Annotated in this window: 41 protein-coding genes; 25 read left to right on the top strand and 16 right to left on the bottom strand. The window is 66.4% G+C overall.

The genetic code is table 11. The annotated features are described in order from the left end of the window. The first annotated feature begins 275 nt into the window (after positions 1-275). The gene (locus tag MMB92_RS29740) at positions 276-509 is read left to right on the top strand and encodes a hypothetical protein (protein ID WP_006485180.1); all 234 of its coding nucleotides are present in this window, start codon (positions 276-278) and stop codon (positions 507-509) included. 24 nt (positions 510-533) lie between these two features. Here the strand turns inward: MMB92_RS29740 and MMB92_RS29745 are convergent, their stop codons facing one another. Further along, entirely contained in the window at positions 534-1,115 is a 582-nt protein-coding gene (locus tag MMB92_RS29745; protein WP_006485151.1) for an undecaprenyl-diphosphatase, read from the bottom strand. Between the two features lie 434 nt (positions 1,116-1,549). Between MMB92_RS29745 and MMB92_RS29750 the strand changes: the two genes are divergently transcribed. Genes MMB92_RS29750 through MMB92_RS29765 form a run of 4 tightly spaced genes read left to right on the top strand, consistent with a single transcriptional unit; the run spans position 1,550 to position 4,867 of the window. Then, positions 1,550-2,290 (top strand): acetoacetate decarboxylase, encoded by a 741-nt coding sequence (locus MMB92_RS29750; protein ID WP_006485181.1) that lies wholly within the window; start codon positions 1,550-1,552, stop codon positions 2,288-2,290. A gap of 52 nt (positions 2,291-2,342) precedes the next feature. After that, positions 2,343-3,128, top strand: coding sequence for a 3-hydroxybutyrate dehydrogenase (locus tag MMB92_RS29755; RefSeq protein ID WP_006485158.1), 786 nt, complete (start codon positions 2,343-2,345; stop codon positions 3,126-3,128). Beyond that, complete coding sequence (locus MMB92_RS29760; protein ID WP_006496219.1) at positions 3,125-4,342, top strand: patatin-like phospholipase family protein; 1,218 nt, start codon at positions 3,125-3,127, stop codon at positions 4,340-4,342. The genes MMB92_RS29755 and MMB92_RS29760 overlap by 4 nt, the downstream gene beginning before the upstream one ends. Positions 4,343-4,402: 60 nt before the next feature. After that, positions 4,403-4,867, top strand: coding sequence for a hypothetical protein (locus MMB92_RS29765; RefSeq protein ID WP_084751085.1), 465 nt, complete (start codon positions 4,403-4,405; stop codon positions 4,865-4,867). 56 nt (positions 4,868-4,923) lie between these two features. Here the strand turns inward: MMB92_RS29765 and MMB92_RS29770 are convergent, their stop codons facing one another. After that, positions 4,924-5,808: a LysR family transcriptional regulator gene (locus MMB92_RS29770; RefSeq protein ID WP_006485167.1), complete on the bottom strand. Its 885-nt coding sequence runs from the start codon at positions 5,806-5,808 to the stop codon at positions 4,924-4,926. A 121-nt stretch (positions 5,809-5,929) separates the two neighbouring features. Here MMB92_RS29770 and argC point away from each other — a divergent pair, with 121 nt between their 5' ends. Further along, positions 5,930-6,871: an N-acetyl-gamma-glutamyl-phosphate reductase gene (gene argC / locus MMB92_RS29775; RefSeq protein ID WP_006485160.1), complete on the top strand. Its 942-nt coding sequence runs from the start codon at positions 5,930-5,932 to the stop codon at positions 6,869-6,871. Between the two features lie 65 nt (positions 6,872-6,936). On the opposite strand, the gene MMB92_RS29780 is transcribed toward argC, so the two are convergent. Continuing rightward, positions 6,937-7,860, bottom strand: coding sequence for a LysR substrate-binding domain-containing protein (locus MMB92_RS29780; protein WP_006485150.1), 924 nt, complete (start codon positions 7,858-7,860; stop codon positions 6,937-6,939). 115 nt (positions 7,861-7,975) lie between these two features. Between MMB92_RS29780 and MMB92_RS29785 the strand changes: the two genes are divergently transcribed. Next, a complete protein-coding gene (locus MMB92_RS29785) occupies positions 7,976-9,061 on the top strand; it encodes a tartrate dehydrogenase (RefSeq protein ID WP_048987622.1) in 1,086 nt (361 codons plus the stop codon). A gap of 463 nt (positions 9,062-9,524) precedes the next feature. Here the strand turns inward: MMB92_RS29785 and MMB92_RS29790 are convergent, their stop codons facing one another. Continuing rightward, positions 9,525-10,004, bottom strand: a complete 480-nt coding sequence (locus MMB92_RS29790; RefSeq protein ID WP_006485164.1) for a nuclear transport factor 2 family protein — start codon at positions 10,002-10,004, stop codon at positions 9,525-9,527. A 64-nt stretch (positions 10,005-10,068) separates the two neighbouring features. After that, positions 10,069-10,674, bottom strand: a complete 606-nt coding sequence (locus MMB92_RS29795; protein ID WP_060211085.1) for a TetR/AcrR family transcriptional regulator — start codon at positions 10,672-10,674, stop codon at positions 10,069-10,071. Positions 10,675-10,856: 182 nt separating this feature from the next. Between MMB92_RS29795 and MMB92_RS29800 the strand changes: the two genes are divergently transcribed. Beyond that, a complete protein-coding gene (locus MMB92_RS29800; RefSeq protein ID WP_060211084.1) occupies positions 10,857-11,495 on the top strand; it encodes a GNAT family N-acetyltransferase in 639 nt (212 codons plus the stop codon). Then, positions 11,492-11,908, top strand: a complete 417-nt coding sequence (locus MMB92_RS29805) for a hypothetical protein (RefSeq protein WP_006493628.1) — start codon at positions 11,492-11,494, stop codon at positions 11,906-11,908. Before MMB92_RS29800 ends, MMB92_RS29805 begins: the two co-directional genes overlap by 4 nt. A 397-nt stretch (positions 11,909-12,305) precedes the next feature. Here the strand turns inward: MMB92_RS29805 and tdh are convergent, their stop codons facing one another. Continuing rightward, positions 12,306-13,334, bottom strand: a complete 1,029-nt coding sequence (tdh, locus tag MMB92_RS29810) for an L-threonine 3-dehydrogenase (RefSeq protein ID WP_006480187.1) — start codon at positions 13,332-13,334, stop codon at positions 12,306-12,308. Between the two features lie 13 nt (positions 13,335-13,347). After that, positions 13,348-14,547, bottom strand: coding sequence for a glycine C-acetyltransferase (locus tag MMB92_RS29815; protein ID WP_006496225.1), 1,200 nt, complete (start codon positions 14,545-14,547; stop codon positions 13,348-13,350). Between the two features lie 158 nt (positions 14,548-14,705). Here MMB92_RS29815 and MMB92_RS29820 point away from each other — a divergent pair, with 158 nt between their 5' ends. The 3 genes from MMB92_RS29820 (at position 14,706) to MMB92_RS29830 (ending at position 16,958) form a co-directional block, all read left to right on the top strand. Continuing rightward, positions 14,706-15,317 (top strand): XRE family transcriptional regulator, encoded by a 612-nt coding sequence (locus MMB92_RS29820; protein ID WP_006496226.1) that lies wholly within the window; start codon positions 14,706-14,708, stop codon positions 15,315-15,317. A 141-nt stretch (positions 15,318-15,458) separates the two neighbouring features. Then, the gene (locus MMB92_RS29825; RefSeq protein WP_006485149.1) at positions 15,459-15,836 is read left to right on the top strand and encodes a DUF2471 family protein; all 378 of its coding nucleotides are present in this window, start codon (positions 15,459-15,461) and stop codon (positions 15,834-15,836) included. Between the two features lie 102 nt (positions 15,837-15,938). Next, positions 15,939-16,958, top strand: a complete 1,020-nt coding sequence (locus tag MMB92_RS29830; protein WP_006485171.1) for a tyrosine-type recombinase/integrase — start codon at positions 15,939-15,941, stop codon at positions 16,956-16,958. A gap of 136 nt (positions 16,959-17,094) precedes the next feature. On the opposite strand, the gene MMB92_RS29835 is transcribed toward MMB92_RS29830, so the two are convergent. Beyond that, the gene (locus tag MMB92_RS29835) at positions 17,095-18,276 is read right to left on the bottom strand and encodes a DNA-binding protein (RefSeq protein WP_006485168.1); all 1,182 of its coding nucleotides are present in this window, start codon (positions 18,274-18,276) and stop codon (positions 17,095-17,097) included. 1,290 nt (positions 18,277-19,566) lie between these two features. Between MMB92_RS29835 and MMB92_RS29840 the strand changes: the two genes are divergently transcribed. Continuing rightward, the gene (locus tag MMB92_RS29840) at positions 19,567-19,785 is read left to right on the top strand and encodes a hypothetical protein (RefSeq protein WP_080324691.1); all 219 of its coding nucleotides are present in this window, start codon (positions 19,567-19,569) and stop codon (positions 19,783-19,785) included. 312 nt (positions 19,786-20,097) lie between these two features. Further along, the gene (locus tag MMB92_RS29845; protein ID WP_006480193.1) at positions 20,098-21,465 is read left to right on the top strand and encodes a replication initiation protein; all 1,368 of its coding nucleotides are present in this window, start codon (positions 20,098-20,100) and stop codon (positions 21,463-21,465) included. 92 nt (positions 21,466-21,557) lie between these two features. Here the strand turns inward: MMB92_RS29845 and MMB92_RS29850 are convergent, their stop codons facing one another. Further along, positions 21,558-22,619, bottom strand: a complete 1,062-nt coding sequence (locus tag MMB92_RS29850) for a ParB/RepB/Spo0J family partition protein (RefSeq protein ID WP_062885083.1) — start codon at positions 22,617-22,619, stop codon at positions 21,558-21,560. A gap of 23 nt (positions 22,620-22,642) precedes the next feature. Further along, positions 22,643-23,305: a ParA family partition ATPase gene (gene parA / locus MMB92_RS29855; RefSeq protein ID WP_006480195.1), complete on the bottom strand. Its 663-nt coding sequence runs from the start codon at positions 23,303-23,305 to the stop codon at positions 22,643-22,645. Positions 23,306-24,272: 967 nt separating this feature from the next. On the opposite strand from parA, the gene arsC reads away from it, so the two are divergent. Then, on the top strand, positions 24,273-24,629 hold the full coding sequence (gene arsC, locus MMB92_RS29860) for an arsenate reductase (glutaredoxin) (RefSeq protein ID WP_048984707.1): 357 nt from the start codon (positions 24,273-24,275) through the stop codon (positions 24,627-24,629). Between the two features lie 137 nt (positions 24,630-24,766). On the opposite strand, the gene MMB92_RS29865 is transcribed toward arsC, so the two are convergent. Both MMB92_RS29865 and MMB92_RS29870 read right to left on the bottom strand, forming a co-directional pair. Continuing rightward, positions 24,767-24,982, bottom strand: coding sequence for a zf-HC2 domain-containing protein (locus MMB92_RS29865; protein WP_048984705.1), 216 nt, complete (start codon positions 24,980-24,982; stop codon positions 24,767-24,769). Next, positions 24,960-25,559: an RNA polymerase factor sigma-70 gene (locus MMB92_RS29870; RefSeq protein ID WP_006496230.1), complete on the bottom strand. Its 600-nt coding sequence runs from the start codon at positions 25,557-25,559 to the stop codon at positions 24,960-24,962. The genes MMB92_RS29865 and MMB92_RS29870 overlap by 23 nt, the downstream gene beginning before the upstream one ends. Positions 25,560-25,927: 368 nt before the next feature. On the opposite strand from MMB92_RS29870, the gene MMB92_RS29875 reads away from it, so the two are divergent. Then, positions 25,928-26,482 (top strand): NAD(P)H-dependent oxidoreductase, encoded by a 555-nt coding sequence (locus MMB92_RS29875; protein WP_006485152.1) that lies wholly within the window; start codon positions 25,928-25,930, stop codon positions 26,480-26,482. A 60-nt stretch (positions 26,483-26,542) separates the two neighbouring features. Here MMB92_RS29875 and MMB92_RS29880 read toward each other — a convergent pair whose 3' ends face one another. Continuing rightward, positions 26,543-28,792 (bottom strand): hybrid sensor histidine kinase/response regulator, encoded by a 2,250-nt coding sequence (locus MMB92_RS29880; protein WP_012493655.1) that lies wholly within the window; start codon positions 28,790-28,792, stop codon positions 26,543-26,545. A 470-nt stretch (positions 28,793-29,262) separates the two neighbouring features. Between MMB92_RS29880 and MMB92_RS29885 the strand changes: the two genes are divergently transcribed. Genes MMB92_RS29885 through MMB92_RS29895 form a run of 3 tightly spaced genes read left to right on the top strand, consistent with a single transcriptional unit; the run spans position 29,263 to position 31,185 of the window. Next, positions 29,263-29,631 carry a response regulator gene (locus MMB92_RS29885; protein WP_011548759.1) on the top strand — a complete coding sequence of 123 codons (369 nt, stop codon included), beginning with the start codon at positions 29,263-29,265 and terminating at the stop codon, positions 29,629-29,631. Continuing rightward, positions 29,624-30,250 (top strand): chemotaxis protein CheC, encoded by a 627-nt coding sequence (locus tag MMB92_RS29890; protein ID WP_006496234.1) that lies wholly within the window; start codon positions 29,624-29,626, stop codon positions 30,248-30,250. The genes MMB92_RS29885 and MMB92_RS29890 overlap by 8 nt, the downstream gene beginning before the upstream one ends. Next, entirely contained in the window at positions 30,247-31,185 is a 939-nt protein-coding gene (locus MMB92_RS29895) for a diguanylate cyclase (RefSeq protein ID WP_006485173.1), read from the top strand. The genes MMB92_RS29890 and MMB92_RS29895 overlap by 4 nt, the downstream gene beginning before the upstream one ends. A 19-nt stretch (positions 31,186-31,204) precedes the next feature. Here MMB92_RS29895 and MMB92_RS29900 read toward each other — a convergent pair whose 3' ends face one another. Continuing rightward, positions 31,205-32,089, bottom strand: a complete 885-nt coding sequence (locus MMB92_RS29900) for an alpha/beta fold hydrolase (RefSeq protein WP_006485162.1) — start codon at positions 32,087-32,089, stop codon at positions 31,205-31,207. 191 nt (positions 32,090-32,280) lie between these two features. Between MMB92_RS29900 and MMB92_RS29905 the strand changes: the two genes are divergently transcribed. From MMB92_RS29905 to MMB92_RS29925, 5 genes are all read left to right on the top strand, one after another. Then, positions 32,281-32,613: a hypothetical protein gene (locus MMB92_RS29905; protein ID WP_006480205.1), complete on the top strand. Its 333-nt coding sequence runs from the start codon at positions 32,281-32,283 to the stop codon at positions 32,611-32,613. 258 nt (positions 32,614-32,871) lie between these two features. After that, a complete protein-coding gene (hpnD, locus tag MMB92_RS29910) occupies positions 32,872-33,720 on the top strand; it encodes a presqualene diphosphate synthase HpnD (protein ID WP_006485179.1) in 849 nt (282 codons plus the stop codon). 13 nt (positions 33,721-33,733) lie between these two features. Then, positions 33,734-34,987: a hydroxysqualene dehydroxylase HpnE gene (gene hpnE, locus MMB92_RS29915; RefSeq protein ID WP_012493654.1), complete on the top strand. Its 1,254-nt coding sequence runs from the start codon at positions 33,734-33,736 to the stop codon at positions 34,985-34,987. Between the two features lie 12 nt (positions 34,988-34,999). After that, complete coding sequence (shc, locus tag MMB92_RS29920) at positions 35,000-36,973, top strand: squalene--hopene cyclase (protein WP_125332574.1); 1,974 nt, start codon at positions 35,000-35,002, stop codon at positions 36,971-36,973. A 3-nt stretch (positions 36,974-36,976) separates the two neighbouring features. Next, positions 36,977-37,684, top strand: coding sequence for a phosphorylase (locus MMB92_RS29925; protein ID WP_080403554.1), 708 nt, complete (start codon positions 36,977-36,979; stop codon positions 37,682-37,684). 104 nt (positions 37,685-37,788) lie between these two features. On the opposite strand, the gene MMB92_RS29930 is transcribed toward MMB92_RS29925, so the two are convergent. Both MMB92_RS29930 and MMB92_RS29935 read right to left on the bottom strand, forming a co-directional pair. Then, a complete protein-coding gene (locus MMB92_RS29930; RefSeq protein ID WP_062910155.1) occupies positions 37,789-38,796 on the bottom strand; it encodes a VacJ family lipoprotein in 1,008 nt (335 codons plus the stop codon). Continuing rightward, positions 38,789-41,422, bottom strand: coding sequence for an MMPL family transporter (locus MMB92_RS29935; RefSeq protein ID WP_012493652.1), 2,634 nt, complete (start codon positions 41,420-41,422; stop codon positions 38,789-38,791). Before MMB92_RS29935 ends, MMB92_RS29930 begins: the two co-directional genes overlap by 8 nt. 326 nt (positions 41,423-41,748) lie before the next feature. Between MMB92_RS29935 and MMB92_RS29940 the strand changes: the two genes are divergently transcribed. Then, positions 41,749-42,345, top strand: coding sequence for an ABC transporter substrate-binding protein (locus tag MMB92_RS29940; protein ID WP_125332577.1), 597 nt, complete (start codon positions 41,749-41,751; stop codon positions 42,343-42,345). Positions 42,346-42,792: the final 447 nt, after the last annotated feature.

Below are 42,792 nucleotides of genomic sequence, written 5' to 3' on the forward strand. Positions count from 1 at the left end.
CCAGCACGGCAACCGTGCGTTTTGTACTCAGTCACGGGCTCCAACACCCAAGCGCGGGGCAAACTGCACGGTCTCGTCTGGCTACCACCAGACTTTACCGTACTGGTCAGTACTGAACATACAAGCGGGGCGGATACCGCTCGACCGGCGGCTGAAACAATCGTGGCGTCGGCGCAGCAGCGGGCTTGGCACCGGCATCGCGGCGGGTATATATGTATGTCTGCGACGCCGCTGTCGGGCGACAGCCGCCGCAGCCCGCCCAGGAGCGCCCGGTCATGACAAAAGAAAGCCACGCTTCGCCTTTCCTTCGCCACCTGAAGATCGCCGGTTATTGCGGCCTCGCCGCGGTCGTCCTCGCGCTGTTCGTCGCGATGTGCGCGATCCTGAAGGAAAGCGCCCTCGACCGCGATGCCGCGCGGCATCCGGCCGATACGCCTGAACTGCACGATGCGGGCGGCAGCCCGTCCGCCTCGGCCGAATCGGCCCGCACATCCGGCTCGTCCGGCTGACGGCGTTCCGCCGCTTCCTTCTGCTTACGGCGCCTGCCGGCGCCCCATCACGACCGCATGCACCGAATCGCCGAGCCGTTCGAGCAGCGCGGTCACGCGTTGCCCGTACAGGTGCGCGGCCAGCGCGCCCACCGTGCCGACCAGCACCCCGCCCGCCATGTCGAACGGCCAGTGCACGCCCGCATAGACGCGCCCCCATGCGATCGCCACGGCCATCGCGGCCATCACGAAACCGGTGACCCGCGTCGTGCCGCCGAGCAGCAGGCCGACCGCCATGCTCCACGCGAACGTCATGTGATCGCTCGGAAACGAACTGTCCGGCGCGTGCGGAATCAGCTGCGTGCCGACGCCGGCCATGAACGGGCGCGGCGAGAACCAGACATGCCCGAGCATCTGCGCGAGCACGAGCGCCACGCAGACGCCGACGCCGGCTTCGATCGCCTGGTGCCGCGCGGGGCGTGCGCCGAAGATCCAGGTCAGCAGCAGCATCGCGGGCAGCGCATAGACGAGCCAGTCGGCGGCGAAGATCGCGAGGCGGGCAACGCCCGGGTGCGGTGCACCGCCGGCGTTGATGGCGGAAAAGAGGGCGAGATTGAGGTTCTGCATGAATCCGGTTGCGTGGGGCGTCAAGGATCGGCCGGTTGCCCGGCCGGAGTCGAACGATGCTAGAGCGTCGCCGCTTAAGCGGTGCTTAATGCGGCAGCCGCCCGGACAAGGCCCGCGCGGCGAACGCACTTAGAGCCTGCACTGCAACACAAGTTCACACAATTGTCATATTCCCGCGCGACCGTTTCCCGTAAAGGCTCACCCTCTCTCCCGTAAAGACTCACCCTTTTCACACGATGGCGTCATCGATGCGTGCGACCATGGCCCGGCCGGCACGCCGTCCAGGCCGTTTGTCTCATTCATCTCAATATTTACGCCGCAAATTATTCGAAATCGGCAACAATTAATTCCAGATGCGGCATCGCACAACGGCAACGCACAGGCATACGATTACGTCCACTCATCCACGAAGCGATCAACAACAAGGAGTCCGCATGAAACCCAGCGATGTCCGATCGAAAGCGTTTGCGATGCCGTTGACCAGCCCTGCGTTCCCGATGGGCCCGTACCGTTTCGTCGATCGTGAGTTTCTGATCATCACGTACCGCACCGATCCGGACCGCCTCCGTGAAATCGTCCCCGAGCCGCTGCAGGTCACCGAGCCGCTCGTCCACTACGAATTCATTCGCATGGCCGATTCGACCGGCTTCGGCGATTACACCGAAAGCGGCCAGGTGATCCCGGTCGAATACAACGGTCAGGCGGGCGGCTATACGCTCGCGATGTATCTCGACGATCATCCGCCGATCGCCGGCGGCCGCGAGCTATGGGGCTTCCCGAAGAAGCTCGCGTCGCCCACGCTGCACGTGAACACCGATCACATCCTGGGCACGCTCGACTACGGCAAGGTGCGCGTCGCGACCGGCACGATGGGCTACAAGCACAAGGAACTCGACATCGACGAGCAGACGAAGCGGCTCGCCGGCCCCAATTTCCTGCTGAAGATCATCCCGCACGTCGACGGCACCGCGCGCGTCTGCGAACTGGTGCGCTATTACATGCAGGACATCAAGATGAAGGGCGCATGGACGGGCCCCGCATCGCTGGAGCTGGCGCCGCACGCGCTCGCGCCGGTGGCCGATCTGCCGGTGCTCGAGATCGTCGAGGCGCGCCACCTCGTCGCGGATTTGACGCTGGGCCTCGGCGAAGTCGTCTACGATTACCTGGCTCAGTAACACGTCCGCAGTCCTTTCTCCCTGTCAATCCTTTCACCACGGGAATTCGAACATGAGCAACCTGAATGGCAAGACCGCAGTCGTCACGGGCGCCGCGAGCGGCATCGGCAAGGAAATCGCACTGGAGCTCGCCAAGGCAGGCGCGGCCGTCGCGATCGCCGACCTGAACCAGGACGGCGCGAACGCGGTCGCCGACGAGATCAACAAGGCGGGCGGCAAGGCGATCGGCGTCGCGATGGACGTGACCAACGAGGAAGCCGTGAACACCGGCATCGACAAGGTGGCCGAAGCGTTCGGCTCGGTCGACATCCTCGTGTCGAATGCGGGCATCCAGATCGTCAACCCGATCGAGAACTACTCGTTCGCCGACTGGAAGAAGATGCAGGCGATCCACGTGGACGGCGCGTTCCTGACGACGAAGGCCGCGCTCAAGCATATGTACAAGGACGATCGCGGCGGCGTCGTGATCTACATGGGTTCGGTGCACTCGCACGAAGCGTCGCCGCTGAAGTCGGCGTACGTGACGGCCAAGCACGGTCTGCTCGGCCTGGCGCGCGTGCTGGCGAAGGAAGGCGCGAAGCACAACGTGCGCTCGCACGTCGTGTGTCCGGGCTTCGTGCGCACGCCGCTGGTCGACAAGCAGATTCCGGAGCAGGCGAAGGAGCTCGGCATCAGCGAAGAGGAAGTGATCAAGAAGGTGATGCTCGGCAACACGGTCGACGGCGTGTTCACGACGGTGCAGGACGTCGCGCAGACGGTGCTGTTCCTGTCGGCGTTCCCGAGCGCCGCGCTCACGGGCCAGTCGTTCATCGTCAGCCACGGCTGGTTCATGCAATGAAGCCGCACGCCCGCACCGAAAAGCAGGCCGTGGATGCGGCGGACCTGCACCACGAAGCCGGCGCGCCGGCGGCCGCACGGTCGCTGCCGTACGAAACGATCGCGCTCGTCCTGCAGGGCGGCGGCGCGCTCGGCGCGTACCAGGCCGGCGTGTTCGAAGGGCTGCACGAGGCGGGCATTCCGCTCGACTGGATCGCGGGCATCTCGATCGGCGCGCTCAACACCGCGCTGATCGCCGGCAATGCGCCCGAGCATCGCGTCGAGCGCCTGCGCGAATTCTGGGAAACGATCTGCCAACCGGCGTTCTTTCCGACGATTCCGGCCGCGTTCGAATTCGCGCTGTTCAACAGCATCGACCAGGTCCGCACGTTCTTCACCGCGTCGCAGGCCGCCAGCGCGATGATGCAGGGCCAGCAGGGCTTCTTCGTGCCGCGCTTTCCGCCGCCGCTGCCGGGCGTGTCCGACCATCCTGAAAAAATCAGCTGGTACGACACGTCGGCGCTGCGCGCGACGCTGCTGAAACTGTGCGATTTCGACCGGATCAATTCGGGCGAGACGCGCGTGTCGGTCGGCGCGGTCAACGTCGGCACCGGCAACTTCGTGTACTTCGACAACTCGCGCATCCGCCTCGCGCCCGAGCATTTCATGGCGTCCGGTGCGCTGCCGCCCGCATTCCCGCCCGTCGAGATCGACGGCGAGTATTACTGGGACGGCGGTGTCGTGTCGAACACGCCGCTGATGGAAGTGCTCCGCGCCCGGCCGCGCCGCGACACGCTCGCGTTCCAGGTCGATCTGTGGAGCGCGCGCGGGCCGCTGCCGCGCACGATGGCCGACGTCGCCGAGCGCACGAAGGACGTGCAGTACTCGAGCCGCACGCGTTTCGTCACCGACACGCTGCAGCGCGAACAGCGCTACCGCAACGTGCTGCGCCACGTGCTCGAACAGGTGCCGGAAGAGCAGCGCAAGAACGACCCGTGGTGCGTCGAGGCCGAAGCGATGTCGAGCGGGAAGAAGTACAACATCCAGCATCTGATCTATCAGCAGAAGGCGTACGAGCATCACTACAAGGACTATCAGTTCGGTCTGTCGACGATGCGCGACCACTGGTCCGCGGGTCTCGACGACATCCGCAAGACGCTCGCGGTGAAGGACGGCCTCGCGCTGCCCGTCAACGACGCGGGCTTCGTCACGCACGACATTCACCGCCGCCGGTAATGCCGTGTGCAACGGGCCGGCATGCTGCATGCGCCGGCCCGTCCTCCTTTCCGATTCGACATGCCGATTTTCATTGCGCTATTCGCGCTCATCGCCCTCGGATGGGGCGCCGTTCACCTGTTTCACGTCATCGCCGCGCAGTTCGGCCAGCCGGTCGCGATCGCGGCCGCCGTGCTGGCCGCCGCGCTCCTGGTCGCGCTGATCGCGTGGTGGCTCAAGCGTCGCCGCGACATCGCACCGAACACGAAGGAAGAAGGCTGGACGCACGTCGTGCATCGCGCGTGGGGCGAGTTGCGCGTGTCCGCGACGCAAGGGCTGCTGTGGCTGTCGCATGACGGCGCGGACGGCCGCTATACGCTGTCGCAGCTCGACGGCTGCGAGGCCGCGCCGATCGACGGCCGCTGGCATCTCGTCGTGCGCGTGCGCGACGCCGTGCGCGACGAATGGAAGCTGCCGATGATGGACAAGCGCGACGCACAGCGCTGGGCGCGCGTGCTCACGCTGGCGAAGGACAACCGGCTCTGAATCTGAACGCGCGTGCGGGCCGCATGGCTCGCACGGGCCGATCGCACAATGATCGGCTATCGCGCACCGAGCGCCCACAGCGCGTCGAGCACGTGCTGCGTCGCCCGTTCGACCGGGCCGGCACGATGGGCAATCCCCAGCTCGCGCCACAACGCCGGCCGTAGCGGCCGCATGACGATGCGCGCATCCGGCAGCGGGGCACCCGCCTCGTGCGGCAGCAGCGTCGCGCCGTACCCCGCGGCGACCAAGCTCTTGATCGCATCGTTGTAGTTCAGTTCGATCCGCGGCTCGGGCCGATGACCGCCGAGCGCGAACCATTCGGTCGTGAGCCGCGACAGGCGCGTCGTCGCATCGTTGAGGATCAGCGGCCGCGCGGCCAGATACGCAGGCGTTACACGGGCCGGAAGCGGCCAGTCCGCAGGCAGGAAAGCCATCACCGGATCGCGGCGCCACGGCCGGATCGACAGCCCCGCGACCGGCGCCTGCGGCAGCGCAACCAGCCCGACATCGAGCGTGCCTTGTGCAATGCGCGCCAGCGTGTCCTGCGACGTGAGCACCGCGATCTGCACGTCGATATCCGGATGCTGCGCGCGCAATCCGGCCACCGCCTGCGGCAACAGATGCGCGATCGCGCCGGTCGATGCGCCGAGCCGGACGCGCCCGCTCAACCCCTGCACCTGTCGCTGCACGTCGTCCAGCGTGGCTTCGACCTCGGCCAGCAGGCGCCGCGCCCGCTCCACCAGCACTTCGCCGATCACCGACGGGCGCACGTTGCCGCGTGTGCGCGATAGCAGCGGCGCGCCGACGCGGCTTTCCAGCTCGGCGACATGCAGACTGACGGTCGGCGGGGCGAGGTGAAGCCATTGCGCCGCCGCCACGAAGGAACCCTGGTCCGCGATCGCGACCAGCGTACGGAGGCGGTCCAGACTGATCTCGCGCATCGCATCCCTCTCGTTCAGGAAAGCTGAATCATACGATCAGCAAATTCAACTTTTCCTATTCTAGGCGTTCGGTGGACGATACGGTTTCCCCCGACGACCGAACGCGACGCACACGACCATCATGAGCTTCCCCACTGTCTTCATCGACGGCGACCAGGGCACGACCGGGTTGCAGATTCACGCGCGTCTGCGCGACCGCACCGACGTACGGCTGCTCACGCTTCCCGCCGCCGAACGCAAGGACCCCGCGCGCCGCGCCGATGCACTCAACGCGTGCGATATCGCCGTCCTGTGCCTGCCCGACGCGGCCGCGCGCGAAGCGGTCGGCTTCATCCGGAACCCGGCGGTACGCGTGATCGACGCGAGTTCGGCCCATCGCACGCAGCCCGACTGGGTCTACGGCTTTCCCGAGATGGCCGACGGACACGCGCAGGACATCGCACATGCGAAGCGCGTGACCAATCCCGGCTGCTACCCGACCGGCGCGATCGGCCTGCTTCGCCCGCTGCTGCAGGCCGGGCTGCTGCCGCGCGACTACCCGGTGAGCATCCACGCGGTGTCCGGTTACTCGGGTGGCGGCCGGGCGGCCGTCGACGCATTCGAATCGGCCGACGCCGCCACGCCCCCGTTGCCGCTGCAGGTGTACGGCCTCGCGCTCGAACACAAGCACGTGCCCGAGATCCGGCAGCATGCGGGCCTCGCGCACCGCCCGTTCTTCGTGCCGGCCTACGGTGCCTATCGGCAAGGCATCGTGCTGACCATTCCGATCGAGCTGCGTCTGCTTCCGGCCGGCGTGACCGGTGAGCGGCTGCATGCGTGTCTCGCGCACCACTACGCGGACGCGCGCCACGTCGACGTGACACCGCTCGCGGACGCCGCCGCGGCAACACATCTCGATCCGCAAGCGCTGAACGGCACCAATGATCTGCGGCTCGGCGTGTTCGTCAACGAAGCGCGCGGCCAGGTGCTGCTGTCCGCGGTGTTCGACAATCTCGGCAAAGGCGCATCCGGCGCGGCCGTGCAGAATCTCGACTTGATGCTCGGTGCGTCGAGCGCCGCGTAACGCGCCCGCAGGCGCCGTCGACGGCGCCTGCGCACGCCCCCGTAAAAGCTCACCTTTAGCCGGTTTCAGGCCGTATCGTCGCTCGCGACGGCATTCAGGCCGGCCAGCGTCTCCACCAGGAAATCCACGCACACGCGTACCTTCGCCGACGCCGCGACGCGTTCCGGATACACGGCCCAGATGTTCGCGGGCTGAAGCGCGTCCGGCAGCACGCGGCACAACGCGCCGCGTTCGATCAGCGGCCCGGCCTCCCAGATCGAGCGCAGCACGATGCCGCGCCCGGCCAGCGCCCATTGCACGGCCACCTCGCCATGGTTCGTCGACAGTGCGCCGCCGACCTTCACCGTGGCCGTTTCGCCGCGCACGGTCAGCCGCCATACGCCGAACGGATGATCGCGCTCCTTGATCGCGAGACAGTCGTGCGAGGCGAGATCGGCCAGCGAGCGCGGCGTTCCGCGGCGGGCCAGATAGTCGGGCGACGCGCACAGCACGCGATGGTTCGTGGCGAGGCGGCGCGCGATCAGGTGATCGGCGATCTCGTCGCCGATGCGCACGTCGAGGTCGTAGCCTTCGCCGGCCACGTCGACGAGCCGGTCGAACAGATCGAGCCGCACGTTCAACTGCGGATAGCGCGCGCTGAAGTCGAGCAGCGCCGGCGCGACGACGTGCCGGCCGAAGCCGAAGCTGCTCGACAGGCGCAGCGTGCCGCGCGGCACCGTGCGCGTGGTCGACACGTCCTCGACGAGATGATCGACGTCGTCGAGAATCTTCTCCGCGCGCGCGAACACGCGTTCGCCGGCTTCGGTGACCGTCATGCGGCGTGTCGAGCGATGCAGCAGGCGCGTGCCGAGCTGCGCCTCGAGCATCGCGATGCGCTTGCTGACGTACGCGGGCGATACCGCGAGCTGCTCGGCGGCCGCGCTGAAGCTCGCGAGGCGGACGACCAGGCTGAACACGCGCAGGTCGTCAAGGTTCGGCGATTTATTCACGATTCGTGGAAAGTCGATTAACTTTTGCGTGATTTTAATCCGGATGGAAATAAATAGAATGACGTGACGGGCCGTTGCCTTCCCGGCAGCTGGCCGACCAGCCAAGGAGATTTGCATGACCGACAGGACTTACAGGATTGCCGTGATCCCCGGCGACGGCATCGGCCGCGAAGTGATGCCCGAGGGGCTGCGCGTGCTCGCCGCCGTGACCGCGCGCTTCGGCGTGCGCTTCGACTTCGTCGAGATCGACTGGGCGAGCTGCGACTACTACGCGCGGCACGGCAAGATGATGCCGGACGACTGGAAAGCGCAGCTGTCGGACATGGATGCGATCCTGTTCGGCGCGGTCGGCTGGCCGGCGACCGTGCCCGATCACATTTCGCTGTGGGGCTCGCTGCTGAAATTCCGCCGCGAATTCGACCAGTACATCAACCTGCGGCCCGCGCGCCTGTTCGACGGCGTGCCGTCGCCGCTCGCCGGCCGCCGCGCCGGCGACATCGATTTCATGATCGTGCGCGAGAACACCGAGGGCGAATATTCGTCGGTGGGCGGCACGATGTTCGAAGGCACCGAACGCGAAGTCGTGATGCAGCAGTCGATCTTCACGCGGCACGGCACCGAGCGCGTGCTGAAATTCGCGTTCGAGCTCGCGCAGCGGCGCGCGAAGCGCTTGACCGTCGCGACGAAAAGCAACGGCATCGCGATCAGCATGCCGTGGTGGGACGCGCGCGCGGCCGAGATGGCCGAACGCTATCCGGAAATCGCGGTCGACAAGCAGCACATCGACATCCTGTGCGCGCGCTTCGTGCTGCAACCGGACCGCTTCGACGTCGTCGTCGCGTCGAACCTGTTCGGCGACATCCTGTCGGATCTCGGGCCGGCGTGTACGGGCACGATCGGCATCGCGCCGTCGGCGAACCTGAACCCCGACCGCACGTTCCCGTCGCTGTTCGAACCCGTGCACGGTTCCGCACCCGACATCGCGGGGCAATACATCGCGAATCCGGTCGCGATGATCTGGTCGGCGGCGATGATGCTCGACTTCCTCGGCAACGGCACGGGCCGCGAACGCGACGCGCACGATGCGATCGTCGCCGCCATCGAGGACGTGCTGCGCACGGGGCCGCATACCCGCGATCTCGGCGGCCATGCAGGCACGCAGGAAGTAGGCGAGGCGATCGCCGCGCGGGTTGCCGGTTGAGGGGCGCGTCCGGCGTTCGCGCCGGGCGGCACTGCGTGAATAGTCTGCGGTGAGCGGCACGCGATGCGGTTGCGCACTTGTGCAGACTCCGCCGATACGTCGCGGTGAAGTCGAGCGGTGAGCGACGGCACATCGCAACGCGCACTGTTTGCGCGGATCTTCGTTGACGTCGAAATCAATTCGATCGGTGAGTTGCACGTCGCGCTCGCACCCACCGATCGTCAACACACGTTCGCTTCGACGCGATCGGTGAGATGCATCACGCGACGACGCACACCGCAGCACGTCGAGACGTCCGCCGCTTCATCGGGCGCAAGGCCGCGTCGACCGGGTCGAAGCACACAGTCCGACGCAGCATTTCACCTCGTCCCGAAAAATCTCACCTTCAACGGACGGCTCCCGAATTTCCTCACCATTGAACCGCGGGGACGCGTTCGCCGCTCCGTTGAGCGCGTGCGCGGCATCACAGCCCGAGGTCGGACAGCCCCGGATGATCGTCCGGACGACGACCAAGCGGCCAGTGATAAAGGCGGTCCGCCTCGCGAATCGGCAGATCATTGATGCTCGCGTGGCGATGCGCCATCAGGCCGTTCTCGTCGAACGCCCAGTTCTCGTTGCCGTACGAACGGAACCAGTTACCCGCATCGTCATGCCACTCGTACGCAAAACGCACCGCGATGCGATTGCCGTCGAACGCCCACAGCTCCTTGATCAGCCGGTAGTCGAGTTCGCGCGCCCACTTCCGCTGCAGCAGCCCGACGATCTCGTCGCGGCCCGTCACGAATTCCGCGCGATTGCGCCAGCGGCTTTGCGGCGTATAGGCGAGCGACACGCGTTGCGGGTCGCGCGTGTTCCACGCGTCCTCGGCGGCGCGCACTTTCTGGCGCGCCGTGTCGAGCGTGAAGGGCGGAACGGGCGGACGAACTTCGGGGGAAGCGGACATGGGTTGCTCCTGTTCAGGGTTGTGGCCGCGAACGCACGCAGCCGGTACGGGTTCGCTGCGTCGGCTACCGCGCTACGGCATCGAGCAGCAGTTCGGCCGTCGCGCGCGCATCGCGCGCGGCGTTTGCATCGCCACTGACGAGCGCCACGCCGATCGCGCCGTCGATCAACACGAGCCACTGACGCGCGATGCGCGCGAGCCCGCGGCGCTCGATGCCGGTTTCGTCGGCACAGGCGTCGAAGCGCTCGCGCACGAACGCCAGCAGACGCGCCTTGTGCATGCGGGCAACGACGCGCACGGGATCGTCGGCGTCGGGTATCTCGCCCGCCGTATTCAGGAACGCGCAGCCGTGAAAGTCCGGCTGCCCGAACCAGTCGCGCAGCACGTCGAACATGCCGAGCAGTTGCGCGCGCGGCGTCTTGCCGCGCGCCAGCGTGGCGTCGACGAACCAGCGCATCCAGCGCTCGTCGCGACGTTCGAGCGCGGCGACCACCAGCGCCTCTTTCGATTCGAAATGCGAATAAAAGCTCTTTCGTGCCGCGCCGGATCGCTTGACGATCGCATCGACGCCGGTCGCATGGATGCCGCCCGAATAGATCAGCGCTTCGGCTGCGTCGAGCAGCCGGTCGCGCACGCCCGGTTCGCCGGAGGAGTCGAGAAGTGTGTTCATGGGTTTACGGTAGAACGATCGTTCTCCGGCGTCAACCTTCATGTGAAAAGCCCTGCCGGCGAGAGGGCCTCGTCGGGTCCTGGCGGAGACGTCGAGGCCGGCCGCGTTTACGACATTTTTTCTTGAAGCGGCGACGCGACGCTCACTACACTTCGGTCACCCTGTCTGGGCGAAAGGACATCATGCAGCGACCGGAATCCGCGCGCCCCGCGCGCGCCTATGCGGCTTATGCGAAGCGGCTCGACCGCCGCGTCATCGTGCGGCGCTTCGACCCGCGCAGCGATTCGTACGACACGCTGACCGCGCTGCTGCATCGCGCGTTCGCGCCGCTCGGCGCCTTGGGCTTCAATTGCCCGTGCGTCGATCAGCCGGCCGCGGCGACGCGCGAACGCGTGCTGACCGGCGAGTGCTTCGTCGCACTCGGCAACGCGCATCTGGTCGCGACGATGACGATGCGCTCGCACGATCCCGATTCGCGCTGCGATCCGTATCGCAGCCGGCGCGTCGCGACGCTCGAGCAGCTGGCCGTCGATCCGGTCTGGCAGGATCGCGGCATCGGCCGCGCGCTGCTCGCATTCGCGCAACGTCGTGCCGCCGCGCGCGGCGCGACGCATCTCGCGCTCGACGCGCCGTACGCGGCGGCTCGGCTCATCGCGTTCTATCGTCGCGACGGATTTCAGCCGGTCGACGTGGTGCGCTTTCCGGGGCACAACTACGACAGCACGATCCTGTGCAAGGCCGTCGGCGGCGCCGACGGCAGCACGCGCGCGCACGGCACGATGCAGATCGACGTCGCGCGGCAAGCCGGTGCGGCATCGTGAAACCCGATGTGCGCAAGCGCGATGACGACGACGATCGCGCACGGCTCGCCATCCGGCAGGCACGCGTGCGGGCGGCGCTAAGGCTGCGTGGCGTGATGAAGCTGACGATCGTCACGATCGCGGTGGCGCACGTGTTGACGTTCGCGTTCGAAGGCGTGCTGGCCGCAGCCGGTTTCGCACCGGACGCGGCGGCCGTGCTGCTGTTCCGCTTCGCGACGTGCGCGCTCGTGAGCTTCTGGCTGCAGGCGGATGCGTTGCGCGCGTACCGGTACGCGGCGCAACACGGGTTCGTCACGGCTCCCGGCGCGCATGGCGATCCGCTCGACGTTGCGCCGCAGTGTCCGAAGCGCTGGCTCGTCGTGTTGAGCCTTCAGCTCGACCCGCGCGGATCGAATGGTGAACGGATCAAGTAGCGGTCGGCGCACCGATCGAAGCCGATCGCCCGCGCATCAGTGAGTCGCAACGCGGGGTGCGGCTCACGGTTGAGGTTTCGGTTCGGCATGATGTCGCATAGGGTGGCGGGCGAACGCGTGCACGCCAAGCGAAGCGGGGAACTGCGGGGAAGTGGAGAAACAGGCGCCGGATGGCGTGACGGGAGAGAAGCGAAGCAGCTGCCGACCGGTGAAGCGAACGTGCAATTGCCGGTCACCGATGCGGGATCGTGCGGCGATTCGGCACGCAAACACAGCTCCCGAATAATCTCACCTCAAGCGCTGCGTCACGCGTTTCGACGTGTGACGGTGCGCGTGCAAACGAAAACGGGGCAGGCGGCGATCGCGCCGCGCTGCCCCGTCTCGACACTCAGTCGACTCAGACGGTCCAGTCGAGAATCACCTTGCCGCTTTCGCCGGACAGCATCGCGGCGAAGCCTTGCTCGTAATCGTCGGCCGCGAAGCGGTGCGTGATGATCGGCGACAGGTCGAGGCCGCTCTGCAGCATCGCGACCATCTTGTACCAGGTCTCGAACATCTCGCGGCCGTAGATGCCCTTGATCTCGAGCCCCTTGAAGATCACCTGGTTCCAGTCGATCGCCGTCTGCGCGGGCGGGATGCCGAGCAGCGCAACCTTGCCGCCGTGGTTCATCGCCTCGAGCAGGCTCGTGAACGCGCTCGGCACGCCCGACATCTCGAGACCGACGTCGAAGCCTTCGGTCATGTGCAGGTCGGCCATCACGTCGCGCAGCGACTCGCGCGCGACGTTGACCGCCCGCGTCGCGCCCATCTTGCGCGCGAGCTCGAGCCGATAGTCGTTGATATCGGTGATGACGACGTTGCGCGCGCCGACGTGCTTCGCGATCGCGACGGCCATGATGCCGATCGGGCCGGCGCCGGTGATCAGCACGTCCTCGCCGACGAGGTTGAACGACAACGCCGTGTGCGTCGCGTTGCCGAACGGATCGAAGATCGACGCGAGATCGTCGGAAATCTCCGGCGGAATCTTGAACGCGTTGAATGCCGGAATCGCCAGGTATTCGGCGAACGCGCCTTCGCGGTTCACGCCGACGCCCACCGTGTTGCGGCACAGATGCCGGCGCCCGGCGCGACAGTTGCGGCAGAAACCGCACGTGATGTGACCTTCGCCGGACACGCGATCGCCGATCGCGAAGCCGCGCACTTCCTGCCCCATCTCGACGATCTCGCCGACGTATTCGTGGCCGACGTGCATCGGCACCGGAATCGTCTTCTGCGCCCAGTCGTCCCACTTCCAGATATGGATGTCGGTGCCGCAGATCGCCGTGCGGCGGATCTTGATCAGCACGTCGTTGTGGCCGACTTCGGGGCGCTTCACCCGCGTGAGCGTGAGGCCGGGGCCGCGTTCGAGCTTTGCCAGTGCTTTCATGGTCGCGCCTCCGTCAGATGATGCCGAGCGACTTGCCGACGCGCACGAACGCGGCGACCGTCTGGTCGATCTGCTCGGGCGTATGCGCGGCGCTCATCTGCGTACGGATGCGCGCACGGCCGCGCGGCACGACGGGGAACGAGAAGCCGATCACGTAGACGCCTTCGCCGAGCAGCCTGTCGGCCATGTTCGTCGCGAGCTGCGCGTCGCCGAGCATCACCGGGATGATCGGATGCGCGCCGGGCACGAGCGTGAAGCCGGCTTCGGTCATCTGCTTGCGGAATCGCGCGCCGTTCTCGCGCACGCGCTCGCGCAGCTTCGCGCCTTCGTCGCTGCCGAGCAGTTCCAGCACCTTCAGCGACGCCGCGGCGATGCTCGGCGTGAGCGTGTTCGAGAACAGATATGGACGCGAGCGCTGGCGCAGCAGCTCGATCACCTCGCGACGCGCGGCGACATAACCGCCCGAGGCGCCGCCGAGCGCCTTGCCGAGCGTGCCCGTGATGATGTCGACGCGGCCTTCGACGCCGCAGTGTTCGGGCGTGCCGCGGCCGTGCGTGCCGATGAAGCCGACCGCATGCGAATCGTCGACCATCACCAGTGCGCCGTAGCGATCGGCGAGATCGCAGATGCCTTTGAGATCGGCGATGATGCCGTCCATCGAGAACACGCCGTCGGTGGCGATCAGCTTGTGCCGCGCGCCCGCGGCATCGGCTTCCTTGAGCTTCGCCTCGAGGTCGGCGAGATCGTTGTTCTTGTAGCGGAAACGCTTCGCCTTGCACAGGCGAATGCCGTCGATGATGCTCGCGTGGTTCAGCTCGTCGCTGATCACTGCGTCGTTCTCGTCGAGCAATGTTTCGAACAGGCCGCCGTTCGCGTCGAAGCAGCTCGAATAGAGGATGCTGTCCTCGGTGCCGAGAAACGCGGCCAGCGCGCTTTCCAGTTGCTTGTGGACGGTTTGCGTGCCGCAGATGAAGCGCACCGATGCCATGCCGAAGCCGTCCTGGTCGAGGCCGGCCTTCGCCGCGTCGAGCAGGCGCGGATCGTTCGCCAGACCCAGATAGTTGTTCGCGCAGAAATTGAGCACGCCGGCACCGCCGGCGAGCCGCACGGCTGCCGCCTGGGGACTCGCGATCTCGCGCTCGGTCTTGTAAAAACCGTCCGCGCGGATCTGGTCGAGCGTCCCGCGCACCTGGGCGAGAAAGGCATCACGCATCGCAAAGCTCCTGACAGGGATTCGCATTCCGCAGCGCACTGCTCGTGGCGGCGCAACGGCCTGCTACTGTTATAGTCGGTCGTTCGGTTGACCGCACTTATCCGATATTCCGAACTGGAATTCGAAATATCGAACAACTCTAAGCGAACGGAATCCAAATGGCAAGTTCCTCCGGATCGCGGCGCCCGCCCGCCGCAGCCGCCCCGCAACCACCGGCCGCGACCCCGCCGCGCGTGGGCGAGCAGATCCAGCGACTGCGCAACGAGCGCAAGCTGACGCTCGACGACCTGTCGCGCGCGGCCGGCGTATCGAAATCGATGCTCTCCGAGATCGAACGCGACAAGGCCAACCCGACGATCGCCGTCGCGTGGCGGCTGACGAACGCGCTCGGCATCACGCTCGACGAACTGTTCTCGCAGCCGAAGGCGCCCGAGACGATTCGTGTGGACGGCCCGCACGACATTCCGACGCTCGCCGGCCACGACGGCCGGTACCAGCTGCGCGTATGGGGCCCGATCGACCTCGCCGGCAAGTTCGAGTGGTACGAGCTGACGCTGCCCGGCGGCGGCGCACTGGTATCGAACGCGCACGAACCGGGCACGCGCGAACATCTCACCGTGCTGCAGGGCGCGATGGAAATCGAGGCCGCCGCCGCCAGCCGGCGCCTGAAGACGGGCGACACCGCGCGCTACCCGGCCGACGAGCCGCATGCGATCCGCAATCCCGGCAAGGCCGAAGCGCGGGCACTGCTGATCGTGATCCATCGCTGACGGCGCGGATAGTCGGCCAAAAGGCCAATCGCAGGCCTGTTGCGGAAAACACTGTATGTTTGTACAGTATACGGACATTCCGCCATGCACGGGCCGGAGCCGGCGCACCGAGGCGCCCGCCCTGGTCGACAGGAGCCTGCAATGACAGAAGAACAAGATTTGGCCGCGCTCAGCTTCAAGGCTGCCGCGCACGACCTCGAATTGATCGTCCGCCATATCGCCGGGCGCTACATCCGTCAGCGCGTGCCGCTGACGTGGCGCCTGCTGCACGCGATCGAAGCCGAAGCGCTCGCCGATCTCGGCTTTGCGAGCCGGCACGACGCGGGCATGCGCCAGTTGTTCGAACGGCCGTCGGACATGACGTTTCCCGAAACCGACGATCCGATCGACTTCGGGCGCTCGAATGCGCTGCCCGCGGTCTTTTCGTTCGCCGTTCTCGCCTATGAAGCCGCGGCAACGGCGCACGACACCGCGCGTCCCGCGCGCGCGCTGCGCCCGTCCAAGGCGTGGGGAGACTGATGGCCCAGCCCCGGCCGAGCCGCACGGCGGCCGGTTCACCCGTTCGCTGCCCGAGACGTTGCGGAAAGGGCTACCATATACGCAACTAACGGAATTAATACCATGTCCCTTCCCGCCGCTCCCGACACTGCCGCACACCCGGAAGAAAAGGATCTGTTCGACCGCGATGCGTCCGACTGGGTCGCGTCGCCCGAAGCTGCGTTCGACGCATGGCTGGCCATGCAGGACTATCGCCGCTCGTCAGCCGATGTCTATCGCGCACAGTGGGGCGCGTTTCTCGCGTGGATGCGCGCGCATCAAAAGAACCTGGCGACGGTCGATACACCGACCATCGCGAACTTCGTCGGCGAGTTGCCGATCAAGAAAACGCAGCGGATGCGCTATCTCCGGCTGATCGAGCGCGTGCTCGACCATATCCGCCGCACCGAGTACGCGTCGACCAATCCGGCCCGCTTCATTGCTCAGGATGGCGAAGCGAACTGGCGCAAGGCGCGCGACAACGAGCCGACCGGTTTCCTCACGCCGGCAGAGCGCGCGACGTTGCTCGCCTATCTGTTTTCGCCGATCGGCGTATCGGGTTCCGCATACTGGAAGGAGCGTCGCGACCGCGCGCTCGTCGCTGCATTTCTCGGCGCCGGCATCAAAACCGGCGAAGCGCGCTCACTTACGATTAGTTGCATCAATACGAGTGGCACGTCGCTGCGGATCGAGTCGACGCATCCGGATTATTCGCGGGAGACCCATCTGGCCTCGTTTGCGATCGCTTTGCTCGAAGCCTGGCTCACCGAGCGCAAGCGCCAGGAGATTCCGGGAGAACTCGTCTTCCCCGCATCGCATGCCGGGCGACCGATGCACAAGGCGACGATGCTGCGCGCGATCGATGCGATCGTCGAATCGGCCGGGCTCACGTCGTCACGCACCGCGCGCGCCAGCCCGCAAACATTGCGCAACACCTATGCGGCGGAATTGTTCGAGCACGACGTGCCGCCCGAGCGGGTCGGCAAATGGCTGGGCTTCATGCGGCCGATCTCGTCGAATCGCCTGCATCGCGCGTGGAAAAACTGGCGCGACGGGCTGGCCGACCACAACGGTGACGCGTCCGACCGCGACGAAACTCACTGATCGGGAACCGGCTGCTCACGCGAACCGATCCGTGAGCAGCCTTGTGTGGCGCAGCCTCACCGTTTCACAGCTCCCGAAAAATCTCACCTCAAGCTTCCCGGATCATCTCACCTGTGCGGCGCCGCTGGCCTCCCGGTCAGGTGTGCGCAAAACGCGCGACGGCTTCGAAGCGGGACGGCCAGGTGCCGGAAGCGTGCTCGCACTCGGGGCACGCGACTTCAAAACCTTCGTCGCCGTGCGACAGTTCCGGTTCGCCATCGCAATGCGGGCACTGGGTCGGCGCCGGAATCTCGTGATCCAGCGCGGTGCCGATCGCGGCATACGCATCCGCGTCGAGTTGTCCCGCCTCGGCCAGGCGCCGGATCAGCGCGGCGATTTCCGGATTCATTCCGCGGTTCGCGCGCAACGAACTCACGTCACGCGTTGCGCGCTCCAGTTCGTCGCTCTGCGTACGCAGCTGTTCTTCGAGCCGGTCGGCGCGCGCCTTGGCCGAACTCAATTGCTGCAGGAAATCGAACTCCTTGCGCTGGACGTCGCGCAACCCGCTCTGGTAGGTCGACGCCATGCTGCGCAACGAGTCCAGTTCGACCAGCATCGGTTTGACGCGACGCTCGGCTTCGGCCACCGCATCCTTGATTTGCTGCGCATAGTGCTCGGTACGCTGCTGTAATTCGGCTTGCAGCGCATCGATGCGGTCGCGCAGGGCGGCGTTCTGTGCCTGTTCGGCTTCGATCCGGCCGGCAGCCGCGGCCAGTTCCTTTTCCAGTCGTGCGACTGTGGTGAGCAACGTTGCTTCGCTTGCCGAACCGTGAGTCGTTTGCGACGCGAGCTGAACCTCGAGTTCGGTTACCCGCGCCTGCAATTGTTCGTTTCTCGCTTCCCCGCGCGCGAGCGCCCCTTCGAGCGTTTCCTGGCGGACGGTTGCGTCACGCAACCGCTGTTCGGCTTCGGCCATGTCGGCGCGAACCTGCTCGCGGTCGCCATCGAGGCTGTCGCGCGCCGCTTTCAATGCTTCTTCATAGAGTGCGCCCAGCAACGCGCCGGCTTTTTCCTCGACGGCTTTCGGGATCGCCGCGCCGTCCAGCCTGATCTTGGACGCGGAACGAATGCGCTCCCAGAAATGGTCGATGTCTTTCGGGATGTCGCTGGCGCTGCCGGTCTGGGTGAGATCGCGGACGTTGGCGGCCGACGGCCGGATACCGAGATCGAAGAACAAGCGTTTGCACGCATGCAGTGACAGTTCCTGGCGCCGTGCACCGCTTGCGCGCAGCGATTCCAGTTCTTCCCGAATGACTTGACGCATTTCGTCCAGGGTCATGACCACACTCGCAGACTATGAAATGTTGCAATCATAACGAAATACGTATTTATTGATACTTTTTTCGAGGGTCCGTTGTGAATTTACGTCGTTTTGCACAGAAATCGGATCCATGAGTCCATCTGGTCGAAGGAAGCTCGGAATTCCGTGAAACAAAGCGAAGAAAGTCAGCCAAGTCCTTGTCTTGCAAGCATTTTCCAGCGAACCGCGAATTTCGGCCTTTGTTTCACATGACACCGGATCCGGTTGCCGGTCGGTGTTCAGGGGTTGGGTGTCTGTGGAAAACTCGTCAGCCGATGTCTTGAGAGTATTAGAAGTAAACACCCTTGAACCCTTAGTTAAAAACGTTAACGCCACGGCACAGCCTTATGGAGCAAGGCTTTCCGGCCGACAAGGTGAAGTTTTACGGGAGCCAAGGTGACCTTCTGCGGGAGCTGACGTGATGGGGTTCGGGGAGCTGCGTGAGCCGTTGCAGGAAGGGTCGTGAGCGGATTCGGGATCACAGTAAAACACGCGTTTTCCCAAAGGTGAGGGTTTTCGGGGCCTCACAGCCATGGAACCCGCGCTGTGCCTGACTGCACAGTTTTCTGCCTGTGCAGACATAGGTGAGAATTTGCAGGACCCGCTTCACGCCCCGATTTTGCCCATCTTTTGGGCAGATTTGGCGAAAGGTGAGGTTTCACGGGACTCCACGGGAATTTGCTGTGAGGATTTCCGGGAAGCGAACGCCATTTTGCACAGCAAAAGTGCTCTCGGGGGCCTGTGATGCCCCAAAGGTGAGGTTTTTCGGGAGGGAAATCCGGGTTTTCCTGCCCCGATCCCGTTAAGGTGAGCTTTTTCGGGGCATGGATCACAGACCGTGATCCGGCTTACAGGTGAGATTTTCCGGGAGCCGGAGGTGCTGAAAAAATGGGCAAAGGTGAGGCTTTTCGGGACCTGTTGCCGGCCAAATTCGCTGAAAAGCCCGCCAGGACTGGAAGAAATCTCGTTTTTGCTGTGCCACTTTTTGGCACAGGTGAGATTTTTCGGGGGCTGACATACGGTTGTCGTATGAAGGATTCCGGTCCAAAGGTGAGGTTTTTCGGGGGATCCTGACGCCGCACAGCCAAATGCCTACTGTGCATAAGTATCGGAAGAGATTGGAGTTTTTGATACCGCGCCGGTTACGGTGAGGTTTTTCGGGAGCGTTTTCCGTGCCCGCTGCTGTGCCGCATTTCGTCGGTAAGGTGAGCGTTTTCGGGAGTCGTTGGCAGCCGATCCCGCGCGTGTCGGGCGTTCGTCGGTAGCCGGATGAATCAGCAGGCTGTGCTTGAGGTGAGTATTTTCGGGACCGGATACGATTTGCGCGCTGTACAATGCGCGCCCGGGCTGGCCAAACACGCGCTGATCGGGCTGCGCGTGCCGGTTTCGACGGCGCTTTTGCATGTGTCGAAGCCGAATCGATCTCCCGGCGCGCCACGCCTGTACATGCATACAGGCCGCTGGGCGGCGGTCGACGAGATCCGGTGAGGTGCAATCGCGAGCCTGTGTCGAACTCACGACTGCGCAGTCGCAAAATTACGACAAATCGAAAGGTGAGCCGATACGGGAGCCAATTCCGCACGTGTCGAGCACAGGTGAAATTCTGTGAATCGGCGCATGCCGCGGCACGTCTGGAAGAGTCCGGAACGCCGCAACGGCGGACCGGTGAGCGTTTTCGGGAGCCGTTCGGGTGAGTGCCGTTTTGCCGGCGCGCTTCACCGGCTATGGTGAGCATGTCGTTCTGGACGCACATCACCGCAGGCGCTATCCTTCCGGGAAACTTCTCCTCCGACCCGACGTATGGCCACGACGAAGCGCGCCAAGAAAACCGATGTGGATGTGGTGAGTGCCAGTTCAGCCGAATTGCGAAAGGCCGTCGAGGCGATCGCCATTCAGCCGAAGAGCGGCAAGATCACGCTCCTCACTCGCAAGCTGTTCAATGTCCTGCTGGCCGTCGCGCAGCAGGCCGACGACTCGGGCGATACGTATCGCGCACTGCTGTCGGACATCGTCGCCAACTCCGCTTTCGATTCGAACGACACCGCCTTGGTGAAGGAACACCTGCGCCGCATGGTGTCGGTGCAGGTCGAATGGAGCACGGGGACGTCGAGCCAGAAGCCGGGCCGCAAGTGGGGGATCTCCACGCTGATCGCGGATGCGGAAATTCTCGAGGATCCGACCACCCGCCGCGTGTGGGTCGAATTCTCGTTCGCGCCGAAGATCAAGAAGAAGCTGCTCGACCCGGTCCAGTACGCGCGTCTGAGCCTGCAGTTCCAGAGCCAGCTGCGCAGCAGCGCGGGTCTCGCGCTGTACGAGATCTGCGTGCGCTACCTGACGAACCCGAGCCACCTGACGATGCGCGAGCCGTGGGAATGGTGGCGGCCGATCCTGTCGGGCACACCCGACACGGAAGCCGGCGACGAAGCGAAGCGCGAGTACAAGTACTTCAAGCGCGACTACCTGCGCCCGGCGATCGCGGAAGTCAACGCGGTCACGAACATCTTCGTCGAGCTGATCGAGCACCGCGAAGGGCGCCGGGTTGCCGAGATCCAGTTCCGCGTGACCGAGCGCAAGCAGCCGATGCTCGCGCTCGACGAACACCCGAACGTGTTCGACAGCACGCTGGTCGACCGGATGGTGAAGCTCGGGATCCCGCTGAAGGAAGCGCAGACGCTCTACGCGGACAGCGAGGAAAACCGGATTCGCGCCGCACTGCAGATGACGGAGCAGCGGATGCGCAGCACGACGCTCCCGCCGGTGCGCAGCGCGCCGGCGCTGTTCAAGGATGCGCTGAAGAAGGGGTATGCGCCGCCGGTCGAATCGGTCGATGCGCTGCCTGCCGGCACGCCGTCCGCGAAGGTCGCGGCTGCCCAGCCGGACGATCTGAAGGCCCGCCTGCTGAGCGAGTTCGCGGCGTTCCGCCGCAAGGAAGCGAAGGTGCTGTACGAAGAGCAGGGCGACGCGGAGCGCGAAGTGGCGCGCGAGTCGTTCGAATCCGAGGCGTTGCCGACGATGGGCTCGCATCTGCGCGACGACTGGCGCAAGCGCGGCCTCGATTCCAAGCTGGCCGAGACGGCCTTTTTCGACTGGCTGGCCCAGAAGACCTGGGGAGAGCCGACGGACGGCGACCTGCTGTCGTTCACGCTGAACCAGTCGCGGGCCGCTTGAGGCCCGCTCAGGCCCGTTGACGGGCCGCCGCCGGCTCCGCCCCCTGATCGGGCGGGACCGGCGCCCTCAATAGGCCCTGCGGGCCGTTTTCCTTACTCCGACAACAGCATCCGCTCGAGCTGCTCGAGAATCGCGTCGCGCTTGTCCTTCGGGAGGCCGCGCAGGCGCAATTCGATGCGGTCTTCGCCATACGACTTCAGGTCGCCGACCGACTTGCCGCCGAGCTTGATCTCGAGACGCTGCGCATAGCGCTGACGGCCTGCAGGCTTCGGCGTCTCCTGTGCCGCGACGCGACCCTTGACGATGTCCGACACCTGGCGCGTGCTGAGATCGTCCGACACGATCTTGTTGATCAGCCGCAGCGTGGCCTCGGTGCCGCGCGCATTGTGATAGCGGCCGACCTGATACGCCATGTTCGATCCGAAGCGATCGGGGCGTGCGACCATTTCCTGCATGATCGCTTCCGGCAACTTGCCGATCGACAGCGCGACGGCCACCGTCGACTCGTCGAGGCCGAGATGCTCGGAGAGTTCTTTCTGGCTCTGGAAATGCTTGTCGTCGAGGAAGCGGCGCCACACGACGGCGTTGTCGAACACCGTCTGCGAATCGCGCTGAACGTTCAGGTCGTAGCCGAGCTTGTAGCTCTGGATGCCGATCGGCACATCGATCACGATCGCCTTGACCGATTCCTTGTTCGCTTCCTTCAGCGCCCGCACGCGACGCCCGCCATCGCTGACGAAATACGTGCCCGGGTTGTCGTAATCCGGAATCACGTGGATCGCCTGCTGCTGTCCCTGCTTCGCGAGGTTGACTGCGAGTTCGGCAATCGACGATTTCAGATAGAAGTGCCGCGGGTTGAACGGGCTGTGCTTGATCGCCTTCAGCGGCAGCTCGATCACCTGCCCGGGTGCATAGCGATTCTCGAGACGCCACGCGCGATATTGCTGCGATTCGTCGATCGACGGATCGATCGTGAATTCCGGAGCAGGCGGCGGTGCGATGTCCTTCTTCGCGGATTTGGTCGGCGCCGGGGGCGGCGTCTCGGACTTGACGATGCCGTCGATCGCATTGAGCCGATCAAGCGCCGTGCGCTTCTCGCTCGTCGTGATATCCGGGCGCGCTTGGAATCCTTTGGCAAATTGGGAGGGTTTCATGTGACTCCTTTGTGCGCATAAAGTCAGGGCAGCATGGCGACGATTTCGTCGGCGCATGCGCGAATTTCGGCGGCGGCCAGCTTGCCGCCACGATCGTTCATCTGCAGCACGGTCTGACCGAGCGCCATCGCCTGCTTGTACGCTTCCCGAGTCGGAATCTGCGTCTTCAGCAGCGGGAAGCCGAGTTCCTCGAGCGCACGCTTGAGCTCACGGGTCAGCATGCGCTTCTCTTCGGTCTTGTTCAGCAGGAAGACCGCGCGGAGGTCTTCGTTCATCACCTGCGCCTGCTGAATCAGTTTGACCAGCCCGACGCTCGACCAGTAGTCGGCCGGCGACGACGACGTCGGAATCACGGCAATCGACGCGGCCAGCAGGACGACACCGGAGACTTTCTCGGTGATCGACGGCGGGCAGTCCACGACGATGATGTCGTAGTCGTTGATGAACTTCTTGATCTCGCGATGGATCTGGCCGTCGGCCTCGGCAAGGTTGACGACCGGAAACGGGATGCCGTTGTCGCTGTCGCCGGATGCGCTCGACCAGTGAACGAGCGTGTTTTGACGGTCTGCGTCGATGACGAGGACGCGCTTCCCTTTTTCATGGAACGCGGCGCCGAGATGCATGGCAATCGTGCTTTTGCCGACGCCACCTTTTTGTTGAGTGACTGCAATGATTTCCGCGGCCAATTTTCACTCCTGTTTTGGTCGTTGGAATTCTACAGTACGATATTTGAATTTCAATGAAATTGTCGTTCGACAACTACGCGTTGGCCATTCGGACTATCGGTTTATGCGCATAAACGAGCGGTGGATGTTCGATGGCTCGTTTGGACGGTGTGGTGAAGAGGAAGCGGCTGATGCCGAGTGATCGATGCGGTGCTCAGGATTACGTCTTCACGGGCGTATCGTCGGGGCCGTTCGTGGCAGAGATATCTCGACGCTCTCCCCTTTCGCGGGACGAGCCGCGAGTTTGTGCGCATAAAGACTGCGGAGGCCGATCGACGGGCTTCGTCGCTAGAGCGCATGGCATTCGCTCGCGAGCCACCGGCGTGAGTTGCGCGTCGTAGTCAGGTGCGTAGATCACGAGGTGCGTCGTTGAATGGATGTGCATGGAGGCAATGTCCTGCCGGGCCGTAGTGTTTATGCGCATAAACCAGAGGCAACGATGGGCCGCAACGAAGGGCCGTTGGCAGAGACTATGCCTGAGTCAGGCGGGCAACGACGTCATGTCGGGGACGACGGTCTATCGATATAGCCATCGCGTAGTGCCGTTGCGTGTCGACGTACGTCCATGCCACGAGCCACGCTGTACCTCGCCCGGCAATCGCGCGCTTTATGCGCATAAACCTACCCGGCGTGTTCCGCAATCGCGTACCCCTTTCGTCACCCGAGACAGCCCTCACGAGACATCGGCTGCGCCGGTCCTCGGCCTCGCGAAGCAACCCGCCCGACTTTATGCGCATAAACAACCACTCTTCGACGCGTCTCCCGCCGAACACAGGACACTCCCCTCTCGCGATCACTGCGTATCGCTAAACCGAAACCGCCTCAGCGACCTATCAAGAGGAACCCCACACCGATCTCGATTGCCCCCCATCAGGCCCCTCGATGCAGACTCGCTACAATACAGGCCTCACCCCTCCTGCCTTGAACAATGATCACGATCTACCACAACCCCCGATGCTCGAAGTCCCGCGAGACGCTTGCGTTGGTCGAGTCGCTGAATACCGCCGGCGCGCCGCTGAATGTCGTCGAGTACCTGAAGACGCCGCCGACTGTCGAGGAACTGGACACGCTGCACAAGCAGCTCGGCCGCCCGGTCCGCGACATGCTGCGCGACGGTGAGGAGCCGTACAAGGCGTTGAATCTGGCCCGCGCGGATCTGACCGACGCCGAAGCCTACGCAGCGATCGTCGCTCATCCGGTTCTGCTGCAACGCCCCATCGTCGTGTATCGCGGCAAGGCGGCTATCGGTCGCCCGCCCGAGTCGGTGAAGGCGCTGTTCGAATAATTCTTGCCGCGCGTATTTTTCTTATTGCATCGACGCGCTCCAGCCCGGCACGCGCAACGGCAATCCACGCCGACGCGCTCGCCGGGCCGCACCCGCCAGCCACCACCGGAACGATGCGTCGGCAGGCACCGCGACGCCTAGCCCCCACCGGACGATCCATCGTCACCGTCCGGCTCCCGCCCCGCCGCCGCTTTCGCCGCCGTCCGCAACAGCGCGAGCTGTCCGCGATAGGCGCGGCATCCGCTGCAGGTCGGCAGATGCACGCGCACCTGCAGGCGCTCGTGCAGCGTCAGACGCCGATCGAGCGCATCCGACAGCAGTCGCGTCACGTCAGTACATTTCCCCGGCAGCATCTTCGGTCGTCAGTCCTTTTTCGCTCAGGCAGGTTCGCAGGCGCGTGCGCGCCCGATACAGCAGCACGCTGCAATGATTCGTCGTCAACGTCAATTCACTGCAGATGTCCACGATTTCGACATCGAGGAATTCGCGCATCATGAACACGCGTCCGATCTGCTCCGGCAGATGGTCGAGGCACGCCTGGAACAGCGTCCAGAATTGCTGCTGCTGCAACAGCGTTTCGGGCTTCGGCCACGGACGCGGTTTCGCATGCGCGGCCCAGTGACCGTTGTCCTTGAACAGTTCGCGATCGAGCACGGATTCGCCGTCGAGCTCCGCATCGAGCGCGGTCAGGCTCACCATCCGCTGCCGTGCGCGCAGCACGTCGATCAACTTGTTGCGCAGGATGCCGAACACCCAGGTCTTGTGGGCCGACTGTCCGGCGAAATCGCCGGCATGCGACCACGCGGCGGCCAGCGCTTCCTGCACGGCGTCTTCGGCCGCGTCGGCGTCGCGGAGCTGGAGTCGCGCGAAGCGCAGCAGGTCGCGCCGCAGTTGCGCGAGATAGGTGGGGTCGTCGTATGCGGACGGCATGTCTGGGTGGCAGTGTCTCGAGGCGACCGCGCGTGCGTCACGGAGCGGGCGCGTCGCGGTGCGAGCAGCTTACTGGGCGCGGTGCCGGCCTGCAACGCAATGTTCCGTCACGATTTCACGAAGCCGGTCGCCGCGCTGCGCTATGCTTGCCGAACCCCGTCGCGCGCGTCGACGCCGACACGCGGCGGGCAATCTGTAACGTCGGAACATAACGGTCGAGTTATCCACAATTTCTGTGGAAAACCTTGTGGAAAGTCGGCCGGACGGCCCCGTGGGACGGCTCGCGGGCTGGCTTGCCTATAAACAGACCTTTGTCGCTCATTCGGAAGCAATCGATCCGATTCCTCACTCACCGGAAGGAGAATGCCATGTCCTATCGTATTGCGGTCGTCGTCGGCAGCCTGCGTCGCGCGTCGACGAACCGTGCGCTCGCGCACGCCGTGATCTCGCTCGCCCCCGCCGATTTCTCGTTCGAGTTCGTCGAGATCGGCGAGCTGCCGTTGTACAGCCAGGACTACGACGCGGATTTCCCGGACGTCGCGAAACGCTTCAAGCAGTCGATCGAAGCCGCCGACGCGCTGCTGTTCGTCACGCCCGAGTACAACCGGTCGATTCCGGGCGTGTTGAAGAATGCGCTCGACTGGGGTTCGCGCCCGTGGGGTTCCAACTCCTGGTCGGGCAAGCCGGGCGCGGTGCTCGGCACGTCGCCGGGCGCGGTGGGAACCGCGCTCGCGCAGCAGCACCTGCGCAACGTGCTCGCGTACCTCGACGTGAAGACGCTCGGTCAGCCGGAGATGTTCATCAAGCACGATCCGGCGCGCATCGACGACCAGGGGCAGATCGTCAGCGAGGACACGCGCAAGTTCCTGCAAGGCTTCGTCGATCGCTACGCGAGCTGGGTGCGCCTGCTGAAGTCGGCGTGATGTCGCCGGCCTGATCGCCACCCCCGTTCACGCCGCCGGCGCCGGCCCGCCCGCAGCGGGTCACGCGCCGGCGTGGCGTGCGTCGCGCGCTTCGCGGATGCCGAGCAGGATCTCGTCGAGCAGCGCGATGTCGAACGGCTTCGACAGCACGCGGACGTTGACGGTGCGCGTGCGGTCGAGTTCCTCCGCATAACCCGTGACGAGAATCACGGGCAGTTTCCCCGGCCGCTTCTCGATCGCTTCGGCGAGATCGATGCCGTTCAGGCGGCCCGGCATGTGGATGTCCGAAATCACGAGATCGAACGCATCGTTCGCGGCGGCGCCTTCGATCAGGCGCAACGCGTCGTCGGCAGTCGGCGCATAGGTCACGCGATGACCGAGCAGCGACAGCAGCGCCTCCGTGCCGGCCGCGACTTCGCCGTTGTCCTCGACGAGCAGCACGTGCAGGCCGGCGAGCGCGCCGCTCCCCGCATCGTGCGCGACGGCCGCCGGCCGCGCGACGACATCCTCGGCGCGCGCGCGCGGCAGGTACAGACGCACCGAGGTACCCGCGCCGACCGCGCTGTCGATCGTCGCGAGGCCGCCCGAGCGTTCGCAGAACGCGAATACCTGGGGCAGGCCGAGCCCCGTCCCCATCCCCTGCGCCTTCGTCGTGAACAGCGGCTCGAACGCGCGGGCGAGCACGTCGGGCGCCATGCCCGAACCCGTGTCGTCGAGCGAGATCTGCACGAAGTCGCCGGTCAGCGGGAAGCCGTCCTCGCGGCGCAGCGTGACGTTGCGCGCACCGACCGTGAAGCGTCCGCCGGTTGCCATCGCATCGCGTGCGTTGACCGCGAGGTTGATCACCGCGAGCTCGAGCTCCGCGACGTCCACGCGGATCGGCCAGACGCCCGGCTCGATCGCGACGACCAGCGACGACTTCGACCCGAGCGACGTCTTCAGCAGTTCGCGGCACGTGCCGACCCATTGCCCGACGTCGATCGTCTCGTTGTGCAGCGGCTGCTTGCGCGCGACGCCGAGCAGCTGGCGCGTGAGCGACTGCCCGTTCTTCAGCGCGCGTTCGATCGCGCCGAGCTCCTTGTCGAGATGCTGGACGCCGCGCCGCCGCGCGATCTGCACGTTGCTCGAGATGATCATCAGCAGGTTGTTGAAGTCGTGCGCGACACTGCCGACGAGATTGCCGAGCGCCTGCATCTTGCGCGACTGCCGGTACGCCGATTCGATCGAGCGCCGCATCGACGCTTCGGCCTGCCAGCGGTCCCACGCCTCTTCTTCCGCCTTCAGCCGCTTGAGCGACAGCCAGATCACGGACCACAGCGCGACCGACGGCGCGAACATCGAGAGGAACAGCACGCTCAGGTGTTCGTACCATTCATGCCAGATCGCCGACGTGCGGTACGCGCAGCTCACGTAGACGGGATAGCTGCCGACCTGGCGATACGCGACGATCTCGCTGCTCGCGCCGTCGTGGCGCACGCGCACGACGCCGGCGCGCGGATCGTTGCGCGCATTGCCGAACGTGATCGAGCGATCGGTGTGCGCGAGCGACGGCGGCGGCGGATACGACGCGATCACCGCGCCGTCCGAGCGCGCGAGCGCCATCGTCATCGGCGTGCTCGCGCCGCCGAGCAGGTCGCGGTAGAACGCGTTGAAATACGACGACTTCAGCGCGATCGACACCATGCCGGCGAACGAACCGTCGCTATGGCGCCGCGCGACGCCCGTGTTGAACACGGGGATGTTCTCGAGCTTGAGCGGCCCCATCATCAGCCGCGAGATGTGTTCGATGACCTTGCCGTCGCGAATGCCGGCGAAGTCGTCGCGGTTCGCGATCGACGCGTACGGCGCCGGATAGTAGAGGCTGTTGGCGAGCAGCATCCCGCTCGCGCCGAAGATCGACACGGCCGCCACCTGCGGATAACCGCCGCCGATCGTGTTCAGCGCTTCGTGGATGTCGGATTCCCTGCTGCGCACGGTCGCGTCGTCCATGTCCTGCACGAGGTCGACGATGCGCGCATCGAGCGTTTCGCTCAGGTCGAACACCTTGAGCGCATGCTCCTCGGCGACGCGCACGGTGCGCATCGTCACGTCGCTCGCGGCGGCCTCGCGCGCCTTCAGGTCGTTGTACGCCATCACCACCACGTAGATGCACGGCAGCACGATCGCCGCGACGAGCAGCACGATCAGCGTGACGCGGCGCACCGCGAAATCGTGCTCCGGTGCGCCGGACGCGTAGCTGCCGTCGTCCTGCCAGTCGTCGGCGGGAGGGGGGGCGGGGGCGCGGGAGTCGGCAGGCCGTTCGGACGTCATCGAGGAAAGCGGGTGAGGCAGAGGTGTCTGCCATCATAAACGAGTTGCGACGGCCCGCCGCGCGGCGCCGTACGGGCGTCATCCCGTCGTATGTGACAGCGGTAAACCGTCAGATTGAAAACGCGACGAATCCGGCAGCGCAAACGTACACAAGGAAAAATTTTGCGTGCTTATCTCGAAAATGGTCGCGGCTGTTTTCGGAATGGCCCGCGATCGGATCGATTCTGTTCGAAATGGTGAAAATGGCGAGTTGCATCGCCTCCGGTTTACTCCGAGAATCGCGCCTTGCTTTCCCTATGACAGATATATGCGCCCGCCGGCGATGCCGCGCGGTGCGTCGCGCGCATCTGCGTCGCGGCGCCCGTGCGCGGCCGCAAGGCGGTTGCCCGCGCCCGAAACGCATGGCACTAAAGAAGTGCGCCGCGCGGTCGTTAACGCGAGAGAGACCATTCCGTATACCGCATCGCCCCATGCCTTTGCCGATTGTAATTGCCGACGATTCGCTGCTCGCTCGCAAACTTCTGACAAAGGCGCTGCCGGGAGACTGGGACGTTGACGTCGCGTATGCGGCGAATGGTCGCGAGGCCTTGGCGCTCTATCGTGACGGCAAAGCTTCCGTGATGTTTCTGGACCTGACGATGCCCGACATGAGCGGATATCAGGTCCTGGAAACACTGCGCCACGAAGATCTGAACACGTTCGTGATCGTGGTATCCGCCGATATCCAGCCGCAGGCGCAAGCACGCGTGCGTGAATTGGGCGCGATCGCATTCGTTGCCAAGCCCGTGACGTCGGAGGCATTGCTGCCCATTCTCAAGGAGTATGGGTTGTATGCCTGAATCGGTGTTCACGGCGGAGCAACGCGACGCGTTGCAGGAGATCGCCAACCTTGCAATGGGCCGCGCCGCCGCGCGGCTGGCGTTGCTGCTCGGGCATTTCATCGAGCTGTCGGTGCCGCGCGTGCGCGTCGTGAAAGCGGCCGACGCGGGCGACGCGCTGCGCGAGATGACGGGCATCCACGACAACGTGACCGCCGTGCGCCAGGGCTTCCGTTCCGACATCAAGGGCGAGGCGATCGTGCTGTGCCGCACGGCGGGCGTCGCGCGGCTCATGTCGGTCGTCGACCGCACGTTCGGCGACGGCGTGTACGGCGGGATGGCGACGCCGGACGAGCTCGTGTTCGACGTCGCCAACGTGCTGATGGGCGCGTGCGTCGCGTCGATCCTCGACGAACTCGGCCGCAAGCCCGTGTTCTTTCCGCCGGGTCTGCTCGGCGCGAACGTGTCGTTCGACGACGTGTTCCAGCCGAACGAGCTCGGGTGGAGCGTCGCGCTGCTGCTGGAGGTGAACTTCGGGCTCGAGGACCACACGTTCCGCGCGCATTTCGTGATGCTGATGGCCGAGGATTCGATCCGGCTGATGGGCGACGCGCTCGACGCGTTGCTGTCCGCGCTATGACGGCCGCCGCCCCGTCGCTGAGCGACCTCGTGATCGAGCGGGTCGGCTTCGGCCTGTTCGTGCTCGACCGTTCGATGACCGTCCTGATGTGGAATCGCTTCATGCAGGACCACAGCGGCATCCCGGCCGCCGACGTGATCGGCCGCAACCTGTTCGACTGCTTTCCGGACCTGCCGCACGCGTGGCTGTCGCGCAAGCTCGAGAGCGTGTTCCAGCTCGGCAGCTTCGCGTTCAGTTCGTGGGAGCAGCGGCCCTACCTGTTTCGCTTCGAGCACGACCGGCCGATCACGGGCGGCGTCGACTACATGCAGCAGGACTGCACGTTCATGCCGCTCACGCGCGGCCGCGACGTCGAGGCCGTGTGCGTGACGATCTCGGACGTCACGCATGTGAGCGTGATGCAACGGGAGCGCGAGGAAGCGGTCGCGAAGCTGCGCGAACACGCGAATCGCGACGGGCTGACCGGCATCGCGAACCGGCGCTTCTTCGAGGCGCGGCTCGGCGACGAATTCGCGCGCTGGCAGCGCTACGGCGGCGACCTGTCGGTGCTGCTGTTCGATCTCGACCACTTCAAGACGATCAACGACCGCTTCGGGCATGCGGCGGGCGACGCCGTGCTGCGCGAAACCGCGCGCCGCGTCGCGTCGATCGTGCGCGGACAGGATACGTTCGGCCGGTTCGGCGGCGAGGAATTCGCGCTGCTGCTGCCGTGCACGAATCTCGACGAGGCGATGCGGGTGGCCGACAAGGTGCGCGACGCGATCGGCAGCCTGCCGGTCGACGCCGAGGGCGTCAGCGTGCCGGTCACGGCGAGCGTCGGCGGCGCGTGCGCGAAAGCCGGCGCGCTGACCTGCGACGTGCTCGTCAACGAGGCCGACGCCGCGCTCTATCGCGCGAAGCGGCTCGGGCGCGATCGGTCGGTCGCGTACGCGTGACGGGCCGCGCCCGCCCTGCTCAACCCTTCGCGATGTCGGCGAGCACGCCGGCCAGCACGGCCGGCTGCGACACGAACGGCGAGTGGCTGCTGTCGAGCTGGTGCACGTGGGTCGGGTTGCCGGGTGCGAACGCGTCGGCTTCGTCGATGAAGCGCTGCTGCAGCGCGGGCAGGATCACGCGATCCTGCAGGCACTTGATGTAGTGACGGTCGAGCGCGCCCCAACGGGCGGCGGTCGTCGGGATCGCGGTCGCGAACGGCGCGGCCGGCACGTCGCAGCTCATCAGGTTCGCGACCGCATCGAAATCGGCCTGCGGCACGTCTTCGTACAGCGCGCGCTTCATCAGTTCGCGATATGCGGCGTCGCCGCTGTGCGGATCGACGCGCAGCGCACCAGCCACACGCGGGCTCGCGAGCATCAGGGGGCCGAGCAGCTCGCCCTGGTTTTCCGGCGCGCGCACGTAGTCGAGGCCCGGCACGCCCGACGCGGGCATGAACGCCGCGAGATAGACGATCTTCGCGATCTTCTCCGGCGCGCGTTCGGCGGCCGCCGTGATCGCGAGGCCGCCCATGCTGTGCCCGACCAGCACGACCTTGCCGCGGCCGAGCGCGTACGCGTCGTCGACGGCCTGCATCACCTGCGTCGCGTATTCGTCGAGCGTGGTGTTCGCGACCGGCGACGGCTCGGCGCCGAACGCGTCCTGGTCGAGCGGCCGGGCGAGATACGACGCGGGAAAGCGGGCATGGATGCCGTGCGCGGGCAGGTCGCGCGCGATCGACAGGTAACCGCGCGCGGCCAGCGCGGCCGCGACGTGGGCGTAGCACCACGCGCCATGCCACGCGCCGTGCACGAGCACGAAAACGGGATGATCGGCCTGCGGGGTGGCGGTGTCGTGCGTCTCCATGGTGTCCGTATTTTTTGCGGGAAAGGTGTCATCTTAGACGAACCGGCCGGCATCGAGACGCGATCGCGCGGCGCGTTTCGATGCCGGCAACGATCCGTCCCTTTGTGTCGCGCAGGCCACATTTCGTCGGGATCCGATTTGAATTTGTGCCGAAGCGCGCTAATTTGTTGCTTTACCTGCAATTGCGCCCCATGAACGTCGACTATCTCTTCTATCGGAAGCCGAACAAACCCGGCCCCTATTCGCTCGACGACCTGGGCGACATCGCGCCGCCGATCGGCCCGGGCGACCTGGTGCGGGCGGGCATCGCGCGCGTGTTCGAGCAGATCGACTGGCAGGAATCGCCCGACGTGCCGGGCGCGTGGTTCGGCACCGGCGGCGCGGTTTTCCAGTTCACCGCCGAGCCCGACGGCCGCGTGACGAGCTTCATGGGCTCGCGCCTCGAGCGCCGCTCGATGCTGCAGCTCACGCGCGAAATGGGACTCATCGCGCTCGATCTGCAGCGCGACATCGTCTACGGCTGACGCACCGCGCGGCGCCGGTTCGCCCAGGCCGGCTGTGCGGGCCTCCCGACAGCGCTGAACGCCCCGCCAGACAGGGCGCGTGTCCGCCATCGAACTTCAAAGATTGCTATACTTTCGGCCAATTCCGGCTTCCGGCCGGTAATTTGTGCCTGTCTGCGTCGATCGTTCGCATATCTCGCACGCATTCGACGCCCTGACCATCCCAGCCGGGCATGGCTTCTTCAATCGCCCCGCGTGGGTGTCTCCGTGGAGCTCGTCTTGGCCGTTTCCCATTCCGTCGTGGACGAACAAGAAACCGACGCCGCTGCCGTCACATCGGGCAGTTCTTTCTATCTGGCGATGCGCATCCTGCCGGCCGTGCAGCGCGATGCGATGTTCCAGGTCTACGCGTTTTGCCGCGCGGTCGACGACATCGCCGACAGCGACCTGCCGCGCGCCGAGCGCAACGCGGGCCTCGATCGCTGGCGCGCGGACATCGACGCATGCTTCGCCGGTCGCCCGCCGCGCCACCTGGCCGCGCTCGATCGCGAGATCCGCGCGTTCAACCTGCAGCGCGACGATTTCCACGCGATGATCGACGGGATGGCGATGGACGCGGCGGAAGACATCTGCGCGCCCGACGAGCCGACGCTCGACCTCTTCTGCGACCGCGTCGCGAGCGCGGCCGGCCGGCTGTCGGTGAGGATTTTCGGGATGCCGGAAGCCGAAGGGATCACGCTGTCGCATCACCTCGGCCGCGCGCTGCAACTGACGAACATCCTGCGCGACATCGACGACGACGCGGCGATCAACCGCTGCTACCTGCCGCGCGAACTGCTCGCGCGCGAAGGCATCGCGATCACCGATCCGGCGACGATCGTGCGCGATCCGGCGCTGCCGCGCGTGTGCGCGACGCTCGTCGAGCGCGCGCTCGAGCACTTCCGCCAGGCCGACGCGGTGATGGACACCTGCCCGCGTGCGCAGGTGAAGGCGCCGCGCATCATGTCGGGCGCGTATCGCTGCATTCTCGAGGCCGCGATCGCACGCGGCTTTGCCGCGCCGCGCGCCCCGCTGCGCAAGCCGAAGGCGCGCATGCTGATGATCGCCGCGCGCTACGCGCTGTTCTGAGTCGACCGACGCGATGCCCAGAACCGTCCATGTGATCGGCGCAGGACTCGCGGGCTTGTCGGCCGCGGTCGAGCTGCAACGGCGCGGGCGGCGCATCGTGCTGCACGATGCGCATGCGCACGCCGGCGGCCGCTGCCGGTCGTGGTTCGACGGGACGCTGAACACGACGCTCGACAGCGGGCTGCACACGGTTTTCGCGGGACAGCCGGCGACGCAGCGCTACCTGCGCGCGATCGGCGCGGCCGATCAGCTCGCCGGGCCCGCGCTGGCTGAATTCCCGGTGATGGACATCGCGTCGCAACAGCGCTGGACGCTGCGCTTCGGCAACGGCCGCTGGCCGTCGTGGCTGTTCGATGCCGCGTCGCGCGCGCCGGGCACGACGCCGCTCGACTACCTCGCGCTTGCGCCGCTCGCGCTCGCCCGCACGGGCCGCTCGCTCGCGCAGACGATGCGATGCGACGGCGTGCTGTGGGATCGCTGGCTGCGGCCGTACTTCCTCGGGGTACTGAATATCGAGCCGCGCCACGCGAGCGCCGAGCTCGCGCGCGCCGCGCTGTGCGGCACGTTCGCCGCGGGCGGCCCCGGTTGCCGTCCGCGCGTCGCGCGCCGCGGGCTCGGCAGCGCGTTCGTCGAACCGGCGCTGCGGATGCTGCAGTACGGCGGCGCGCAGATCCGCCTGAATTCGCGGCTCGACGCGTTCGAGTTCGGCGCGCACGGCAACGCGGTCGATGCGGTGTCGATCGGCGGCGAGCGCATCGATCTCGCGCCGGGCGACGCGGTCGTGCTGGCCGTGCCGCCCGAGGTCGCGCAGCCGCTCGTGCCGGAACTCGCCGCGCCCGACACGTTCAGCGCGGTCGTGACCGCGTATTTCGCGGTCGAAGCGTCGGCCGGCCATCCGCTGCAGACGACCGTCGTCAACGGCGTCGTCGATGCGGTGCGGAGCGGCGACGGCCAGCTCGCGGCGACGATCCGCGATGCGGGCCGCTGGCTCGACATGCCGCGCGACACGCTCGCGCGGCGCATCTGGGAAGACGTCGCGCGCGTGACCGGCGCGAACCCGGAAACCATTCCCGCGTGGCAGCTCGTCGTCGAGCCGCGCGCGGGCTTTGCGGCGGTGCCGTCGCAGGAAATGAAACGTCCGGCCGTGCGTACGCGCTGGACCAATCTTGTACTGGCGGGCGACTGGATTGCCACCGGCTTGCCCGCCACGATCGAGGGCGCGATCCGTTCCGGCCAGCTGGCCGCGGACGTGCTCCAGACGCAATAAAGAGAGGGACCGATGAACGATCTCACCGAAATGGCTACCTTGTCCGCCGGCGCCGTGCCGGCCGGCGTCGACGCGGCCGTCGCGCGGGCGACCGACGCGCTGCTGGCCGCGCAGCAAGCGGACGGCCACTGGGTCTACGAACTCGAGGCGGATTCGACGATTCCCGCCGAATACGTGCTGCTCGTCCACTATCTTGGCGAGACGCCGAACCTCGAGCTCGAACAGAAGATCGGCAAGTATCTGCGCCGCATCCAGCAGGCCGACGGCGGCTGGCCGCTGTTCACAGACGGTGCGCCGAACATCAGCGCGAGCGTGAAGGCCTACTTCGCGCTGAAGGTGATCGGCGACGATGAGAATGCCGAGCACATGCAGCGCGCGCGCCGCGCGATCCACGCGATGGGCGGCGCCGAGATGTCGAACGTGTTCACGCGCATCCAGCTCGCGCTGTACGGTGCGATTCCGTGGCGCGCGGTGCCGATGATGCCGGTCGAGATCATGCTGCTGCCGCAGTGGTTCCCGTTCCACCTGTCGAAGGTGTCGTACTGGGCGCGCACCGTGATCGTGCCGCTGCTCGTGCTGAACGCGAAGCGACCGCTTGCGAAGAACCCGCGCGGCGTGCGCATCGACGAGCTGTTCATCGACCCGCCGGTCAACGCCGGGCTGCTGCCGCGCCAGGGGCATCAGAGCCCGGGCTGGTTCGCGTTCTTCCGCGTGGTCGACCATGCGCTGCGCGCGGTCGACGGGCTGTTCCCGAGCTACACGCGCGAACGCGCGATCCGCCAGGCCGTGTCGTTCGTCGACGAGCGCCTGAACGGCGAGGACGGCCTCGGTGCGATCTATCCGGCGATGGCCAACTCGGTGATGATGTACGCCGCGCTCGGCTATGCGGAAGATCATCCGAACCGCGCGATCGCGCGCAAGTCGGTCGAGAAGCTGCTCGTCGTGCACGACGATGAAGCGTATTGCCAGCCGTGCCTGTCGCCGGTGTGGGACACGTCGCTCGCCGCGCATGCGCTGCTCGAAACCGGCGATGCGCGTGCGCAGGAAGCCGTGCTGCGCGGCCTCGAATGGCTGCGCCCGCTGCAGATTCTCGACGTGCGCGGCGACTGGATCTCGCGCCGCCCGAACGTGCGGCCCGGCGGCTGGGCGTTCCAGTACGCGAACGCGCACTACCCGGACGTCGACGATACGGCCGTGGTCGTGATGGCGATGGATCGCGCGCAAAAGCTCACGCAATCGGACACGTATCGCGAATCGACGGCGCGGGCGCGCGAATGGGTCGTCGGCATGCAGAGCAGCGACGGCGGCTGGGGCGCGTTCGAACCGGAAAACACGCAGTACTACCTGAACAACATTCCGTTCTCCGATCACGGCGCGCTGCTCGATCCGCCGACGGCCGACGTGTCGGGGCGCTGCCTGTCGATGCTGTCGCAGCTCGGCGAGACGCCGCTGAACAGCGAGCCGGCCCGCCGCGCGCTCGACTACATGCTGAAGGAGCAGGAGCCGGACGGCAGCTGGTACGGCCGCTGGGGGATGAACTACGTGTACGGCACGTGGACCGCGCTGTGCTCGCTGAACGCGGCCGGCCTGACGCCGGACGACCCGCGCATGAAGCGCGGCGCGCAGTGGCTGCTGTCGATCCAGAACAAGGACGGCGGCTGGGGCGAGGACGGCGACAGCTACAAGCTGAACTACCGCGGTTACGAGCAGGCGCCGAGCACGGCGTCGCAGACGGCCTGGGCGCTGCTCGGCCTGATGGCGGCCGGCGAAGTGAACAACCCGGCCGTGGCGCGCGGCGTCGACTACCTGGTTGCCCAGCAGAACGAAGAAGGCCTGTGGGACGAGACGCGCTTCACCGCGACGGGCTTCCCACGCGTGTTCTACCTGCGCTACCACGGCTATCGCAAGTTCTTCCCGCTGTGGGCGCTCGCGCGCTACCGCAACCTGAAGCGCGCGAACGCGACGCGCGTGACGGTCGGGATGTAACGCGTGGCGACGACGCAGCACAACGGCGCATTGCCCGTCATCGCGGTGACGGGGATGGCGTTCGAGGCGCGCATCGCGCGCGGTGACGGCGTCGAAGCGGTGTTCGCCGCGCGGGCCGACCGGCTCGAGCGCGCGCTCGCCGATGCGACCGCGCACGGTTGCGCGGGTATCGTGAGCTTCGGCACGGCGGGCGGCCTCGCGCCCGATCTCGCGCCCGGTGCGCTCGTGATCGCGAACGCGATCGACGGGCCGTTCGGCCGCGTGGAGACCGATGCGGGCTGGAGCGCGCGGCTCGTCGCCGCGCTGCAAGACACGCCGGTGTGGGCGCGCGTCACGCGCGGCACGATGGCGGCCGTCGGCGCGCCGGTCGTCAACGAACAGGACAAGGCGTCGCTGCATCACGCGAAGGGCGCGCTGGCCGTCGACATGGAGTCGCACATCGCGGCGGCCTTCGCGGCCGCGCGCGGCGTGCCGTTCGCGGTGTGCCGCGCGATCGTCGATCCGGCGTGGCGCACGCTGCCGCGTGCGGCGACGGCCGGCCTGCGCGACGACGGCAGCACGGCGATCCTGCCGATCCTGCGCGAACTGCTGAAGCAGCCGTCGCAGCTCGGCCCGCTGCTGCAGGTCGCCAGCGATGCGCGCGCGGCGCGCACGACGCTGATCCAGGCGCGCCACGCGTTCGAGCGGGCGGGCGCGATGCGGATCGTTTGAGCGGCGCGCGCCGCTTTTTCTCCCCTCTTCGCGTTTTGCGCGGACAAAAAAAGAGCGCTGCATGATGCAGCGCGCTTTGTTCTTGCGCGGTCGCCGTGGTGGCGTTACTGCGCGGCCGGATTGCTCGCGGGCAGCGTCGGCATCGCCGGCGCGATCGGCGCGCCGTTGGCGGCCGGCGCCGTCGTGGCGCCCGACGATGCCGGGACCGATGCAGCCGCCGGCGCGCTCGCGGGCATCGCACTATCCGCACCCGGATCCTCGTACTGCGGCAATCCCGGCGCGGCCGGTGCGTTGTTCGGCGTGGCGCCCGATGCGCCGCCCGACTCGCCCGGATCCTCGTAGTTCGGCAAGCCGCCCGGCATGGTCGGCGTAGCCGCCGGCACCGCGCCTGCTTCACCCGGCTCCGCATAGTTCGGCGCCGCGGCCGATGCCGACTGGCCGTGGTACGTGAGCGACTTGCGCTGCTGCAGGTACGCGTCGCGCACGAACGAATACGGATCGAGCGCGGCCTGCTTCAGCAGGTCGGTCGCGCCGAGCAGGTCCGAACGCGCGCTGATGAACTGCGCGATGTACATCGGATTGCGCGCGGCCGGCTCGATGTAGTTCAGCAGGTTGAAGCGCACGTCCACCGCGCGGCCGACGCCGTCGCGGATCGTGCTCGGCCCGAACACGGGCAGCACGAGATACGGGCCGGACGGCATGCCCCAGCGCGCCATCGTCAGCCCGAAATCCTGGTGATGCTTCGGCAGCCCGGCCGGCGTCGCGATGTCGATCAGGCCGGCGACGCCGAACACCGAGTTCATCGCCACGCGCATCAGATCCTGCGTCGCATCGGTGATGCGCAACTGCAGCAGGTTGTTCGCCATGTTGCCGAGATCGCCGAGGTTCGAGAAGAAGTTGCTGATCGCGGTGCGTACCGGCGTCGGCGTGACTTTCTGGTAGCCCTTCGCGATCGGCTGGGCGATGTTCGTGTCGACCGTGTCGTTGAACTTGTACATCGCCCGGTTCATCGGCTCGAGCGGGTCGTTGGGATTGCGGTTCGGTCCCGTCGCGCAGCCGGTCAGCATCGCGCTGGCGGCGACGGTCGCCGCAATGATTCGCACCTTATTCATTGATTCCTTGCGATTGGTTCTTGGCGCGTTTGACGCGCGGTTTGCCCATCAGGACGGGCTGGAACACCACGGCGCCGATCAGCGTACAGGTCAGGGCCAGCGCGAGCAGCTTGCCCATGCTCGACGTGCCCGGATGATGCGACAGCCACAGGCTGCCGAAGGCGGTCGCCGTCGTCGCGGCGCTGAACAGCACGGCATGCGTGAGGCTCGAATGCAGCAGCCCCGTCTGTCCCGCGCGCCACGCCATCACGAAATACACCTTGAACGCGACGCCGACGCCGAGCATCAGCGGCAGCGCGATGATGTTCGCGAAGTTCAGCGACATGCCGAGCACGACGCACATCTCGAGCGTCACGATGCCCGACACGAGCAGCGGCACCAGCGTGCGCAGCACGTCGCCGAAGCGGCGCAACGTGACCCACAGCAGGATCGTGATCGAGATGATCGACCACAGCGCCGCATGCAGGAACGCGTTGATGATCGTGTCGGCCGAATGCAGGATCGAGATCGGCCCGCCGGTCGCGCCCGGTTCCGCGGCCTTCACGGCCTTGGCGAAACGGCGCAGCATCGTGTCGTCGTTCGGGTCGACGCCCTTCGGCACCTTCGGCGAGATCTGCACGAGCGCGTGGCCGTCCGGTGCGACCCAGTCGCGCACGACTTGCGGCGGCAGCGATTCGCGCGTGATGTCCTGCGGCTGCAGCAGCGAAGCGAGCTGGTTGAGCGCGATGCGCAGCGTATCGGAGAACGCGCGTTCGGCACGGTCGCGCGTCGCGCTGTCGGCGGCGGCGAGCTTCGCGAGCGACGCGGACAGGTGCTGCGCGGCGGCGGCGCCCGGGCCGGGGTGATCTTCGGCTGCATAGCTCAGCAGATCCGACACGCGCTTGAGCGCGGCCACGCGTTGCGCGTCGGTCGCGGGCGGCGCGGCCGGCTGCGTCAGCGCGGGCAGCAGCTCGCTCGCGGCCGCGGCGATCGCCGCGCGCTTGGCCGGCTGGTCGGCGGGGATGAAGGTCGACAGCGTGGTCGTGCGGCCGACTTCGGGCAGCGCGTCGAGGCGCTTCGCGGCCGCATCGGCTTGCGCGAGCGACGGCGCGAGCAGCGTGACGTCGTTGACGGCGGCTTCCGGCGAATCCTTCAGCGCGAGCAGCGTCGCCATCGATTCGCTGTTCGGATCTTTCAGGTGCAGCGGGTTGAAGTCGAAATGCAGGAACGCGAGCAGTGGCAGCGCGCCGATCACGACCGCGAGCGTGCCGATCAGGATCGGCTTGCGGTGGCGATCGAGATAATCGTCGACCGGCGCGAGCCACGGAAAGCCCGGCGTCTTCGATTCGCCCGGCGGCGCGAACAGGCGCAGCAGCGCGGGCAGCAGCGTGAGCGTGGTCAGCAGCGCGACGAACATCCCGACGCCCGCGATCAGCCCGAGCTCGGACACGCCGCGATACGCGGTGGGGATGAACGAGAAGAAGCTCGCCGCGACGGCCGCGGTGGCCAGCGCGAGCGGCATGCCCATCGAGTGCGCGGCGCCGATCAGCGCGTGATCGATGCGCGAATCGCGGAAGCGTTCCTCGCGGTACTTCACGCCGTACTGGATCGAGAAATCGACGCCGAGGCCGACGAACAGCACCATGAACGCGACCGAGATCATGTTCAGCGAGCCGACCATCGCGAGGCCGAGCGCGGCCGTCACGACGAGGCCGACGAACAGCGTGACGAGCACCGAGCCGATCATCCGCTTCGAGCGCAGCGCGAGCCACAGGATCACGAGCACGGCGAGCAGCGTGAGCACGCCGTTGAGCGCGGCGCCGTCTTCGACCGACGCGAATTCGTCGTCGGCGAGCGGCTGTTCGCCGGTCAGGCGCACGGCCGCGCCGTAGCGCTTTTCGAGGTCGAGCGACCGGGCCGCGTCGCGGATCACCTGGCTCGTCGCCGCGCCGGCCTTCAGCGCGCCGTAGTTGACCACCGGCTGCACGGTGACGAACGCGCGCGCGGGCTGCCGCGCGGCATCGTTGTCGACCAGCGCGCGCCACGAGAACGCGGCCGGCTTGCCGGCCAGCACGTCGTCGACCGTCGCGGCGCTGCGCGCGAGCAGCTTCGCCATCGCGGGCAGCTTCACCTGGCCGGTCAGGAGCGGCTGGCCGAGCGTGGTGGACAGCGTGGTGGCGAGCCCGGTGAGGCTCGGGTTCTTCGCGAGTTCGTTGACGAGCGGGCGCGCGCTCGCGAGCTGCGCGGTCGTATCGGTGACGTCCTGCGGCGACAGGAACAGCAGCCCGTTGTGCTCGAAGAACGGTCCGCCGCCCGGCTCGGCGACCGGGCCGATGCGGCCGGCGGCGGCGTCCTTCTGCAGCGCTTCGGTCAGCGCGTGCGCGGCGGCCGTCGCGAATTCGGGCGCGGGCGCCTCGACGACCGCGAGGATCGTGCCGTTGCGTTGCGGGAACGCCTTGTCGACGGCTTGCCCGAGCGCGGCCCATTGCGGCTCCGCATCGACGAGCTTGCTGATGTCGGTGTTGATCTTGAAATGCTGCGCGACGTAGACGCCGCTGAAGGCGGCGATGACGAGCGACAGGACGACGACCCAGACGGGGCGGCGCACCGACCACGCAACGAGTCGGACGATGAGAGATGTCACCATGTGGCGGTGGGGAGCGGCTGGCAAGGGCAAAGTAGCCAAGTATACCGGCGCGGGGCGGCGACGGTCGTGACGTTGGGGAGATTCGGGGCGGGAAGGATATTTGCTCGCGACGTTGGAATCGGATCGCGCGGCCGGTCCATTTGTATGGGGATATTTACATAATCGGCGCGGCGCTGCGCCGCCACGCCGCCGCGCGCTTGTGACAAACGGCGCTGAAAGGTAACAGTCGGTCACCGGGCGGCAACGGGGCGTCAGGCCCGGTATACTTTGCTCCACCGGCCGATGCAAAGAGCCGGCCGTTTTTTCCCATCGAGTGCGAAATTCGTATGAAACGTCATCTGTTTGCTTTCGTCGCGGCGGCCGCCGTGTCGGTTTCCGCTTTCGCGCAGAGCGCGCCGGTCGATGTCGTCCGCACGGCGGTCGAGGGTACCGTCAACGCGATGAAGGCCGATCCGGCCGCGCGCGGCGGCGACATGGCGAAGATCACGCAGGTCGTCGAGCAGCGCTTCCTGCCCGTGACCAACTTCGAGCGCACGACCCGCATCGCGGTCGGCGACGCGTGGAAGCAGGCCACGCCGCAACAGCAGCAGGAGCTGTACAAGCAGTTCCGGTTGCTGATGACGCGCACCTATGCCGCGTCGCTCGCGCAGCTCGGCGGCCAGGACGCGAAGTTCTCGTTCAAGGCCGGCGGCGCGTCGGGCGCCGATGCGCTGGTGCAGTCGACGGTGACGACGCCGGGCGACAGCCAGTCGGTCGGCTATCGTCTCGGCAAGGTCGGCAACGACTGGAAGATCTACGACATCGACATGTCGGGTGCGTGGCTGATCCAGGTCTACCAGGGCCAGTTCAAGAGCCAGCTCGCGACGGGCGGGATCGACGGCCTGATCGCGTATCTGCAGAAGCACAATTCGCGGACCAACTGACGACCGCTGCAAGGCTGCGGTCGGGATGGACGAAGGGCGCCCTCGGGCGCCCTTTTTTCATCGGTGCGCCCGGCAGGGCGCACTCACTTGGGGGTGAAAGTCCCCTACACACCCGGCAAGGGGAAGTGTTAGCCAGAGGCAAGGGTTCCCCGGGCGACTGGGGGTCTGGAGGAAGTCCGAGGCAAAGCGCTGGCCTGACGAACAGGAAGCGGATGAGGCGTCGTATCGGGGTGAGGCAGCCGATATTGCCAAAGCCCAATACTTGCACGGAGCGATGCGACGTAGATCCGACGGGCATAAGCGTGAAGGTGGGTGCGTCATACCCAATGGGATGGACGCCCCCACTCGTAACGGCATCAATGTGCCAAAGTGGAAGTGTCGAGCAACCACTTGAACCGAGGGGAGCGTCATCATGCAGATTACGACGATAGGCATCGATCTGGCAAA

The sequence above is a fragment of the Burkholderia sp. IO2 genome, from assembly GCF_029522185.1.
In the GTDB taxonomy this organism is placed as follows: Bacteria; Pseudomonadota; Gammaproteobacteria; order Burkholderiales; family Burkholderiaceae; genus Burkholderia; species Burkholderia cenocepacia.

Bases quoted from the DNA above. Each gene is read 5' to 3' on its own strand.
- MMB92_RS29740 (WP_006485180.1), top strand. From the start codon at position 276: ATGACAAAAGAAAGCCACGCTTCGCCTTTCCTTCGCCACCTGAAGATC.
- MMB92_RS29745 (WP_006485151.1), bottom strand. From the start codon at position 1,115: ATGCAGAACCTCAATCTCGCCCTCTTTTCCGCCATCAACGCCGGCGGT.
- MMB92_RS29750 (WP_006485181.1), top strand. From the start codon at position 1,550: ATGAAACCCAGCGATGTCCGATCGAAAGCGTTTGCGATGCCGTTGACC.
- MMB92_RS29755 (WP_006485158.1), top strand. From the start codon at position 2,343: ATGAGCAACCTGAATGGCAAGACCGCAGTCGTCACGGGCGCCGCGAGC.
- MMB92_RS29760 (WP_006496219.1), top strand. From the start codon at position 3,125: ATGAAGCCGCACGCCCGCACCGAAAAGCAGGCCGTGGATGCGGCGGAC.
- MMB92_RS29765 (WP_084751085.1), top strand. From the start codon at position 4,403: ATGCCGATTTTCATTGCGCTATTCGCGCTCATCGCCCTCGGATGGGGC.
- MMB92_RS29770 (WP_006485167.1), bottom strand. From the start codon at position 5,808: ATGCGCGAGATCAGTCTGGACCGCCTCCGTACGCTGGTCGCGATCGCG.
- argC (WP_006485160.1), top strand. From the start codon at position 5,930: ATGAGCTTCCCCACTGTCTTCATCGACGGCGACCAGGGCACGACCGGG.
- MMB92_RS29785 (WP_048987622.1), top strand. From the start codon at position 7,976: ATGACCGACAGGACTTACAGGATTGCCGTGATCCCCGGCGACGGCATC.
- MMB92_RS29790 (WP_006485164.1), bottom strand. From the start codon at position 10,004: ATGTCCGCTTCCCCCGAAGTTCGTCCGCCCGTTCCGCCCTTCACGCTC.
- MMB92_RS29795 (WP_060211085.1), bottom strand. From the start codon at position 10,674: ATGAACACACTTCTCGACTCCTCCGGCGAACCGGGCGTGCGCGACCGG.
- MMB92_RS29800 (WP_060211084.1), top strand. From the start codon at position 10,857: ATGCAGCGACCGGAATCCGCGCGCCCCGCGCGCGCCTATGCGGCTTAT.
- tdh (WP_006480187.1), bottom strand. From the start codon at position 13,334: ATGAAAGCACTGGCAAAGCTCGAACGCGGCCCCGGCCTCACGCTCACG.
- MMB92_RS29815 (WP_006496225.1), bottom strand. From the start codon at position 14,547: ATGCGTGATGCCTTTCTCGCCCAGGTGCGCGGGACGCTCGACCAGATC.
- MMB92_RS29820 (WP_006496226.1), top strand. From the start codon at position 14,706: ATGGCAAGTTCCTCCGGATCGCGGCGCCCGCCCGCCGCAGCCGCCCCG.
- MMB92_RS29825 (WP_006485149.1), top strand. From the start codon at position 15,459: ATGACAGAAGAACAAGATTTGGCCGCGCTCAGCTTCAAGGCTGCCGCG.
- MMB92_RS29830 (WP_006485171.1), top strand. From the start codon at position 15,939: ATGTCCCTTCCCGCCGCTCCCGACACTGCCGCACACCCGGAAGAAAAG.
- MMB92_RS29835 (WP_006485168.1), bottom strand. From the start codon at position 18,276: ATGACCCTGGACGAAATGCGTCAAGTCATTCGGGAAGAACTGGAATCG.
- MMB92_RS29840 (WP_080324691.1), top strand. From the start codon at position 19,567: ATGAATCAGCAGGCTGTGCTTGAGGTGAGTATTTTCGGGACCGGATAC.
- MMB92_RS29845 (WP_006480193.1), top strand. From the start codon at position 20,098: ATGGCCACGACGAAGCGCGCCAAGAAAACCGATGTGGATGTGGTGAGT.
- MMB92_RS29850 (WP_062885083.1), bottom strand. From the start codon at position 22,619: ATGAAACCCTCCCAATTTGCCAAAGGATTCCAAGCGCGCCCGGATATC.
- arsC (WP_048984707.1), top strand. From the start codon at position 24,273: ATGATCACGATCTACCACAACCCCCGATGCTCGAAGTCCCGCGAGACG.
- MMB92_RS29865 (WP_048984705.1), bottom strand. From the start codon at position 24,982: ATGCTGCCGGGGAAATGTACTGACGTGACGCGACTGCTGTCGGATGCG.
- MMB92_RS29870 (WP_006496230.1), bottom strand. From the start codon at position 25,559: ATGCCGTCCGCATACGACGACCCCACCTATCTCGCGCAACTGCGGCGC.
- MMB92_RS29875 (WP_006485152.1), top strand. From the start codon at position 25,928: ATGTCCTATCGTATTGCGGTCGTCGTCGGCAGCCTGCGTCGCGCGTCG.
- MMB92_RS29880 (WP_012493655.1), bottom strand. From the start codon at position 28,792: ATGACGTCCGAACGGCCTGCCGACTCCCGCGCCCCCGCCCCCCCTCCC.
- MMB92_RS29885 (WP_011548759.1), top strand. From the start codon at position 29,263: ATGCCTTTGCCGATTGTAATTGCCGACGATTCGCTGCTCGCTCGCAAA.
- MMB92_RS29890 (WP_006496234.1), top strand. From the start codon at position 29,624: ATGCCTGAATCGGTGTTCACGGCGGAGCAACGCGACGCGTTGCAGGAG.
- MMB92_RS29895 (WP_006485173.1), top strand. From the start codon at position 30,247: ATGACGGCCGCCGCCCCGTCGCTGAGCGACCTCGTGATCGAGCGGGTC.
- MMB92_RS29900 (WP_006485162.1), bottom strand. From the start codon at position 32,089: ATGGAGACGCACGACACCGCCACCCCGCAGGCCGATCATCCCGTTTTC.
- MMB92_RS29905 (WP_006480205.1), top strand. From the start codon at position 32,281: ATGAACGTCGACTATCTCTTCTATCGGAAGCCGAACAAACCCGGCCCC.
- hpnE (WP_012493654.1), top strand. From the start codon at position 33,734: ATGCCCAGAACCGTCCATGTGATCGGCGCAGGACTCGCGGGCTTGTCG.
- shc (WP_125332574.1), top strand. From the start codon at position 35,000: ATGAACGATCTCACCGAAATGGCTACCTTGTCCGCCGGCGCCGTGCCG.
- MMB92_RS29930 (WP_062910155.1), bottom strand. From the start codon at position 38,796: ATGAATAAGGTGCGAATCATTGCGGCGACCGTCGCCGCCAGCGCGATG.
- MMB92_RS29935 (WP_012493652.1), bottom strand. From the start codon at position 41,422: ATGGTGACATCTCTCATCGTCCGACTCGTTGCGTGGTCGGTGCGCCGC.
- MMB92_RS29940 (WP_125332577.1), top strand. From the start codon at position 41,749: ATGAAACGTCATCTGTTTGCTTTCGTCGCGGCGGCCGCCGTGTCGGTT.